The organism is Desulfallas thermosapovorans DSM 6562 (assembly GCF_008124625.1).
GTDB classification, from domain to species: domain Bacteria; phylum Bacillota; class Desulfotomaculia; order Desulfotomaculales; family Desulfallaceae; genus Sporotomaculum; species Sporotomaculum thermosapovorans.
Genome location: NZ_VNHM01000007.1, coordinates 1 through 57,671 on the forward strand (window position 1 = coordinate 1; position 57,671 = coordinate 57,671).

A 57,671-nucleotide genomic window follows, 5' to 3' on the forward strand; every position below is an offset into this window, starting at 1 on the left:
AATCTTAGTCATTAAAACAGGATGATACGGTGGTTGACCTTTTATCCCTTTCTCGTATACCTTGTGGATAACCGTTAGATCCAAGTGGTCAACAAGATCACTGATAAAATAAACAAGATGTTCCTTGGGTAACCAATCCTGTGGCGCGGGCGGAAATAAATATATTTGATTTGGGTTGTATGGCTTATATCCTTTGATCATAATATTGTATATTTCGACAACTTGTACCAATTGCCCTGCTAATAGTATCTAATTTTCCTTGATTATGTTAATACTCAGACAGGCTGCTATAGCCTGCTCCTGGGATATTTCACCGGCCAAATAAGGTTTAACTGCCTGGTCATTAATCTGGCTTGCCACCGGGGCCATGATAAAAACAGTCAGAAAAAGAGCCAGCCCGATGATTACCTGGTTGGGCGGGGTTTGCTGGGTGCCCACGGCACTGCGCAGCAAAGACAAAACCACAATAATGCGGGTAAAACTGGTGGTCATTAATAAAATTGCCGGCACCAGGGAAAGCAGAGTCAACATAAGCAATATTTTAATGCTGTTGACCACCTGAACCGGATCATCGGTGGGCTGTACGTTCAAATCTATCCCCGGAAGCGGCTGGGCATATGACGAGTTAACTTTATATGAAAAACTAAATAGTAAAGACCAAAACGCAATTAATAATATGTATTTACATCCTCTTGATTGTATCAATGCCTGTTCCCGCCTTGCTTGGTACCAAATAGGTTGATGTTATTAACCAGCTGATTAATAGCAGGCCACTGTGGCGAAGCAATATCAATTTCCGCAGGTAATTCATCCAGTTCCTTGACCAGAACCACGCACCCCTCCTGGTGGGCAAAAAGCAAATATTTACCCCCCACCTGCACCAGGGAGAGACCGCACTTTGGCCCCATGGACACCTGTTCCAAAACCCGCATCCTTTTCCCGTGGTTAAATCCCCAGGGAGATTTAGCCCGGCCAAAGCCAAACCGGATAGCCAGGTAAGCCAGACCACAGGTAAGCGGCAATAAAATAATGATTTCCACCAGGGCAAATAACATTTCCCTATCCACTGGCATTTACATCCCTTTCTTCGGAGGAGGGCAGTTTAATATCATTCACCCGGTCCACCCTCACCCCCAGGTTATTACCGATGATAATAACCTCACCCCGGGCAAAATTCTGCCCGTTCACTTTTAGATCGACAGTGTCACCGGCAGCCTTTTCCAGCTCAATTACGGTATCTTCCTTCATGTTTAAAATATCCCGTACCGTCATATTTGCCTGTCCCAATTCGGCACAAATTTCAACCGCAACATCACCGATAAAATCAATGGGCAACCGGGAGTGCAGTAGCCCGGGCTCGACCCGCAGCGGAGGAAAATTCACCTTTTTCACCGTTGTCTTACCACTATTGAAGCTGCCCAGGAACTCATCCAATTCACGCTGTGAAAGCACTTTGCCACACCCCTCAAAATTTTCATGTGTCAGTCAAACCCAAAGCTGCCCATATTTGTCACAATAACTTTTATGTTTACTGAACAATAAACTGAGTAAAGATAATCCTTTGCACAGCATCCTCTGTTCCAAGACGCTCATTAACGGCTTTAATCAGCTCCTGCTTTAATTTTTCGGTGGCTTCGGGAGGTTTGATATCACCGGCAGATTTTTTACGCAGGGTAAATTGTATGGCTTCAATAATATGGGGTTTTTTGCTCTCAACCAGTTCCGCCACCTTTTTGTCCGCATTGTATTCGATGACGATACTGGCTTTAAGGAAATGGCCGCCGGCGCCCCCCGACAGGTTAACCACCATATCGCCCAAATCCATGGCCGCCAGTGGGATATTCTGGCCGGCCTTTTCATTGGCCACAGCTTCTTTATTGTCCGGGTCAAGGAATTTAAAATAGCCGATGACCATGCCTGCCCCCACCAAAAACACCGCCAGCATCATAAAGAACATAGCCAGCAGGTTACCGCGCCCCGGGTTATCAACGGCAGGAGCCTTATTTTTATTTTTTTTATCTTCCTTTTTGCTTTTTCTCAGTGCCATTTTTCACTCATCCTAACTTTGTGGTCACTGTTGGCCAGTGCTATAATAATCATTATTATATTATAAACAGTATGTACTTAATAAGCAACATTATCCAATAAATTTATGCCCTGGATTGAACCGGCGCGCCCGGGGCGCACGGGTTCAATCCAAATATGTGAAAACTAACATAACCTCCTTGTCCAATGGATAAACGCAAAAGCAAATTGTTAACGCTAGCGCTTCAGGTTTAATAGCTCTTCCAACATGGTATCGGATACCGTGATGATGCGGGAATTGGCCTGGTAGCCCCGCTGGGTGGTGATCATATTGGAAAACTCATCGGTTAGTTCCACGTTGGACATTTCCAGATAGCCCGATTCGATGGTGCCGTAACCGTTACTGCCGGCAACGCCACCTACTCCTGGGCCGCTACTGGCGCTCTCTTTGAATAGATTATTTTGATACCTTTCCAGTCCGTCCTGGTTATTAAAGGTAAACAGGGAAATTTTTGCTGCGTCCGCACCACCGGCAAACATAATCGGCACGTTATTGTTATCCGTACCCGATATTATACCGTCGCTTTGAATGGTAAGGTCGGCAACGGGGATGTTAATTATACTGAGGGCAGCGCCGGGATTATAACCGCTTATAGTTACCGATGCATTGAGATCAGGATCACCGGAGGTTGTTTCGAACCCATTACATACAATCTCCAGTGCGGTGTCTGATTCGTATTTTTCATCGTAACCGTTGTACACAGTTGTTAAAGCCAACCTTGTAATATCATTATCATCGGTATACTTGTACGCCATTACCCCTGATTTTTCCTGGTAAACATTGATCTGATTGATTACTTGATCCAAAGTCAAAGCCTCGGAGGATGAAAGGTCTATTTCAACTGGAGCGGCAACTTTGGTTCCATCCGCCAGCACACCCTGGAGCTGTATGGATTTTTTGGGGGTTGAGATGGTCATACTTTGCCCTGCAAGGTCGGTTTCAATATCAGTGCCGTTGTAGCTGATATTTGCAATTTTCATATTTTGAAGACTTTGCACCCCACTAATTACATTATTAATTGCCGCTTTAAAACCATCCGTATCAGAAACCCCGCTAATATTTACTATTATTGTTTTTGTATTGGTGTTAACTTTGCTGTCTCCGCTAGTTGTAAACTCTATTGTATAGCCATCCAATTTTGTTCCGTCGCCGGCAGTTGTAATGGTAACTTCTTTACTAGGGTCACCTTCATTTGCCGTTCCCGATGCCCGGGAAGTGGATATGTTAAGCTCCAATGTTGCTAGTTCAGCGTTATCAAGCGTACCCGTTACGTTAAAGTTAACATCCACTCCGTTTAAACTTGGTTCAAGGTCAATTGCATCGTTAATTGCTTTCTTTATATCCTCTTGATCGCTAGCAGTTTGAATCCCAACAGTAATTATCTTATCAGTACTATTAACTGTGCTTAAGTCGGTGCTAGTATCAAACTCTATAGTATAACCGTTCAATTTTGTGCCATCACCTATAGACTCTATTGTAATATTTTTATTATTAACCGCATAAGTTCCACCCGTTGCCTTAGCAATAATTACAGCATCAGGGTCCGTTACGCTAACTTCCTTTTTCGCCTTATTCCAGGTTTCCCCCACCAGTGTATAGCCACTGGAGTTAACGATATCACCGCTGCGGGTCAGATAAAAGACACCTTCCCGGGTGTAATACTCAATATCACCATCGACAACTTTAAAAAAACCGCTGCCGGAAATACCAAGGTCTAGTGTCCGGCCGGTGGGTTGCAATGCCCCGGGGGTCATGTAAGTATTTATGCTGGCAAGGGTGGTACCGATCCCCCTCTGGGCCGGATTGGTCTTAAGGCTACCTTGTTTTACTGTTTGGTACATAACGTCCTGAAAGTTGGCCCGGCTGGCCTTATAGCCGTTTGTATTGACGTTGGATATATTGTTACCGATGACGTCCATGCGCGTCTGGTGGGTTTTCATACCCAATATACCGGAATATAATGAACTAATCATTTATATGGCCTCCCGTTATTTTAACAAACATATAATTCCTGGTGGCAATATTTTACCGCTTGAGTTCAATAATTGACTGCAATATTTCGTCAGCGGTGGTGAAAACCTTGGTGCTGGCCTGGTAGCCCCGCTGGGTTTCGATGAGATTGGCCATTTCCTGAGCCATATCAGTATTGGAGTTCTCCAAGTACCCGGATTTGATAACTCCGAAAGACTCTTCCCCGGGTGTGCCTTCTATATATTCCCCGGATATATCATTGGCCAGGTATAAATTGTTGCCGATTTTCGTCAAGCCATTTACATTGGGAAAGTTATACAAAACTATTTGGCCGAAATCTTCCCTGTTGCCCTCCGAGTCCAGGGCATATACCTCACCATTTTCATCAATTATAATATCTTCCACAGTATATTCCTCAGGGATACCCCCGACACCCTCCAACAATAAACCGGAGGCATTAACGATATTGCCCTCGTTGTTAATAAAGAATGAACCATCTCGGGTAAACATCAACCGGTCGGATTCTTCATCGCGCACGGCAAAGAACCCGTTACCGCTGATGGCCAGGTCCAGGGGCCTGCCGGTGAACATTGTGATCCCCTGGGAAAAGTTGTTCGACACGTCAGATACCGACAGGCCGGTGCCTATCTGGCAGGAATCGTTGGCTCCCATGGTCACATACATAGTATCCTTGAAATTGGCCCTTCCCGCCTTGAACCCGGTGGTGCTGGAATTGGCTATGTTATTGCCCACCACGTCCAGGCGCACCTGGTAGTTGCGCATACCTGATAGGCCCAAATACATAGAACGAATCACGTTCCAACCTCCTTGGTGAATTTAAAGGCTATAAATATTTACCTGGCCGCTTCGGTCGTTCGGCGGCCTGCAGCCCCCTCCACAAGGTCCGGCTGCTATTTTATAATGACGGCACTGTCGATATTGGTAAAAATATGCTCCCGCATATCATTTTCATCCATGGCGGATATTACCGTACGGTTTTTAACACTCACTATCAGTGCCGTGTCACCATGGATCACCAGTGAATTGCTGGCACCTTTGGCCTGTGCTTTATTTACAGCGTGATTGATTTTTTCCCAGTCTTGCCGGCCAAGAACAATATTTCTTTCCGCCAGCCTGCGTTGGGCATGGACAGAAACTTTAATTTTGCTGTCCCCGGCCAGTTCCCGGGACAATATTTCCTGGAAAGCCGTGCTTTCCTTGATAGACTGATTTTTTTGGCCAGCTGGTGTGTTGCCGGCGGGTTTATTTATGATTGGTTCCGGCAAAATGTGCAAGCCTTTTATTTCCATGGCATTTCACCTACTTCGATACCGGCTTATAAGCCCAAATTATTCTTGTGCAGGGGCATCCGCATCGCCAGGTGGTTCGCGGTTTTCCGTTTCTTTCTCTCCGGTATCCACCGGTTCAGGTTCCCGGGGCTCCGGGGCTGTTTCTTTGCTTACACCGTGAATTTCTTTTATTTCATCTATCCTGTATGCGGCACCATTTACCCAAACAGCAACCTCACCATTTTGCATGATAATTTTTTCCACTATGCCCTCTACCTTTGATGCACCGCTTTGGACCACAACACCGTGCCCCACCAGTGACAAATAATCAATAATGTTGTAACTGGCACCGCCGGTCACGCTTAAAATCTGTTCCAGGGTGTAATGTTTAGCGTCGGGATCCTCCTGCAAGTAAAACCTTGGTTTACCATCGCTCATGACAACCCCGCCAACTACACCGGCCACAACTTCATTATTGTCGTTGAGAAAAACCTGCTCGCCGATTAATTCAAAGTAACGGGCCATCTCATATTTGCCGGCCAGGTTGTCCATGCTGCGGCCGACATTGAACATCTGTTCCATGGTGGCCATTTGGGTCAACTGGGCCACAAAGGCGGAACTGTCCTGGGGCTCCAGCGGGTTCTGGTATTTCAACTGGGCCACCAGTATTTTTAGAAATGCCTCGGGGTCGGCAAGGGAATTTGTGCCGCCGGACGGTTTATTTTTTTCGGGTAAATAGTAATTGTTATTATTATTGTTTACAGCTTCGGGCATATCATCCACCTCCTCACCCAAAATTTAAAAACAGCCAAATTGATCAGGCAAAATAGTTAAGGCGGTTTATACTGCCTGCCTGTGTTGTTTCGGTGCCGGCAGCGGTGTTTGTTTCCCCGGTTTTGTCAGGCATGTTTACAATATGGCCAGGCCGCTTTTTAAATTGCTGTCCGTGGTTTTCCTGCTGTCCCCAACGGTTACCGTCATCTCCCGCGGATACCGTGGCACTTTGCAGGTTTAAATGATAACCGGCCAGGGCTTCGCGCAATTGATGTATGGAGTTTTCAATGGCCTGCCTGGCCTGTTCAGTGGCGGCATGAAAATGAGTGGTGATATTTCCATCCTGATAGGTTAATTTAATGTTTACCTCGCCCAAACTGGCCGGGTGTAATTGCAGCCGGATTTGGGTCTGCCCCTGCCCATGATGGAGCACATGCCCCCGCACAGCCTCAGCCAGTTGTGCAAATAATGGCGTATCAGTATTCCTCAAAAAAGATATGGCTTCATGACCCGCTGCTCTGGTGGTACTGGCATTGGCCAACGTCAAGTTTGCGCCCACCTGTGCCACGTCCGGTTGCTGGTGGCCAGTGCTACCATCCCGGGATACTTCCCCTGGCAAAGCACCGGGTAAATTTGTACCGTTAACATTTATCACCGGCCTGTTAAATGGCATGCCGGCGTATAAATTAACTTTAACCGCTTGTTTTTCGGCACCCGGCCGCCCGTATGCCGTATCACTTTCAGGTAATGCATTTGATACTGAAGTTTCGGTATTAATTTTTTTAGCTGCATCCAGCGCATTGATAGTATTTTTATCGTGTTGCAGTATATTGCTTTGGGTTTCCTGCCAGCCCTTTGGATTAGATGCATTGTCATCTCTTTGCATCATCATACTTTGCCCCTGGTTTTCCACACCTGTGCCACTACCGGGTATTGCCGTCTTACCACTGGTTTTAATGGCCATTAACAAGCGCAATAATTGCTCGGGTGATAAATCGTCATTGTTTATCATGGCAGCAAGATTGGCTATCTTTGGCAAGTTTACACCGGTGTCATTTGATGCCGTGTTTGTAGCGGCTTGATTAAATCCATTGCTGTCACTGGCCTGTAAACGCAACTGGTCCAGCAGTTCCGTAATTTCCGGGGCTGCATTACCGGAAACGGAACCGGCCGGGTGGCCAATAAACCGGTTAGCCGGTGAATAATCACCCAACGCCAATGCCTGCAGCAACTCCACCGTTTTTGATGTAATAGCCTGGTGGGCGGCCAACTGCTCCAAACCACTGCTATTGACAGACTGCAATTGCCAGTGGCCCAGCAAGTCCCGGGATCCGGGAGTAATGTTATAAGGAAATGCCTGGCCGGGCTGTTCTAATTGTGTATTGTGCAAAAGCTGTTCCAAATATCCTATTAGCAAGGTCTGGTGTGATTTTTCAATTACTGACTTATCGTCATTCTCCGTAGCCAACCCTGCATCTTTCCGGTTATTATTACCCGCCTGGTTTTTACCAACGTGGCCTGCATCTACTGCCAAAAGCTTTAGCATGTGCCCAAAACCATCACCGGCACCCGTACCAGTAGTTGACGACTGCGATGAAGGCTCGCCATTGCCACCGTAATTAGCCGGCACAACCGGCATTGAAATATTTTCAATAATTATTCCTGAACACCCCCTTTTCTGAATAAAAGTATACGTATACAATATTAAACCGCTATTACCACCACCTTTGTCCGATATTCATGTTCCCGGTTAATAAAGAAAGATTTGTATTTTAACTGTTTCTTACAGACTGGTGTTCATTTAACCCGGCGTATAAATTGTTGAATGGCTATTTCATCGTTTTCCTTTTGCACACAGGCGAGAAGCTGCCGGTTGTAGCAGTGCAACTGGTTCTCCTTGAGCCTGGCCACCACGGATTTATCCTGCATGGCTTTGATTAATTTTTTACGGGATTCTTCCAGCTTCTGGCTGGTATTGTGCAGCGCAATCTCCCGTTTTTGCACCTCGTCGGACATGTAGTTGCAATAGGCCTGCATGTTGATTAAATCAAACTGGTCCATGACCCGGCAGCCCTGGACGGCCCTGGCCAGTTTTTCCCTGGCTTCTTGCAGCACCGCATATTTTTGCTGGTATTCCCGCAGAACGCGGGCCTGTTCCTGTGCGGCCATTTCCTCACAGGATTCCCTGTGCTTTAATACCGGTTCCAGGCGGAACTGGAATTTTTTCATGTGTTGCTCACTTCCTCAAGAACATCAAATCCTGTATGGTTTTATTGAAATCTGATTTTTCGTTGACGTCCTGGCATAAAAACTGGTTAATTTTGGGGTAAAACTTTATAGCTTCATCTATTGCCTTATTGGATCCCCTGGCATAAGCCCCTACGTTAATTAAGTCCTCGGACTTTTTGTAGGTAGCCAAAAGATTTCGCAACCGGGCCGCCAGTTGCTTGTGCTCAGAACCGGCCAGGTCATTCATCAACCTGCTTACGCTTTGGAGCACATCAATGGCGGGATAGTGATTACGGGCCGCAAGTTCCCGGGAAAGCACAATATGGCCGTCCAAAATCCCTCTCACCGCATCAGCGACGGGTTCATTCATATCGTCCGCTTCCACCAGTACGGTATAAAAGGCAGTAATGGTACCCCGCCTGGCGGTACCGGAACGTTCCAGCAACTTGGGCAGCAGGCTGAATACCGAGGGGGTATACCCCCTGGTGGCTGGAGGCTCCCCGATGGCCAGGCCCACTTCCCGCTGGGCCATGGCAAAGCGGGTGACGGAATCCATGAACAGCAACACATCCTGGCCCCGGTCACGGAAATACTCGGCAATGGCGCTGGCCACAAAGGCACCCTTTAATCTCACCAGAGCAGGCTGGTCCGAGGTGGCGGCCACCACCACGGAACGGGCCAATCCTTCGTGGCCTAAATCATTCTCGATAAATTCCAGCACTTCGCGCCCGCGCTCACCTATTAGTGCTATTACATTCAAATCCGCGCTGCAAAACCTGGCCATCATACCCAGCAAAGTGCTCTTACCCACCCCGCTGCCGGCGAAAATGCCGATACGCTGCCCTTTGCCGCAGGTCAATAGCGCATCAATTGCACGAACACCAGTGGTAAAAATCTCATTGATACGCTTTCTTTCCAGCGGGTCCGGCGGAGCGTTGTTAACTGTAAAATTTTGCTGAACATTTATGCCGCCACCGTTCATAGGCCTGCCCAGGCCATCCAGCACCTTGCCCAAAAGCTCATCACCCACCTTTACGGTCAGTGACTCCCCCCTGGGTACCACCAGACAACCCGGGTATAATCCCCGTAATTCACCAAGCGGCATTAATATGGAGGAATCCTCCTGAAAACCCACCACTTCCGCCATTACAGGTTCACTTTCACCGGGCACGATAATATCACAAACCTCACCCACCCCGGCTGTAACGCCCTTAACCTCCACAGTCAGGCCAATAACCTTGGTAACTTTACCTGTGGACCGCACTAATTTCACTTGCTGAACCTTTTGCCGCCATCTCTGTATTTCCCTGATATATTCCTGCATTGTACTATTCAGATCCTTCACTTAATGCAGCCAGCAGGGCTTGCCATCTGGTGGATAGCTTGGCGTCCACCTTACCATAATCAGTTTCCACAACACAGCCGCCCGGCTCCACCTCGTCACTGGCCATGATGTGCAATTCAGCCCGGGGGGGTAAATGTCCCAATAAATGGTCACGTTGCTGTTCGCAAATTTCTTTATCCCGGGGATGAACCCATAAAACCACATAAGAGCGGTTAGCCACCAATTGCAAGCACTCGTGAACAATATCCAGCACTGCATCCGCACTGGCCCGCAGCTCCCGGTTCAAAATTTTTTCAGCAATTTCCAGCGCCAGGGAACGCACCTCATCCTTTAACCCGGCCAGCATCTCCCGGCGAGCTTCCTCAGCCAACGCCAGCACTGCTCTGGCCTGTTTTTTTATGGATGCCGCCTCCTGCATAGCGGCATCCATGCCCTCTTTGTAACCCTTGTCCCGGCCTTCCCGAGCCGCATCAGCTTTTATTTTTTCCGCCTCTGAGGTAGCCTGCCGGCAGGCACCAGCAATAATCTCGCCGGCCTCCTTTCGAGCATTTTCAATAATAGCTTCGGCTTCCTGCCTGGCCTCGGACAATAATTGCCGGATTGCTGCATCCGTTTCTTTTGCTTTTTTATCAGATTCAGCGATCTGCTCCTTATTTTTTTCAAGCGGAGGGCTTTGCTTTTTTTTGAGTAAAAAGGTATGCCTTATATCCAGAGAATGCCGGTGCATCAAATCACCCAGCACCATTTCTTCATTACGGATTATTTTATGTAATAATGGCATCCTCTCCACCTCGCGCTATGATAATTTCACCGCTTTCATCCAGTCTTCTGATAATCTGCACAATCCTTTGCTGTGATTCTTCCACATCCCGCAGGCGAACCGGTCCCATGTATTTAATTTCATCACGCAGCATATCGGAAGCACGCTTGGACATATTTTTAAATACCCGCTCCTGAACATCCTCGTTGCTGGCCCGCATAGCCCTGGCCAAATCCTTGGGATCCACTTCCCTCAACACTCGCTGAATGGAGGAATCAGGTAGTTTGACAATATCCTCAAACACAAACAACAGTTTGCGTATTTCCTCGGTTAATTCGGGGTCGGTAATCTCCAGTTCTTCCAGTATTGTTTTTTCGGTACCCCGGTCAACCCGGTTGATAATATCCACCAGCGCCTTTATGCCGCTCAAACTCTGCTCGCTTTGTTCCACCATTGATAATTTTCGCTCCAGGATGCTCTCAACTTCGCGCATCATTTCCGGCGAAACACGGTCGGTTATAGCAATACGGCGGGCGATATCGCTTTGCTGTTCGGGACTTAAGGCGGACAGAATCAAGGCCGCCTGTTCACTGTGCAGGTGGGTTAATATCAAAGCGATCACCTGGGGGTGTTCATCGCGAATAAACGAAAGTAAATGTTTGGGATCTGTTTTGCGCAGCGTGCTAAAGGGCCTGTTTTTAATGGTTCTTTGTACCTTTTCCAGTATTTCCAGTGCTTTGGAATCACCGAGGGCCTTTTGGAGCATTTCTTTGGCATATTCGGGCCCACCCACCATTAAAAACTCCCGTGCTTGCAGCATCTGAGCAAACTCTTCCAGCACTTCCTCCTGCACCTCTCTGGGCACGGTATTCATCATGGATATTTGCTGGGTAATTTTTTCAATATCCTCTTGATGAAAGTTCTTTTTCAATATAGCAGCGGACAAATCCGAGCCCAGGGAAATCAATAATATGGCAGTTTTCTGTAATCCGTTAAGCTTTGCCGCAGAACCAGACATAAGAGCTTACTCCTTCAACCAGACTTTGATAATTTCCGTAACATCACCGGGTCTTTCCTTGGCAATTTCCCTGATTCGGGTACGGTATCCCGGTTTAGGTTCTTCAATGATAAGCTGTTCCTGTTCTTCGGCTGTAGCGGCCGCCTGAAGTCGTGCCAGTTCCTCGGCTTCCTGCTCCGCCAGCGCTTCTTCACGCAGTCGCGCCCTTCTCCTTAGCAACAGGATCACAGCCAGTAAAATGGCTAATAAAGCCAGAGCGATACCCGCTGCAATGATTAAATCCCGCTGGTCTAAAGCCGGGGCCAAAGCTGCCGGCTCATCAAAACCGGGTAAAACATCTTCATGAAAACTTGCGCTGGTTACGGTTATTTGATCCCCCCGGGCGGCGTCATATCCAACCGCGGCGGCCAGGGTCTGCTGCAGTGAATTCAGGTTTTCCTCAGTATATTCACCATCCACTGTGACCGAAACCGACAGGCGGCGAATGGCTCCCGGTGCCTTGACCAAAGTTTGCTGAGTGGTATCCACCTGGTAATTGGTGGTGGTTTGCTCCCGGTTATAATTGGACTCGTTCCCCAGGTCCGCAACGGGCAATTGCTCGCCCGGCAATTCGTTATCACCCGGCACACCTGCCGCCGCACCACCGGCTCCCTCTTCATTGACCCTCTGCTCGCTGAGCACGGCTCCGGGCCCGTACTCCGTGCGAACTGTTTCCTGGTGATCGAAATCCAATTCAGCAGAAACCATGGCCACAGCTTTGCCCGGCCCCAGAATACGGTTAAGCATCTGCTGCAGCCGGGTCTCGGTTTCCTGCTCAAATTTTCTTCTTAACTCAAAATTTTTCAGAGCCACGGTAGCCGATAATTCTTCACCGTCTGACAATCCAGCGTTTAGCACATTACCCTGATCGTCGATGATATGTATGTTTTCCGGCACCAACCCTTGTACACTACCCATCACCAGGCTTTGGATGCCCTGCACCTGGTTTGGTTCCAGCCTGGTATAAGGCTTTAACTTAAGGGCTATGGAAGCCGATGGAATAACCTCCGAATCCAGAAAAACACTTTCCCTGGGCAGAACCAGGTGGACTCTGGCCTGTTCCACTTCAGACAACTGTACAATGGTACGGCGCAATTCTTCCTGTAAGGCCCTTTGATAACCCACATGCTGCTCAAATTCCGTGATACCGAATTTACTTTCATCAAATAGTTCAAATCCAGCCCCATTATTGTATAACGCACCTGCACTGGCCATCTGGATGCGCAGCTTGTACACCTGCTCCGCCGGGACTTCAATTGTTTTACCGTTATTAGTCAAACGATACGGTGTCTGGGTGCTGTCCAGCTCTTCCATTATCCTGGCGGCATCCTGTGGTTCAAGCTCAGAAAACAAAGGTGCGTAATTGGGGCGCAGCAGTAACGAACCAAGCACGGCAACGGTAACCAGGATAACTGCGCAACCCGCTGTAAACATTATTTTTTGCTGTCGTCCCAGTCCTTGCCACCATTGCCGTATTTTCAGTATTAAACCGCTATTCATCCGACCACGCCTTCGAATCCATGATAATTACTAAATCTGCATCCTTGCCAATTCCTGATAAGCTTCAATTACCTTGTTACGCACCTCGACCGCCAACTGCATGGTAAGCTTTGCTTCTTCCATGGCGATCATCACTGTATGGAGATCCTGAACCTCACCGGTTAAAAAATTTTTTATCGTTTGTTCGGAGTTAAGCTGTTTTTCATTTAAGTTTTGCATCGCTCTGTCGAATACTTCTCTAAAGGAATCTTTTTGTATTTCACCGGCCGACCGGTCAGTCAACGGATTCAAAACCGGTGCAGGTGAAACGACAGGTAGAACTTTCATTTGTTTCATCCTTTTTCTTTATCATAATAACAAGCAATAATTAGCGACCCATATCCAACGCGGCAACAGCCATACTTTTGGCGGCTTCCAATACAGTGACATTGGACTGGTAGGCCCTGGTGGCTGATATCAAGTTAACCATTTCATTAAGAATGTTAATATTGGGGTAAGCCACATAACCGGTTTGCGGGTCGGCATCCGGGTGACCAGGGTCGTAAATTAAAGTGGGTTCACTGTCCACGTGCACCAATTGGGAAACTTGCACACCCTTCCCCGGTGCCTGGACGGTACTTTTTTGCCTGGCTCCGGTTTGCTGGCGCAATATTTCGTTAAAAACCGGAACTTGCCTGCGGTAAGGCTGGTTGGCAGGGTCCCCGGGAGTGCCGCTGCTGTTAATATTGGCTACATTATTGGCTATCAGATCGGACCAGAACCGGTTTGCCGCCATACCCGATGCGCTGATACCGAAGCTTTCAAATAGCGCCACGGTTATCTACCTCCCTTTAATTACATAGCTCATGGTATTGGCCCGGTCACTGCGCACCCGCGTCGCCAGTCTGTATAACAGGGTATTGCTGACCAGGTTAACCATTTCTTCATCGATATCTACGTTATTACCGCTGGCCTTCATGGCAGTGCTTTTTTCCAGAACAACCTCAGGTACCAGGTTGTCAAGACCGCTCGGCCCCGCTGCAATATGTCGCACGTTGGTGGTACGCATAGCAAAACTTCCGCTGCCCAGCGCTTCCCTCAAATGTTGCTGAAAATTAACCCGGGATTTTTTAAAGCCGGGCGTGTTTACATTGGCAACATTGTTGGCAATAACTTTCTGGCGCAGCGTACAGGCATCCATTTGTTTTGCCAGTATGGTTGAAATCGTGTCACGAAAAAATTCCACTATGTAACCCCCAGGAAGCTTCTAAAATTATTCTTCATAGTATACTATTTCAACATTATTATATTTTTTCCTCCAAGTAAGATAAGGTTGCAACTAAATCTGCTAAAAAATTAATAAAAAAGCAAGAAAATTTTAATAATTTCTTCTTTCCTGTAGAGCATTACTTTACTTGTAATAAATAGTAAATATTAGCATATTCAACCTTAAAAATAACGCTGGGTAATTTACATCCCCTGCAGGTGCCGCGTTAGCGGCATGGACGTCTGAATAACAAATAAAAATTTACCGTTATCTTGGCGAATTATATCAGACTATGGAAAGTCATGCTATGATACAAAGGTCCCAAATTAAAAAGAAAAAAGGTATTGCCGGTACCAGCAATACCTTGCACCCTAAAGATTAAATCAACTCATCAACAATAATACCCAGCACCCTTTTAAAGTAGGCCACCATATCCAGCACCTTTTCCGGCGGTATTTCTCGAATCACCGTATCATCCTCCACATTAATCACTTTGACCATTATTTCGCCGCTTTTTTCATGAAGTTCAAAACGCAATCCGGTGGTATAAGAATCCATGGTATCATTCAACTGGCTTATGGCTTCTTCCAAATCACCTTGCCCAAAACGCGTCCCGCCATGCACCTTCTTTTCCCACGACAGGCCCTCAGAGGCAAGCCTTAAACCATCCTGTTGCCTTTCACTGGCCGGCGGTGTTTTATATGTATTAATATTGTTTATAACACCGGCGTCAGCACCGGTTATCCTCATATATCTCACCTCCCACCGGTTATGGCTATTTTTTTTTGTCGATAAAATAACCATACCTGGATGCTGTTTTTTTTCGATATATATTTTCCGCTTGCCTGGCCACCCTCACGGCACTTGCATTCTTTGTCAAATCCCGGTACCTTTGCTGGATAATGGTGTGTATTTGCCGGTCCATTTCCCGGGCCTTTGTTAAACATGCATTAATTTCACCGGTTATTTGCTGCCTTGCACCGGGTTGCACGCCCTCCGGCCTGATATCCCCGGGGGAAAATGGAATCCCACACTTTGCCAATCGGACATCCAAATCATTCACCCGGTCAATAACATCCTGCCTGCACTCAAGCAAATCGTTAAATCTTTGCATGTCTTCGTCGCCCAGGGCATTTAGCATCGATTCCGTAAGGGCACAAAATTGCCCTAACAGTTCAAGCTTTTGATCAAGCATACCCGCTATTAAATCATCACTGTTCAATTTTAATTACCTGCCTCTGGCCCTGTCCATGGCTTCTTTCCAGGTATCCCGCAATTCCTCGGCCAGCCCCACCACATCCGCCAGCATGGCGGTATCTTTTTTAATATTGGCCTGCATTAGATGCCGAATAATAAAATCGTACAGGCGATCCAGGTTGGCGGATATTTCAATATCTTTGTTCAGGGTGGCCTGGAGGTGAATATAAATCTCCTGGGCTTTGATCAGGGTCTCATGGGCTTTTTGCATATTGTTTTCTTGGATATGCATGATGCCCTGGCGAATATAGCGCACCCCGGCGCTGTACAGCATATGGGTCAATTCTTCGGGTGTAGCGCTGGTCACCGAATTTTGCTGGTACTTTTGATACGGGTTACTTAACGCCATTTTTTACACCTCCAAACAACGATGTTTAATAACCACCCATGCCAAACTGCTGCATTAGCCACATGCTCTGGGAATTCAACTGTTGAATAGCCCGTTCCATGGCTGTAAACTGGCGCCAGTAGCGGTCCTCCAACTGCTGCAGGCGCTTTTCGGTGGTTTCAATTCTATCGTCGATATCACTGATTTCCCCCCCAATGACACTTTCATCCACCAGTTTGAAATCACTTGCATTACCCGCCTTTTCCATCAAACGGTTGATGCCGTAATTAACGTTATCATAGAGCCGCCTGGCAATGCCCAATTCATTATCAGAGACGTCCCCTTCACCGGCGCCCTTGGTGAATAAATCGATAATTCCCTGGGGATCCTTTTCAATGGCTTTGCGCAATTGATCCTCGTTAATTTCAAGTTTGGCCGACATGTAATCCGCTGTGGTGTTAATACCAATCTTGGCCAGGTTATCGGTTTTTACTAGCTTGCCGCCCTCCATATATCCCCCGGAAACCCCGGACACCACGGAGGAGATGGTGGTGCGCAATCTGTTGTATATGTCGGATAATATGCTATCATAACGCAGCAGGCCGCTGCGGGCCTTTTCAGTCCATTTTTCAATTTGGTCATCGGTGAGCTGTTCCCGCTTTTCATCGGTCAGGGGCGGGTAATCGGGATAGCGCTTTTCATAAAGCTTGTTGGATATTGTTTCCATTAGGGCATTGTATTGGTTTACAAAGTCCACGATGGTGTTAAAAACGGCTTCAGTATCGCTGGCCACCGTGATGGTACTGGTGGCACCATCACCTGCTTTAAGTTCCAGGGTTATGCCGTTGACCGTCACGGTGTTGGAGGAACTCTCAATACCTATTACATCGCCGAAATCAAACTTGGCGTCTGTGCCCTTTGCTTCTGCATCTGTCAGAAGGTCCAATTTTAATAAACTGTCTCCATTATCATTAGAGGACAAAAAATTATACTCATCATTTTTCACCAGTATTTTTTGTTCAGCGCCAACGGATTCGGTGCTTAAAAAAAAGCGGTTTAAATCGGCATCATAACTGGCTTTAATGCCCAGGTCGGCATTGTTTATCCAGGCCACAACCTCAAAAATTGTGTTGGTTTCCGTGTTAAAGGTAAAGGTTTCGGATTTCTCTTTTCCCCCTTTAAACCCCGTCAAAGTAAATGAAATCTTTTCCGGCGCGTCATCGTCCCAGAACTGCTGGGCCAGTGTCTTGATGTTTCCCTCTTCATCCCTTATACCGGCCAGTTCACCTTGACTTCCCTTGAATACACCTGTGGCCAAATTGTGCACTTTTACGGTATAACTGCCAGGGTGGGCACTGTTATTGGCTTTGGCCGTAACCGCGCCTTCATTGGAGGAAGCGGCACTTTTGGTCATAAATGTACCCTGCAGCCTCATATTAAAGGCTGTATCCCTGAAAGTGCGTAGCGAAGTGTTAATTTCCCGGTAAAACTCTTGCTTCCACTCTAATATCTGCCTCTCCTGCTGTAATTTTTGCAGGGGTATTTTATGGGCACGCATCAGGTCTTTCATAATAGAATCGGTATCAATACCTGAGGCCAGGCCGCCGATGCGCAGGCTGGTAATCACTGGATATCACTGCCTTTCATGCATCTTACCTTTGAATTATTTATCGGCTGTTTTACAGCAAACTTTACAGTGCCTGGATCTCTAAAATTTCAATACAGTCAATTGTTCCCACGCGCCCTGCAGGTATAATAAGGTAAATCACAGCCTTATAGGGTACATAATGAGCATTACTCTTATGAAGAATTAAATAAGGATAGTGGAAATTATAATTTCATATTTTACCGGTAAAGAAAATATACTGGAAAAGTTTTTACAAAAACGGGAGCTTTACCAAAGCAGCCCAGACTATCTATAAGACCCAATCCGCCCTGACTCATCAAATAAAAGCTTTGGAAAAAGAATTAGATTGCCTTCTTTTCGAAAGAATCGGAAAGCGTAAAATAAGACTTACCGAAGCAGGTGTGAAATTTTTTGCCTTTTCAGAGGAAATAATCAAAAAGTATAATCTATTGCTTGATGATTTAAATGAGTTAAAAGGATTAAAAAAAGGACAGTTAAAAGTAGCTGCCCCATTTACCACTTTGTATCACGTTTTGCCTGTTCCTTTAGAAAAATATTTAAGACTATTTCCACTGGTTGAATTAACAATATTAGACCGGTCTCAGCAAAATGTAATCGAACTTGTTAAAAAAGGGGAAGTTGATTTTGGCTTTCTCCTGAATTCAATGGTTCCCCCAGAGCTAGATTTTCAACCTTGGAAACAAGTCGAAGTTGTTCTGCTAGTGCCCAAGAATCATCCCTTAACTGCAAAAAAAATGTGAAAATCGAGGATATCGTAGAATACCCGCTAATATTGCCGCCGCGGGATAGCGGTTTAAACTATCGCAAAGAATTGGATAAACTGTTTGTTCGGAAGGGGTTGGTATACAGGGTTATTATGGAGTCGTCCAACGTAGAATTGAGTTCCCTCTATAGTGAAATGGGGCTGGGAATTTCATTTGCCTCAATTGTTCAGGAGCTGCCAGTAATGAAAAAGAGAAAGCTTGCTTTTATCCCGTTAAAGCAATATTTTAAGCCAAATTACCTTGGCATAGTGACGAGAAAAAATACAATCTTGCCATTCTATAAAAAAGCATTTATCAATATGCTTATCCCAGATATTGCAAAATAGTACTCAAAGACAATTCAGCCATGTTCTACAAACGAAGTATATTGATGTATCTTCAAACCGTCCCTCGGCTTTTGCGGCTTGTGCTTTAGCCCGGCAATCTTCCTCAGGGTTGTACCGGCAAATAAGCTAATTAAAAATCAGTAATAATTGTCATGCTGCATCAAAAGCCACAGGACACTTTTCGCCTGCCGATTGGCATGAACCAACATGGCCATGGTGACCTGTTGGAGAATGCTGTACCTTGCCAGTGCCATTATTTCTCTGGCCATGTCCGCATCCCTGATCCTGGACTCTGCGGCTATCAGGTTTTCGGGTTCCGCCCGCCATTTCTTGAAATTGGGTAACACGCTAAACTGCATTAATTCAATATCCTTGGCACTATGGCCATTTATTATTAGTTTTTCAGTTCCTTCTTTAGTTCCAGTACAGTATCCAGCGTTAGCCCGGTTATTTTGCTTACAATTTCAACATTTAGTCCTTCCATTAGTGCTGCCCTGGCTGTTTCAACTTTGCCTTCAAATTTACCTTCAGCTATTCCTTTTGCTATTCCTTCGGCTATTCCTTCAGCTCTTCCCTCAGCCTTTCCTTCTATCTTTCCTTGCAACAATGCCTGTTTCCTCATTTCATCCAGCGTACGTTCAATGTTGGTGATCATTTTTTCCACCTCCAGCAGTTCGGTTTCATCCAGCACGCGGTCTATTTCATTTTGCAGCGGTTCCGGCAGTTTGCGTTTGATTACGTTCCGCAGCCATACTATTATCTGGCGAAATTGTTACGGGTCCATTTCTTAGTTTCTTGTTCCCAGTACAACCGCTTGCGCTTCTTCAATCGTTCCGGTGGTATAGATGTTGTTTATTATCCGGTTTAGCTCGTCCAGGCTGGAAATGCCTCTCACCTGCCGCTGTAGTTCCTGTGCTGCCAGGCCAAACCTGACTTCAAGGTATTTGCAAATGGCTTCTGCTTTACCCTCTGCTTTACCCTCTGCTTTACCCTCTGCTTTGGCACCTGCTCTTTCTTCTTTAACCCATTCCTGGAAGATAGGTGATTCCATGACGGTTTCCCTCCTTATCATTGAAAGTACCAGTTTCTCCGGGAACCTGCCGCCTGCCATTATGGCCATTACCGCCAGCAGGTCCAGTTGCAGTGATTCGTCTTCCACTTCCTGCACTACATTCACGCATTCCTTTAGTACCTGCTCCGGTGTCTCCTGTTCGTTTTCACCTTTCATCAAGGGCAGCAGGGGGTACAGTCCTACCAGTTTTGCCGTTATCACCGGCTGCCTGCGCTGTTCCCACACTCTAATTACTTCGTAGGCGTATTCAAGTGTTCCTTTGTCCCATGTATCCCGCAGCCGGTGCAGGCCGTTGTCATTTTCACGGTAGAAGAATATTACCACTTGCCGTATGGATGGTATGCCCTTTCCTTCCGTCAAGGTGGCTAAGATATCCGGTATTGCTCCTTTGAACAAGAGTTCCGGTAAAAGCTTGCGACAAACCAGTAACCGGTACGGTAACCGCAGATTAAACTATGCGTTTTATATACTGGCTTTAAACCACATTCAGGTGGATAAGAACAAAAACCCCAGGAACCCGGTAATGTACCAGTATTACCTGAAGAAGCAGCAGAAGGGCCGGAGCAGGAAGCAGGCTATGGTTTACGTGATGCGCAGGCTGGTTAATATTGCCTATAGCATGATGAAGCATAAAACCGAATACAGGCCGCCTGTTCAATTACAAAAAGCCAAGGGAGAGGCCAGTTAGGGCTTCTCCCAGAGCAAGAGTTATATGCCTTTCAAAACCATGCCTAAAACGCGGAAGAATGCCCTTATTTGCGGTTTGATTAGTTGGCTAAGGGGAAATATACTGAATATAGCTAACAACGATTGTAAAGCCTTTAAAAGCGCCGTACGCAGTTTTCTGTGGTTGCCAACAGGCGGTGCTGATGTTCTTGCTAGCAGTAAGAGCAGGCCATACGAAAGTGTCAATGTTATTGCTCAAGTGAGGCAGTTTGTCCTCGTGTTACCCCGTTTATCTTGATTATACTACATTCTTAACGGGTTATAGCATTATCTATGATAGCCTCGGCATCATCCAGCGATGCGGCGGTATAAATCCGGTTGATAATCCTGTCTAAGGCTTCCAATTTGCTGATGAACCTTACCTTTCTTTGCAGCCCTCGTGAAGCTTCACCAAATCTTACATCAAGAAACATGCAGATGGCATCGGCCCTGCCCTTAACCTCACCTTTGGCTATACCCCTGGCCTCACCTTCGGCCATGCCTTCAGCTCTGCCCTCGGCCCTTGCGCCGGCCAGCATGGAGATTTCGTCCCTGACAGCCTTTTCCCTGAGCTCGTATAACCTGCGCTCTTTCTTGTCCTTTAAGAAGATCTGCTCTATGGTCAAAGCTTTGCGAATTCCCGGGTTGCCCATGGCGATTGCCTCCATTTCTTCACCCTGGATATTGTTAAAGTAAAGCAGCCATTCCTCCAGGTCGTTTTGCGGCTTGCGCTTTTGACCGGTAATCTTCTTTAGTTCCAGGAAATGAATTTCCAGATCGTCGTTTAATAACTCGCCTGTTTGGTCTTCCCTGATGTGAAATGTGTAGATGTTAATTCTTGCCCCGGCGGTGGTTTAAGCACTGCGTTTAGAAAGCTCATGAGTGCATCCTTGCCCTCTTCAGAGCCGAATATCCTTTTGAACAGGTAATCGTTGGTGCGGTTGATGCGTTTCATCTCCACCAAAACAGCGCCCCTTTCGGCAGCAGGTTTCCTTGCCCTTATTATACCAGATTCAAAAGAATGGCTAAATATAGAATAACTATGAGCGCGCTAGAATGCCCTTATTTGCGGTTTGATTAGTTAGCTAAGGGGGGAGTACCTAAAGACGATTGCAAGGCCTTTAGAAATGATGTACGCATTTTCAGTAGTTATCAAATTGGATACAAAAAGCAATTTAGTATGAGAATGTTTTAATCCGGGCATTCTTGTTCTGAGCCCTATCCTTTAGTTCGTTAATGTGTTACCCAAATGAGGGACTGTCCCCTTTAGAAAGTTTTTGGGGAATGGCGCAAGCTAGGCCCGAAAACTTCCTCGAGCATAAAAAGCATAAACTAAATTCAAATAATCACTTATTAACCTTGTCCAAGTTTCTCTTCTATTTCACCAATAATTTGTTCTACCTCATGTTCCTGCATAATTCTATTAACCCAAACTCGTGACATTGCTCTCCATAACTCATTTCCACCGACTATCACCTTATCCGCGACATGCTTTATCCAGTCATGATGACTGGATAAAGTAATTGCATGTTCAGCATTATTTACTAATTGAGAATGTGAACGATTAATTATTGCTGCAATGTCAGGCCATCCAATCTCTTTTAATGAGTTAAATATCACCCTCTCGGGAGCATCATCTCCGGGCAATAATAAACACCCTGGCGCTGGGTCCTGGTCACCATCTAAAATTACTATTGTTCGTTTTTTAAATCTACCCTGAGAAACCATTGTTCCCAACGATTTGCCAACAGAAGCGGAACCATAAGGAACTATGGATATTCTTGGCAGTAAATCTACGTTGAATTTAGCTATTATTTCTTCCAATAAAATCTTAGAAATGTCATCCTCAACATATATGTCTAATTCCGGGTAATTACCTTCGTCAATTTTTGATAAAGCAAAATCAACACTTATACCATCGACTACTTTTTTACCATTTGTATCATTAAAAATATAAACTCTGGAGGCAAAAGGCAGCTCTTCAAGTATGTATGGGGAATGAGTTGTAATTATCAATTGTATCTTCTTATTTCTAGAAATATTAGCTAAATCCCTAATTAATCTTCTTTGTGCCCTTGGGTGCAACGATGTTTCTATTTCGTCTATAAGAACTAAGCTATAAGGAGCTATGTCCAATGAAATTAAGTTTGCAATAGTAGATTCTCCCGCGCCTTGATGAAACCCTGAATAATTATAACCACTCACAGATACAACCGGCACTTGACGGGTAGAGTCTAAATTAGTAGTAGATAACTTCGCCGTTTCATAGGTTTTCCCAATTATTGTTGAAAAACGGCCTTTTTGTTCATCGGTAAAGAGCTCAGATTCTGATTCCTGTACATTTCTTTTAGCGAGCCTTAAATAACCTGGTTTTGCATATATTGGTTGAATCCTCTTTAAATCTAAAAATTCCACCTTTCTTTCTCGTCTGTTTTCATTTCCTCTCCATCTCGTTGTAGGTTTTCTGATTGAAACAATTTTTGAACTGTTACCCTCCCTAACGGAAGATTTAATTTCAATACCTGTGAGTTCTTCCCAAGCCGTATCGGGGAAGAAATGCGAAGCAAATAAAGTTTTAACTGGGTCTTTATATATAGATGCAGCTGCTTGTATAATGGTACTCTTTCCAACACCGTTTTCCCCAACAAGAGCAACTATTGGAAATTTAAACTTAACTCTCTCACCAGCCCATCCTCTTATCCCTTTAATCTCGATCCATTCTAAATGTTTTGGAAAATCACCTCTTTCCCAAGAGTTTTCTAGTTTTCTCATCTCTCTGCTCAATTCCATATTTTTCCCCCCAAAAATATAACCATTAAATTGGTACAATTAAATTTAATTAGTCAACATATTTCCTTTTTGTACACGCAGTTAAAGTGATAGTGCGTTCTGTTAATTAATCAACTTAAAAAGAATCAATTTCAAAAGGTTCGACCCCGACTACGTTTATCCACCCGGTGCCATTGGCCGAAGTGCGGATTTCCACCGTAATCCTGCACTCCATGCCGATCAGGTCTGTTAGGTCAACCTCCTCACCTTCGTCAATGGGTCCCATAAGCGCGTCAGTGACTTGCCCCAGTTGAGTATGGGAGGCAAGGTAGAAAAAGTACCTCTGAACAATGGTCCGTCCATCATCCAAGATAAAAGTTATATAAACAACATCCCGCACTCCCCGGTTTGTCACCTCGCCCTCATTCAGTTTAACGGAGTGAATTTTAGCACGGTACACACCTGGCGCAAGCCCTCTGGTAAATCGCGGCATTTTTCTGGCTTTGATGGCTTTTATCATGTCGCCTTCCCCCTTCGTTAAAATTTTTAAATGGGTTTTTAAAGATTTCCCAATTCCGCCAGTGGCAAAATTTTACCGCCTAAACCCAAAACTGTCGAACCGCTTCCTGGCCCATTTTAGGCTGGCCACTTTTTTTGGTATTTTCTTCAAGGGGTTTGGGGAAGGACGTAGTCGCTAAAATTTATTTCAGAATTCTCTGTTTAATCAGACAGTTTTTTTATTTCTTGGTTTCAGACTTTTACGGCCTTTTTCGTTAAATTAGTGCTGTTTTCTTGGTTGTGCCCCCAAAAATGCCCCTGACTGGGTTGTATGTATTCGTAAATCCATCGAATTTGTTATAAAAAATTTTTATTGCGCTGCACGTTTGGCAAAATTTCTTTTTCCCGAATTGTTCCTTTCCTGGCTGGCCCTTTTAATTATCAGTCAATTAACTTCATTTCCCCTTTCCTGTAACGACGGCAACCTTGGGGGCACTATTTTCCCTTCCAGGGCTTTTTGGGCGCGGTTTTTTTTGCGCCTTGATTGCCCTGAAACTTAGCAGGAAGGCTGCAAAAAAAAGGGGATCTCACCCCAATTTATTTCAGCTTTATTTATTTGTATTCACCGGGCAGGCGGTCCCACAGCTCTGAGAAGTCCACCCCTGATGCACTGGCAACCCGGTCCACCGCCTCAACTGTACTCGTTTCTTCGGCAATGAGCAAAATGATTTTGGTTATTAGTAGCAGCCAGTTTATGTGTTTTCACCGTCCTTTTGCGTTTTTTTGTTACTGCCGGTATTATTGGTCCTGCCCCATCAGGCCGCGTTCTTTAAGGGAAACATATTTACCATTACTTCCTATTACCAGGTGGTCCAGTACCTGGATACCCAGGATTTCACCTGCCTTAACCAGGCGTTCTGTTATTTCTATGTCCTGGCGGCTGGGCTCTGGATCGCCGCTTGGGTGGTTGTGGTACAGGATTACGGCTGCGGCGTTGGCGATTATGGCAGCTTTGAAAAGTTCCCTTGGATGTACTACCGTTTGGGACAGGGTGCCGATGCTTACTGCGTGCAGGGCCGTGGGCTGGTGCCTGGTATCAAGGCACGCAATCCAGAATTGTTCACGGTCTGCGTCTTCAATGAAGTTTCTGACTAAATCCGCTGCATCACCGGGTGACTTGACACTGCGGGTCTGGTACAGCATGCTGCTTTCTCTAACAAGCTTCAGTGTGACGATATCAACCCGTTTGGCAGGTGTTTTGTTTTTCATTTACTCTTTCTCCTTTCATGAAAAACAGTAAAAAGCCCCAGACACCAATTTTCGTGGGTCCAGGGCTTTTAGTATGATTCAAGGTCCAGTGCCGCTGCTGCTTTTTCGTCCAGCACGTTTGCCGGGCAGAATACAGACAGCGCGTATTCGTTGTTTATTACTACAACCATGACGTGGGTTTTCTCTCCACCGATTTCCAGTGTATCAGCCCATTCCGGTGGGGCTCCAAGTAGACCGCCATCTTTTGGATTCAGGCCAATCTCTGCCAGATCACGGACATTGTCACCGGCCTCCAGGACAACTATCGGGCCAACGTCCTTTAGACTGAAGTTGCCCAAATCATCTCCACCCAGGTTTTGAAAGACTTCTTTTAGCTGCTTTTCAACTTCGTCTATTAGTTCCGGGTTTAAGGCACCGGCTTTTCGTAGCAATGATATATCAGCCATGGTTTTGATTACGCGCATCAAATCATTCCTTTCCTGAACGTTTTAGTAAGGTTAATCCTACAGGATCATAAAAAGAATATATGTTTGTGATTTGTTTTGTTGCGTTTTTTCACTTTTGGTGCCATGCTAGAGTAATGCTATGGCAGCTGCTTTATCCCGCCGGCTGGTGGAGACGTAGAATTTGGCCGTGGTTTCAACTACGGCATGACCGGCTAATTTGGCTACGGTGGAAAGGGGAACGCCCTTTTGAACCAGTTTTGTGCAGAAGGTGTGGCGGAATTTGTGGGGGTGCAGGTGGATGCCCAGCTGTTTGGAGATTTGTTTAAGCAGGGTGTTTATGGCGTCCCGGTGTAGTTTTTCGGAGCGCTGGCTGACCAGGAGGTATTCGCTTTTGGCGAATTTGCTCGTAGCTCTTTCGCCCCGGAGGTAGGCTTTGATTTTTTCGGCCAGTTCTTGTTTTAATGGTATTTCCCGCAGTTTGTTGCCTTTACCGCGTACCAGCAGGGTGTTTAGCACAAAGTCGATGTCTTTGATGCGGATGTTTACCAGTTCGCTGACCCTGACCCCGGTGTACAGCAGCAGGTGGATGATCAGCTGGTTCCTTTGCGACATTTGGGCGGGATTGTTGGCCAGGGCCAGCAGGTTGTTTAGGTCCTGCTCGTTTAGTACGGAAACTTCTTTTTCCGAGCCTGCGGCAATCTTAATGCGGTCTTTTTTGGGTTCCACTATTTTGTGATTATCAGGTATGATGCCCCGGTCCTGCAGGTACTGGGCAAAGCAGCTGAGGGAGTTGACGGCTTTGTTTACTGTGGCGGGTTTGAAGCCCTGGAAGACCAGGTCTGAGAAGAAGGATGTGGCATCAGCACGGCTAGTTTCGCTCAGTGGTTTTTGGTTCAGGTGGTGAAGGAATTTCTCTATGTCACTCAGGTATGGTCACTCAGGTATGACTGGATTGTCCTGGTGGCTTTACCGTCGTCGATGAGTGATTGTTCGTAGGCTTTCAGGATTTCCTGTTGTTCTTCTGTTAGGGGACCGCTTGTGGGCAATTGGCATCAGCTCCTTTGATGCAAAAAAGGGCCAGTCACCAATTGTTTCGGTGACCGGCCCATTGAGAAGGTTTTACTAATTTTCTCAGTACCCGTTTTATTGTAGGTAAGGGTCATTTATTATTAGTTTTCCAGTTCCTTCTTTAATTCCAGCACAGTTTCCAGCGTTAGCCCGGTTATTTTGCTTACAATTTCAACATTTAGTCCTTCCATCAGTGCCGCCCTGGCTGTTTCAACTTTACCTTCAAGTTTACCTTCAAGTTTACCTTCAACTTTGCCTTTCATTCGGCCTTTTTCCATACCCCTTGCTTCAGCTGCCTTTTGCATCTCATCCAGCGTACGCTCAATGTTGGTGATCATTTTTTCCACCTCCAGCAGTTCGGTTTCATCCAGCACGCGGTCTATTTCATTTTGCAGCGGTTTTGGCAGTTTACGTTTGATTACGTTACGCAGCCATACTATTATCTGGCGAAATTGTTCCGGGTCCATTTCTTTCATTACGCCGGCCAGTTTTTTGAGCCGGTCTACCAGTTCACTGGGGTCAACGGTCTGATCCAGGTAGAACACGCTTGACACCATGTTGGCGGCCCGGTGCAGGTCTTCCTCGCTGTAGCGTACAACGTCGAACAGGATGTATGTGAAGTCCAGCAGGTTGCCGGGGAAATGCTCTTGCCCTGACTGGTAATCCCTGAAGCTCCTGCAGGCCGTCCAGCCCCTTTTGCCGTTGTACAGCACAGCGGGGACAATGGGCGGCAGCCTGAAGTTCTTCCGTTTACGCTCTTTTTCGGGTGTGTTTTTGTACACGTCCCGCCATATCTCAACCATGTATTGCAGTAATCTAAATGGCATGGTATGGTCCACGGTGGATTGCAGTTCCAGGAGCACGTAGAAGATTACTTCGGTACCGCCCAGCCGCGTCCTGTACACGATGTCTGCTTCTTTGTCGCTGAAGTCCTGCTGTACATAAGTTTTATTAACCAGCGTCAGGTCGTCCTCTTTTATTTCCCGCACCCAGCCTTCCAGTACGAAGGTCTGCAGCAGTTCCAAAAAGGTTCTCTTGTTGTTTAGCAGCTGTCTGTATCCCTTGTCGTGCGGGTGGTGGGGTGGTACTGTTTCCAATTCAGTTCGGTCTGACAATTTGTTCACTTCCCTTGTTGGTATTAATTATATCATGCCGGCAGCCAGGGTGACAGGGTGTTATGTTTTGGCTGTTTTAATTCTAAACCGGGTCATTTCATTCCTACATTTCCCGGCATTTTGATTTCTCCTTACAATAATGCAAAAAAGGGCCAGTCACCAATTGTTTCGGTGACCGGCCCTTTGAGTAGGTTCTATTTATTCTCTTTAGTTTCTTGTTCCCAGCACAACCGCTCGGGCTTCTTCAACCGTTCCGGTGGTGTATATGTTGTTTATTATCCGGTTTAGTTCGTCCAGGCTGGAAATGTTTCTCACCTGCCGCTGCAGTTCCGCTGATGCCGGGCCAAACCTGACTTCAAGGTATTTGCAGATGGCTTCTACTTTACCCTCAGCTTTACCCTCTGCTTTACCTTTTATCCTGCCCCTGGCCTCACCCCTGGCCTCAGCCTCCGCTCTTTCTTCTTTAACCCATTCCTGGAAGATAGGCGATTCCATTACCATTTCCCTCCTTATCATTGACAGTACCAGTTTCTCCGGGAACCTGCCGCCAGCCATTATGGCCATTACCGCCAGCAGGTCCAGTTGCAGTGATTTGTCTTCCACTTCCTGCACTACGCTCATGCATTCTTTTAGGGCCTGTTCCGGTGTCTCTTGTTCGTTTTCACCTTTCATCAGGGGCAGCAGGGGGTAGAGCCCTACCAGTTTCGCCGTTATCACCGGCTGCCTGCGCTGTTCCCACACTCTGATTACTTCGTAGGCGTATTCCAGTATTCCCTTGTCCCATGTGTCCCGTAACCGGTGCAGGCCGTTGTCGTTTTCATGGTAGAAGAATATTACCACTTGCCGTATGGATGGTAGGCCCTTTCCTTCCGTCAGGGTGGCCTCCCAGATATCACTCCGGTAGCGCAGCATCCTGGCCGGCAGGGCGTTATCACGATAGCCCATCGGTTCTAAGTTTAGCAGGTACGGTCCATTGGGATCGTTTATTTTCAGGATACTGTCCAGTCTGGATTCTTTCTTGGGGGTGTAGCTGGTCTTGAAGTTCGTTACCCATTCTTCTCGGCAGCCTGGTTGAATGTATCTGGCCCAGTCTGCCGGTCTTAGTTCGATGAGTTTCTTTACCGGTATGTCGATCTTGGGCATCTTGCCTTCCGTTCACCCTTCCTAATTTATATTTTACCATATTGCCACCTGTTTTCTGAGTACCGGCTTATTATTCCTGCTTTATTAGTTCTTTCTTTCCTTTCGGCCAGGCACAAAGAAGCCAGCCTGACCTGTTTTATTTAGGTCAAGCCGGCCCCGGTATCCATCTCACTGCCTAATATCAATTAGGCAGCGAATTTACGGTTGTGTTTTTGGGAATCTTTTCTTGTAGGGCATGGACATTTCCAATGCGCTGTTTATTCGGTTAAATTTATGCAGTAAGTTGATCAGTTTTTTGCAGTGAGCTGTAGTTTTTTTTAGGTTTTTTTATGCAGGGGTTCGGACGCCCCCTTTTACAGCCATAAAAATAGAAAGTATCGAAACGTGCCTGCACCGGCCCCCAGTGTACCGGGGCTCATATTGCTAAACTGTATGTACATTCCCTGGCCGGCATTGGCCCCCAGCTGAAGCCAAAGCCCCTTGCCCACGCCAGAGTCACAGCTGCCATCCAGGAGCTTCCTGGTGTTGAATTCCGTCCTGTTGGATATTCCTCCTATTTCTTCAATCAGCTGGTCAATTTCTTGCTGGATGGCTCTTCTGTCGGCATCGCTTAATGTTCCGTTGTGCCCTGTATCACCAGTTCCCTGATGCGCTGAATCATGGCGTGGGTCTCGTTTAAAGCACCCTCGGCGGTCTGGATCATGGAGATACCATCCTGGGCATTACGGCTGGCCTGCCGCAGGCCCCTGATTTGTGCCCGTATCCTTTCGCTGATGGCAAGGCCAGCGGGGTCGTCTGCAGCCCGGTTTATTCTGAGGCCAGAATAAAGCCTTTCTATGGCTCTGGTGACCATATTGCCGGCTATGACCATGTTTCTGTATGCGGTCAGCGCGGCAATGTTGTGATTGATTATCATGGCTGAAGTCCCTCTTGGAAGTAGGTTTACACAGCTTTCACTTTACGTTAATAGTTATACGATATCACTGTTTTACTTTGTGGCGTTATCTATGATGGCCTCGGCATCATCCAGCGATGCGGCGGTATAAATCCGGTTGATAATTCTGTCCAAAATCTCTAATTTGCTGATGTACCTTACCTTTCTTTGTAACCCTTGTGAAGCTTCGCCAAACCTTACATCAAGAAACATGCAGATGGCATCGGCCCTGCCCTTAACCTCACCTTTGGCTATACCCCTGGCCTCACCTTCGGCCATGCCCTCGGCCCTTGCGCCGGCCAGCATGGAAATTTCGTCCCTGACAGCCTTTTCCCTGAGCTCGTATAGCCTGCGCTCTTTCTTGTCCTTCAAGAAGATCTGCTCTATGGTCAAAGCTTTGCGAATTCCCGGGTTGCCCATGGCGATTTCCTCCATTTCTTCACCCTGAATGTTGTTAAAGTATAGCAGCCATTCCTCCAGGTCATTTTGCGGCTTGCGCTTCAGCCCGGCAATCTTTCTCAGTTCCAGGAAATGAATTTCCAGGTCGTCGTTCAATAACTCGCCTGTTTGGTCTTCCCTGATGTGAAAAGTGTAGTGGTATTTACCGGCATCTGCAAACCAGTTGAAACCGAGTATGTTGATGGTGATGGTCTTTCTGAGGTGGATAAAGTCTTCGCCGCTGCCCAGTTGGCCGTAGTAAAGACCCGCCCAGTAGAACAGGGTCCTTTTGTCGATATTGTATTTGTTTACTACCTGTACTTCTATGTTTACTAATGCTCCGGTAGCTGTTTTGGCCAGGATGTCAAGCCTGGCGGCTTTATCCAGCAGGTATTTGGGGTCCAGCTCCCGGTCCAGTAACTCCACCGATGTTAATTCCTGTCCCGGCGGTGGTTTCAGCGCCCTCTTCGGAGCCGAATATCCTTTTGAACAGGTAATCGTTGGTACGGTTGATGCGTTTTATTACCACCAAAACAGCGCCCCCTTCGGCAACAGGTTTCCTTGCCCTTATTATACCAGATTCAAAAGGATGGCTAAATATAGAATAACTATCAACGCGCAAGAATGCCCTTATTTGCACTTTAATTAGCCAGCTAAGGGAAACATAGCTGAATATAACTAAAAACGATTATAGGGCCTTTAAAAGTGTCGTACGCGGTTTTCTGTGGCTGCCAAAACAGGCGGTGCTATTATTGCTAGCAATAAAGGCAAGCTATATGAAGGTGACCCAATTTAGGCAGTTTGTACTCGTGTTACCCCCCGTTTATAGTTATATTACATTCCTAACGGGTTATGGCATTATCTATGATAGCTTCAGCATCATCCAGTGATGCGGCAGTATAAATCTGGTTGATAATTCTGTCCAAGACTCATAATTTGCTGATGGACCTTACCTTTCTTTGTAACCCTTGTGAAGCTTCACCAAATCCAACATCAAGAAATTATACAGATGGCATCGGCTCTACCCTCTGCTTTACCTTCAGCTCTCCCTTCAGCCCTTGCACCGGCCAGCATAGAGATTTCGTCCCTGACAGCTTTTTCCCTGGGCTCGTATAGCCTGCGCTCTTTTTTGTTCTTTTTACTGGTTTCTATCTCCTCTTTAAAACAGGTAGGGAGCTAGCATAATCGAATAAATAATTGTAATATTTAGTTTCTATTCTACGGTTGGAAACTGATAGTGTATGTTTACGTCTAAATCTAATATTATAATTATTAATTAAGTAATCGAACATCAATAAAAAATCTGCATCAAGCCCATGAGTATTGGATTTAAAAATTTTATTATCAATATTTTCAGATGTTATTTCATGCAAAAAACATCGCTTAAGTGGTAAGCAAAAATTTCTTTTATCTTTTAAAGAAATTAAATTATCGTTATCACCATGAAAAGAGTGTATAATACATTGGTTTTTAAAATTTTTATATAAAATTGGCAAGTATAGTATTTCAAAATCTTTTATAAAATATTTAGCAAAGTAATCAAAAACAAAAATACTTCCATTAACGCGTAGATATCTTTTGGATTTTAAATAAACAGGGAACAACCATGCTGAATTATCAACAATTAACGAAAATAGACCTGGAGCGAAAGCATTACATAAATATGCTAAATATGCACCATGCGAATGCCCATAAGCTATAACTTTACCAGCGTCAAATGTTAAGTTATTATCTTTAATAATTTCCACAATAAGCGTAACAGCCGTAATATTATCAAGTGCTTGCATTATGCCCATATCATTAAAGTTTTCAGGTGTCTCCTGCAGGTGATCATATTGCATAAACTCCCACCCAAAATAATCGCATTGTATGGTAATCACATTATACTTGTCGGCAAAAACTGAACGCATTTTTTTGTAAACATTTGAGTTAGCATGGGCACCAAAACCAGGAATAAAAAGTAAAAGTCCCGTCTCTTGATTAACCCCTTTATCTGGTTCGGAAAAGTATATATTCAATTTTCTTGATGACATATTGTTATATATGTTTGGATGTCCATCTATAGTCATTTCATAGTTTTTTGACATCTTTTCTCACTTTCCTGTTAAGTCATTCCTGTAAATTTTATTTAACATCGCTTCTTTGGCCATGTCAGCATCCTTGTCCTGCCTCCCTTATTGGAAATAAATTTAAGAAATGTCAATTTATTATACATGACTGTCCCGATGTTTAAGTGCTCACTTATAATAGCGTTTGATAACTAGATTATAAACTTCATCAATAAGTCTATAAACCCACTTTAAGTCAGAGTTATTTTTTACTGTTGCCTGGCACTTCCAGTTTCCAGGCGGTAAGCCCGGTGGTTTTAATAATACACGTAATCTAGATTCATCAGTTAATTGAGGATAATCTTCACCATGTATTGTTATGTAGACACAGTCATTCCGAGGGTCGGGTTCAATTTAAAAAAATATTATCCTTTTGTCAAAACCGTAGTTAATATACCAGCTACCAGTGGCACGATTTAGTTGTGGATATTTTTTCTTGACGTAGTTTGTTATATTTTCTAGTAGAAATGCGGTCTTATTTGACAGATTAATTCGTAGCACATTAAAATTTGCATCATCAGTATCAAAATTGATCCCACCTGGCCTTGACATTCCAACAACTTCCTCCAATTATCCCTACTAATGTTTTTCTTCAATTAATCTTCCTAAGTTAAAAAAACTACCTACAAAAAATGTATTAAACCGGGTTTCAAGAAATCAATCTTTTATCGAATATATTGTCATTGCTGGAAACAGTGGAAAATCTGGTATGCGTCAATAATAATCTTCTGCGACCAGACAAAGCCCTTTTTTATAGCCAGTTTTTTTAGTACGTACACCAGTAAACGGGTATGTAATGAGCCTTAAACATCGATTTTTACCAAGCATAGTGTTTCATGCAGTTCCCGCCAGCGTAGTTTATTACCTTATTAAGCGGATTACATAAAGGTGTCATGCAGGAGAAATCCCGGGTAGAACCAATGCTGCGGGGTTATACCGGCAAATAAGCCCATATAATATCAGTAATAATTGTCATGCTGCTTCAAAAGCCACAGGACGCTTTTCGCTTGCTGGTTGGCCTGAACCAACATGGCCATGGCCACCTGCTGGAGTATGCTGTACTTGACCAGCGCCATTATCTCCCTGGCCATGTCCGCATCCCTGATCCTGGACTCGGCGGCGATCAGGTTTTCGGCGGTGGTATCCAGGTTGTTGATGGTGTGCTCAAGGCGGTTTATGTAAGCACCCATCCTGCCCCGCTCCCGGGAAACGTCCCCGAGGGCCTGATCGACAACGGCTATGTTGTCGTCATAGGAGTTGGCTAGTATATTGACTCCGCTTAGGGCGAAACCAGTGCCTGCACCGGCACCCAATGTATCAGCTCTCATATTGCTAAACTGTATGTACATTCCCTGCCCGGCATTGGCCCCTATCTGAAGCCAAAGCCCCTTGCCCGCGCCGGAGTCACAGCTGCCGTCCAGGAGCTTCCTGGTGTTGAATTCCGTCCTGTTCGATATTCCCCCGATTTCTTCAATCAGCTGGTCGATTTCTTGCTGGATAGCTCTTCTGTCGGCATCGCTTAATGTTCCGTTGTGCCCCTGTATTACCAGTTCCCTGATGCGCTGAATCATGGCGTGGGTTTCGTTTAAAGCACCCTCGGCGGTTTGGATCATGGAGATACCATCCTGGGCATTGCGGCTGGCCTGTCGCAGGCCCCTGATTTGTGCCCGCATCCTTTCGCTGATGGCAAGGCCAGCGGGGTCGTCCGCGGCCCGGTTTATTCTGAGGCCTGAAGAAAGCCTTTCTATGGCTCTGGTGACCATGTTGCCGGCTATGATCATGTTTCTATAAGCGGTCAGCGCGGCAATGTTATGGTTTATTATCATGGCTGAAGTCCCTCTTGGAAGTAGCTGTACGCAGCTTTCACTTTACGTTAATAGTTATACGATATCACTGTTTTACTTTGTGGCGTTATCTATGATGGCCTCGGCATCATCCAGCGATGCGGCGGTATAAATCCGGTTGATAATTCTGTCCAAAATCTCTAATTTGCTGATGTACCTTACCTTTCTTTGTAACCCTTGTGAAGCTTCGCCAAACCTTACATCAAGAAACATGCAGATGGCATCAGCCCTGCCCTCTGCTTTACCTTCAGCTCTGCCTTCGGCCCTTGCGCCGGCCAGCATGGATATTTCGTCCCTGACAGCCTTTTCCCTGAGCTCGTATAGCCTGCGCTCTTTCTTGTCCTTCAAGAAGATCTGCTCTATGGTCAAAGCTTTGCGAATTCCCGGGTTGCCCATGGCGATTTCCTCCATTTCTTCACCCTGAATGTTGTTAAAGTATAGCAGCCATTCTTCCAGGTCATTTTGCGGCTTGCGCTTCAGCCCGGCAATCTTCCTCAGTTCCAGGAAATGAATTTCCAGGTCGTCGTTCAATAACTCGCCTGTTTGGTCTTCCCTAATGTGAAAAGTGTAGTGGTATTTACCGGCATCTTCAAACCAGTTGAAACCAAGTATGTTGATGGTGATAGTCTTCCTGAGATAGATAAAGTCTTCGCCGCTGCCCAGTTGGCCGTAGTAAAGACCCGCCCAGTAGAACAGGGTCCTTTTGTCGATATTGTATTTGTTTACTACCTGTACTTCTATGTTTACTAATGCTCCGGTAGCTGTTTTGGCCAGGATGTCAAGCCTGGCGGCTTTATCCAGCAGGTATTTGGGGTCCAGCTCCCGGTCCAGTAACTCCACCGATGTTAATTCCTGTCCCGGCGGTGGTTTCAGCACTGCGTTTAGAAAACTTATGAGTGCATCTTTGCCTTCTTCGGAGCCGAATATCCTTTTGAACAGGTAATCGTTGGTCCGGTTGATGCGTTTCATCTTCCCAAAACAACGCCCCTTTCGGCAGCAGGTTTCCTTGCCCTTATTATACCAGATTCAAAAGGATGGCTAAATATAGAATAACTATAAACGCGCAAGAATACCCTTATTTGCGGTTTGATTAGCTGGCTAAAGGGAAATATAGCTGAATATAGCTAACAACGATTGTAAAGCCTTTAAAAGCGCCGTACGCGGTTTTCTGTGGTTGCCAAAACAGGCGGTGCTGATATTCTTGTTAGCAATAAGGGCAGGCTATACGAATATATCGATATTATTGCCCAGGTGAGGCAGTTTCACCTGGGTTACGGTATGCCCTTCGTTCACTTTATCCAGCATCTGGTTCACCAGACTGCCGCCTTTTTCCGCCGCGTCCATGGCTTTCCTCAGCATGGCAATACCCGCGTCCTGCTTCAGCTGGACCTGGTTCATGATTATTGATAGCGCGGCTATGTCCACTCGTGTCGCCTCCGTTCCCGTCGGTTGTTATGTACTACTGTGTTTTGTGAGCATGAGCATTACTGGCAGTCCATCCAGCATACCCTGGTTTGCTCGTCAAGTGCAATTATTTCCTGCTGCAGTACTTGCAGCCTGGCATTGAACTCCCGGGCCATATCCCGGCTTATGCAGCTATCCCTGGCGTACGTGGCCAAGGACCGCATTTCCTGCAGCTTGGCTTCGATTTCTTCCAAGGCTTTCGCTCTGTATTTGACCCATTCCAGCTGCTGCCGAAGGTAATCTTCGTTTGTCATTATCTGTTTATCACTCCAACGTGATCCTGTTTTAAACTATTCCGACCACTGGCCGATGCTTAGAATATCGGTAATAAGGACGCAGTCAGATTTATCGTATCCACCTTCAATGAAGCCTATTTTAAGTGTCATAGGATAATCTTCACCATCTTTGACAGTATCAAATACCTGTTTAGCCATGGGGTTGTCTTTGGACAGGAATCCGGCTAGATTGGTAAGGGTCCCATCTGTTTCGTAAATCATAAACGAATAATAGTTTTCTCTTCCATCCCTAAACTCATAGTTATAGTAATCGCTTAGTTTGACTAATACGTGAAATTCAGTGGGGGTTTCCACCCTTAGCGCTTTAAATTCGGCAAAACTCATTTCGTTCTCAGGTGCGGTTAGTGCTTCGCTTTCATTGCCGGCACCACAGCCGGTAAACAGCAACGTTGACAATAAAATAAGAGTTATTATACTAACTGCTTTTCTCATAATTTAAGCTCCTTTGCTGTTATGCTGTAATAAGTTGATTGTTTTATACATCAAGGGCCATTGTCATGCTGCATCAAAAGCCACAGGACACTTTTCGCCTGCTGATTGGCCTGAACTAACATGGCCATGGCGACCTGTTGGAGAATGCTGTACTTTGCCAGCGCCATCATTTCTCTGGCCATGTCCGCATCCCTGATCCTGGACTCGGCGGCAATCAGGTTTTCGACGGTGGTGTCCATGTTATTGATGGTGTGCTCAAGGCGGTTTATGTAAGCACCCATCCTACCTCTCTCGCGGGAAACGTCCGCAAGGGCCTGATCGACAACGGCCATGTTGTCATCATAGGAGTTAGCCAGTATATTGACCCCACTTAAGGCGAAATCCGGGTCTGCACCGGCCCCCAAAATGTCGGCGCTCATATTGCTAAATTGTATGTACATTCCCTGCCCGGCATTGGCTCCCAGTTGAAGCCAAAGCCCCTTGCCCGCGCCGGTGCCACAGCTACCGTCCAGGAGCTTCCTGGTGTTGAATTCTGTTCTGTTGGATATTCCCCCGATTTCCTCGATTAGCTGGTCAATTTCTTGCTGAATAGTTCTTCTGTCGGCATCGCTTAATGTTCCGTTATGCCCCTGTATCACAAGTTCCCTGATACGCTGAATCATGGCGTGGGTCTCGTTAAAAGCACCCTCGGCGGTTTGGATCATGGAGATACCATCCTGGACATTACGGCTGGCCTGCTGCAGGCCTCTGATCTGTGCCCGCATCCTCTCGCTGATGGCCAGTCAGGCGGGATCGTCTAAAGCACGGTTTATTCTGAGGCCCGAAGATAGTCTTTCTATGGCTCAGGTGACCATGTTGCCGGCTATGGCTATGTTTCTGTAAAGCGGTCTGCGCGGCAATGTTGTGGTTGATTATCATAGCTGAAGTCCCTCTTGGAAATAGGTTACACAGCTTTCACTTTACGTTTAATAAACTTATACAATATCAATGGTTATAGATACTATGTGCGGCAAAGCACTGGTTCAGCTCTGCCTGCCACTTCTTGAAGTTGGGTAACACGCTAAACTGCATTATTTCTAAAGCTTTAGCACTATCCCCATGTTCACAGGCTAACGTAACCAAATCAAAAGAGTTACGGGGGGCTTAATCTATGAGTGATATTTGATTGGTTGGAAGGTTTTTCATTAGTGACTGGAGAAATAGTTCAGCCCGGTAATACCCATCTACCATATTATGCGGCGTGATTATCCCGTTTTCAAAGTTATCCTCGTTTATCTTGGACTTGGCGTGTTCCAGTTCCTCCAGACAGGTTTCCAGTAGTTCAATTATCCGACTCATTATGTTAATATGCTAGTCCACTATATATTCTTCATTTCAACAAAGATAATAGACTACAAGAGTATTTAGATGCCATGTTTATGTCTATTTAGATGAAAAAGCAATTTAGCATGCTAATGTTTTAATCCGGGCATTCTTCTTCTAAGCCCTACCCTTTAGCTCGCTAATGTGTTACCCAAATGAGGGACTGTCCCTTTTAGGAAGTTTTTGGGAATGGCGCAAGCCAGGCCCGAAAACTTTCTCGAGCACTAAACAGTCTACCGCAAGAACTGTCCCTGGCCGTTATCATGAGGGCAACCTTTTTTAGAGAACCTGGAATACCGCCGGGTTTTCATGTTTACCCACAAGAGCTGGTGGCTAGTCTTTGGCTGCTGAAAAGGGCATTTAGCTAAACCTATATCAACACAAAAATGGCAGACTTACTTTAGAGTAAACCGGTACCTACATAGCCCATCATTTAGGTGGGCTTTCCGGTACTTTGATAAAATAACCCCCGCCATTAGCGGAAGTGCCTAACTTGTTGACAACCTTATTTGTCGTTCATTGATAACCGCTATTGTCGGTTATCAATGAACGACAAACAATGAGGTCTTCTACAGTTTTGCATAAATGGTCATCTCCTTTATTTGCATTTATTACTATTTACACAAAACTTTTTACATTCTCTACATTCACAGTACTTACATTCAAAACAAACAAGATCCACATTACTCGTTGCAAACAGACACACATTATACCCGCCTTCACATGCTGCACTGCTATACTTTACACCATCAAAACCTTTGCCTTTAATATATTTTGCTAAAAACTGAGTAGGCATGTATTCTTTTTCATCATCACCGGCCTGAATAGGTTTCGAAAATCCTTTATCGACTACCAATCTGAAACTATTAGGTTTTTCCCTTTCAGTCTCTCTATCGCAACAAAAGTCTAAAATTCGAAGGTTTACCTTGGGCCTGAATACTCCTATACAAAATCGTTCACCTTTTTTGATTTTTGTTTCGCTAATTGCTGTGTGCTTATCGTTACTTAGGTACAGGTATACTACCCCTTTGGGATTTAACCTTCCTGCCTTTGTTAGTTTGGGATCCGGGGCAAAATTCTCCCCATTCGCGCCAACACACCACCTGGCAATTCTTACAAACCTGTCCTGTTCACTTATCATAGCTGTGCCTATGTCAAGTAAAAAGCAATTTAGAAATATATTATTATTTACAAAATGGGAATCGGGATCAAGACCATGAGTTTTAATATACTCAGCAAACTCACTATACTTTTCGCGAGTATGTTTATCGTTGGTTACATAAGCTTTGCCACATAGGCTTGAGTTTCTATAATTCATATTAATGACCCCCAAACTAAAAGCCTGTTCTTATATACCGGACATATAAAACCTTTTTATTTCAGCTTTCTTTTTATTTCAGCTTTGTAAAAAGAGGCCTTAGGGCCCCTTTGTTGTTGTCTTTGACAGCAATTACCGCAGGAGCTGCAGCACGCCCTGGGGCATCTGGTTAGCCTGGGCCAGCATGGCCTGGGCGCTCTGGGAGAGGATGTTCATCTTGGTGAATTCCATCATTTCCCTGGCCATGTCCACATCGCGGATGCGGGACTCGGCGGCGGTCAGGTTCTCGGTCGATGTGCCCAGGTTGTTGATAATGTGTTCTAAACGGTTTTGGTAAGCTCCTAATCTTGAGCATTCAGATGTAATCTTACGTATTGCATTATCTATCTTAACAATGGCCTCATTTGCCGTTTCGGAAGATTCCACTGTAACATCGTCAATTCCCAAATTAGCTGTGGAGGCATCAGATATAGTGATTAAAAATGACTGACCTGCATTGCTACCCACCTGGATATTGACTACTTTGCCGGGATCCTGGACCATTTCCTCAATAGTGCCGTAGATATTTTCAATTACTGCATTAGTGCCGTTGATTTTTGGTATAAATAACGAGTTAATGGCGTTCCCGGCGATTATTTCAATATCACCAGCCGCAGCGTGAGTTAAAACCAGTTTATCATTCTCGTACGAAGCTGTTATTCCTGCACCGGCTGTAAGTAATTTATCGTTGATCTCCGCAAGTAAACCGGCTTGATTATAATCTCCTGGAGTCAAGTTTATGGACTTTAACATACCATCTACTGTAAGAATCAAGGAATCATTCTGCCCGGCTGTGACTATTAAACCAGCCGAAAGATCTACACTACCTGTGATTTTTGTTTCGGTATAAGTGCCTTCACCTTCTATCATATTTGAGGAATCTATACCATCTACACCAAAATTCCTGTCAGGGTTCATCCTGGCAAATAAAGTTTCCTTTGCGTTACCTCCAAAATTACCTATGGCTTGGGGCCCTATTATGCCTTTTTTAATAAACTCGATAACTCTTCTGGGGTCATCAGGATCCCCGTGTACTCCCCATATCCTTGTATATACCGGCGCACCCGCTTTATTAGCAGCGTCATCAAGGGCAGCGGCTAAGGGAGATTTTGATGCGTCACCCGTTGTGATCGTTGAATATGTTCCGGGTGCCAGTTTCAAACTGTAATCTACGCCATCAGCGGTGAATGTTAAAGTATCGTTAACACCCTCTTCAATTGTTACTGAGGGATATACATCCGTCCAACCAAAGGCATATAAATCCGTAATATCTCCCAATACTTTGTTGATAAACAAGGATGTAACAGCGTTTCCGGCAATATCACTTATTGTATGGTTACCAGCTTCATTAACAGTTAAAACCAGTTTACTATTCTGGTAAGAGGCTGTCACCCCTGAATTTATGGAACTAAGCTTGCTGTTAATCTCCGTAAGCAAGTTTGTAAGTGTATATGTGCCAGCATCTAAAGTTATGGACATTCCAACTCCGTCAACTTTAAAGGTTAGTGTATCGTTTACATCTTTTGTGATGGTCAATCCCCCGGAGAGGTCGGCATTTCCCGACACAGAGGCACTTGCGGCAGGTGTTATTTCCTTGGATCCCACAATGATTGATCGGGTAATAGTCGAAAAACCGGAAAGTGAGCCATCCAGCAATGTTATGGAGTTGAAATGGGTATTGTTAGCAATATTGTTTATTTCCTTTTTTATTTCATCAATCTCCAACTGGATTTTTTCAATATCTTGCTTAGACAAGATCCCATTTGCAGCTTGTACGGCCAATTGGCGCAGCCTATGCAGAGGCGGTTCTAATATATTGTTTAAACCGCCCTCTGCGGTTTGAATAAGTGAGATTCCATCCTGGACATTCCTTTGTGCCCGATCCAGTCCCCTAATTTGGGCTCTCATCTTTTGGGAAATAGCTAAGCCGGCGGCATCGTCAGCGGCCTTATTAATACGCAATCCGCTGGACAGTTTTTCTATTGTTTTCACTACCTTTGTGGTAGCAAGGTTTTTATTTCTGTATGTATTAATGGCCGGAATATTATGCATTAAAGCTAACATGATAATCGTCCTTAACACTATGATATTGATTTACGACATAATATAATTTCCTAATTGTGTCACTGTCCTAATTTGTAGAATTAGATATAGGTAAAAGAGGCCCCAGGACGTGCCTGAGACCCCTTTGTTGTTGTGTTTGACAGCAATTACCGCAGGAGCTGGAGTACGCCCTGGGGCTGCTGGTTGGCCTGGGCCAGCATGGCCTGGGCAGCCTGGGAGAGGATGTTCATCTTGGTGAATTCCATCATTTCTTTGGCCATCGTCGCCACAACAGGTTTCCCTGTTGACCAGACTATATCTTCACCCGCAGCGCTCTTACGAGCCTGTGCGGGGCCGGGCACTTCGAGCGCTTTTTTGCGCGCCCTACGGGCTTCATCACCGTACCGCTTGGGGCGGCCGCAGGTGGTATGCCCTAGTCGTTGAACCTTCCCCAGCCTTTCGGCACAGGGGCTTGGCTGCTGATTGCCCAATCCCTTCATTTTTTCGACCTTCACGTCTGCCGTTTCCGGCTGCGTTGTGGTATGAAGGGCTCTCAGGGTTTTCCAGCAATTCACCCAGTGGTACTCCTGACCGTTACCAGCCAGGACGACTGTGCCCTGGCAGCTTAAGCTGCTTTGGCATAATCAACGTCGCGGATGCGGGATTCGGAAGCTGAAAGGTTTTCAGAAGCAGTACCAAGGTTATTAATGGTGTGCTCCAATCGGTTTTGATATGCACCAAGTTTGGAGCGTTCGGCAGAAACCCTCTCAATAGCATTATTTATAGTTGTAATAGCTGTGTTGGCCGCAGCCTGGCTGCTTACATCAACTCCCGCAACAGCAACAGCTTGGCTGGCAAAACTGCCATCATTATTAAAGGTAGCAGCTGATGATGCTTGTTGGGTTACTGCCTGAGTGGCGGTACCTGAAGTCAAATCGCCTAAACTAGTTGAAGATATTAGCATTGTACGACCGGTTGCTGCATCACCAATAGTAACACTAGTCATATCAGCATATACAGTTACTGCAGAACCAATGTTTGTATCACCGCTATCTTTAAGTTGGATTGAATCATTTCGAGCATTTAATTGGTAGGTTGCGCTTTGCCCCACAGCGTTGCTGGCATCATCAGTAAATGTAATTGTTGTTCCTTTGTAAGTTACTGTACTGCTACCTGAACCACCTGTAACAGTTATTCCAGCCCAACTCGTTCCTCCATCAGTAGAATACTCAACTGCAGTTACTTGGTTGCTGGAAACCCCTGTAACTTTAAATATGACTGTTTCATTACGATCACCAGTATAAGTTCCAGAAATATCAGCACCTCCAGTTACTGTATCAGAAATCTCTGAGGTGCTAGCAGCATTGTGGGTTACAGCTATAGTATACGTTTGAGCACTAAGTCCCCTACCAAGACCTTCATTACTAAATGCACTTGCTGTTAAACCGGTAGCACCAGCAACAAAAGCTCCAAGCTGGTTCTGTGCGGAAGCTACCCCCAACGTATAAGCATCCATGGCATTAACAGAGAGCGTTATCTCTTGGCCCTGATTTGCTCCTATATGGTACGTAGCATTTAAGCCCCCACCAAGCAGGTTTTTAGTGTTAAACTCTGTTGTATTAGAGATTCTGGTTATTTCTTTTGCAAGCTGGTCAACTTCTTTCTGGATCTCATTTCTATCAGTTTGAGTAGCGGTATCGTTAGCTGCTTGAACAGCTAGTTCACGCATACGTTGCAGTATGCTGTGAGTTTCATTTAATGCACCTTCAGCAGTCTGTATCATAGAAATAGCATCCTGCGCGTTTCTAGCTGCCTGATCCAAGCCCCGGATCTGACCGCGCATCTTCTCGCTGATGGCCAGGCCAGCGGCGTCGTCCCCGGCCCGGTTGATGCGCAGGCCCGAGGACAGCTTCTCCAGCGACTTTGCGCCGATGGCGTTGTTGTTGCTCAACTGACGATACGTGTTCAGCGCAGCAATGTTGTGGTTAATAATCATTATTTACATTCCTCCCTGAATGTTTTTACTGCATCCATGCAAAATTTTTAATATCCTCGGGTGGCCACCACTGGGATATTTGGAAACCTTCCTATCCCTAATATTCGTCAATTAAACCATAAACTTTAGCCCTTTTTCCCCTGCCCGGCAAAAAAATCTTTCAGCAACTCCACCACGTTACCGTCACTGGCCACGGCGGTGGTATTTTCCTCCCGCACCGCTTGGTACAGCTCGCTGCGCAGGATGGTTACACACCTGGGAGCCTCGATTCCTATCTTGACGATATCGTCTTTGATCTCCAGAACTGCAATTTTGATATCATCCCCCAGCATAATCCCCTGGTTCTTTTTGCGGGAGAGCACCAGCATATCAGACTCCCCCTTTGCCGGACACCTTTTTAGCAGCGGGGGGTATGTTTTTTTCGGCTACCCCGGCTGTTTTACCGGAACTGCCTTTAGCCTCCGGGGTGGGCACTTCCCGGAAGAGCCGGTGTTTGGTGGTGTATGGAGAGCCGCTTAAAATAACCTGCCTGCCTTTATGCAGCCGGGTGTTGATGACAATGGGGGCCAGCAGGTTGGCGGTGGTGGCGGCGGGGTTGCCGGGGGGCACGGTGACGGTGGCCAACACCAGTGCCTCGGCGGGTTCTTTGATGCCCAGCTCTTTGGCGATATGATCGGGCACGTCACAGGAATAGCCTTTAAAGTAAACAAAGGGGTCAATTACCAAAAGGGCCACGGCGGGCTCGTCCACGGCTTGCAGCCACCGGATGTTTTCATTGCCTTCCACGGGAAGTATAAAAAAACGCCGCAGCTGTTCAAAGCCGGGAATACCTTTGGGGAAGGCAATAATTTTGCCCTCGTCTATTTCCACCGTACCGAAACGGGTGGTTTGCACTTTCATAGCTGTATCTCCTCTGTAAAAGGTAAAATTTTAGGTGACCCTTTGGGTCACCCTGGTTGGTATGTTTTATTTTGTTAGCATGTTCAGATATATACATCTACAAACATGCCAAGGGATTGATATGCAGGCGGCGCGCCGCCAGGCGTCGACGGTTCGGGTTCCACAGTTGGACGCATGTGTTCACTGAAATTATCCGCCGCCGCTCCTTTGGCGGGTTCGTTTAAAGGCGGGTGCAACTCTTGCCCCGCTTTTTTCCGGCCCTGCAGCGGGTCAAAGGGAATATGGTTATCCTGACCGGGTTTGTTCCGGGAAGGGTCCACCTGGCGTATTTTTATCGCGTCTTCCATCAGTTGGGATTGTAACCCTCCGGCACCGATTTTCATCGATTACACCTCCCCGCAGGAAAATTGTTCTTGTACTTATAATAATTTATCTTAAAAAATGAAGCAAGGATATTTGCAAAATCTGGGACGCCGACGCCAGGGAAGACTGGTAAACCAGTCTTTGCTGGGCCAAATCCACGGATACCCTGGCCATATCGGCATCCTCCAGGTTACTGATCACCTGGGTAAGCCTGAGCTCCTGGTCCTGCAATTGATCCCGCACAGACTCAAAGTGGTTGGTACGGGCACCCACCTGCACCCGGTAGCGCAGAATGTGGTCGTGCTGGGCTTCCAGCTCGCCTATGGATTGTTGGAGGCCTTCTTCATCGTCGTCCATTAACCGGTCCCTTAAATCAATTAGTGTTTTAAACACACCACCGGTTACTGTTCCTTTAGGTGGGTCTGAATCGTCATACTCCACTTGGCCAAATAACCCCGAAGCGGAATCAGTTACTGAAACTGAAGGAATGTTGATGGGGTAATCAGTCTGATCCAATATTTCCCTGGAAACATTTTCAAGATTGCCATGGTAAGTGATGGTTATTTTGTTGTCAGCATTTCTCTCAAACTTAAAGGGCGGGTCACTGTTCCTTGTACCCGCAAATATATACACCCCGCCCACAACGGTGTTGGCGATGTCTTTCATTTCATCTATTAATTTATCAATTTGCTCAGCTACGGCCTTCCTGTCGTCATCGTCTAATGTATCGTTGGCGGCCTGGAGGGCATAATCCTTGGCTTTTTTAATAATGTTGCCCGCCGTGTCCAGGGCGGTGTCAGCACCGTACAGGTAACTGAGGCCGTCCTGGATATTGCGCATATATTGCTTGTTCATTTCCACGTTGGACCGTACATTAAGCAACTGGCTGGTGGCGGTGGGGTCATCGCTGAGCCGGATTATTTTTTTGGTGGTGGATATCATTTCCTGGTACCGGGCCATCCTCTGCATGCCGTCCTGGATATAGTTCTGGGTATGCCGGGTGATCATCCCGCTGGTTATGCGCATTTTATCATCCCCCCTGCCGTATTATGCCGTCCGGTTGATCAGGTGATCCAGCAGCTCATCCAGTGTGGTGAGCACCCGGGCTGAAGCCTGGTAGCCGTACTGGTATTGAATCATCATGGTCAGTTCTTCGTCCAGATTGACCCCCTGGGCGGAATCCCGCACCGACTGGATTTGCTGGTTGACGGCGTACTGGTTTTCCGTCATGTCGGTGGCCGTACTGGAATTGGTGCCTATGTCCGAAAGTATAGCATTAAAATACTCGGACAGGGTGGCACCGCGCAGGTCGACACCGGCAATGCTTCCATCCATACCTATGTTGTAAAGCCGGGCTACATCCAGGGCTTTTTCACCGTCAATAAGGGTGGGATCGGCCATGATTTTTGGGTTGACTCTGAATTCATTTGCCCCTCCCAGACTACCCGCAAAAAAATTATTAACAGCCGAGCCCTCTATAAACGGTTCCTGCTCTTTAATAATTAGCTTCAGGGCTTTTGATAATACTTCCAAATTTTCCTGGTACTCCTGCACTTTGCCCCTGGCCATTTCCAAAGCTAAAATACTGCTTCTGGGCGGCGCATTATCCGCGTAATCCTCCAGGGCAAATGTGGCAGAGCCTGTAATGGATTTCACCGTTAGCTCAATAACATCATTTTCAGCTTTAGTATCGCCTTTATCATTGTACTGCAACGTTACCACAGGATAATCAGCATCTTTTTTCCGGAAGTCAACCTCGTGACCAAAAATCTTTAATTCTATATCCCCGGTATCGTTTTTATTAATCACTTCCAGGGGCACGTATTCCGCCAGCTTGTCCAGCAGCAAGTCCCGCTTGTCCAGCAAATCGTTGGGCTGGTTACCGTAGGCGTAAACTCTCTTAATACCTTCGGTCAGGTCGCGCACCTGTTTCAACATGTAATTTACCGTATCCACCTGATCCTGAAGCTGGCCACCGTCGATTATCTTGTTGCCGCTGCCGTCGTCTTTTAGCCTGACGATGTTTTGGTTGAGATTTTCCAGTTGCGCGTATGATTCCCGCATCAAGTTGGCCAGTTCATCCCCCAGCTCGGCAACGGCAGCTTTGCACCCCGGATCCTCGGGGGTGTTGTTCAAATCGTGCCAGGCCCGGAAGAACTTTGTTATGGCGTCCCCGATACCCTGGGTAAGGGGTTCGGGAAAAACTGATTCAATACGGGCAAACACCTGCTCCTGGGTGGCCCAGTAACTATGGGCGGAGGTGCTGGTACGTACCTGGGCGTCCAGGTAATCATTTCGAATCCGCCTGATTAAGCTAATTTCCACTCCGGTGCCCAGCTGGCCCACGGTCAATTCATTTAAGGGCACGGGCATTGTGTAGGGGTCGGAAGCCGTGTGCACGGCCTGCTGGCGGGAGTAACCGGGCGTGTTGGCGTTAGCTATGTTGTGCCCGGTGGTTTCCAGGGAAATCTGGTGGGCCTGGAGCGCCCGCCGGGTAATTTCGATGCCGGAAAATGTTCCGGGCATAGGGCAAAACCTCACTTTATCGTTTATGTAGGGTATTTTACTACACAGATTTATTTAATGTGTTAAGCGACCGGCCGGAATCCTGCACCTGGCCGCTGTTGCTATAGGTGGCTCCGCCGGTACGCCGGAATATGTTCAAAATGGTGGCGTTCACCCGCAGGGCATTGTGGGTGAGCAGTTTATTGGTACCGGCAAGCTGCCGCAATTCTTCCAGGCGCAGACGCATATCCCGGCGCAAGGCGGAAAGCCGGGCCGGCAATTCCCCCGGCGCGCTGGGGGCCATATCCTTCAGCGGCGCGCCGGGGGGAAGGGCCAGGGCGCCGGCCAGCCGGGCCTGCAGTGCCTCCCGTTCTTCTTCCAATTGCCGCATGGGGCCGTTTAACTGTTCCAGTTCGTCAACAGCCCGGGTCAATATTGTTATGTCATTGCGGCGCAGCGCGTCATTCTGCCGGCGGGCAGCCGCCAGCATTTGCCCGGCCAGCTCGTGCTGGCGACTCAGCACTTTTTCCAATTGTGAAAAAAGGTTCTCCCTTGCCATGGGTTTTCTCCTTATACTTTGGTATCCAGGCGAGCTTCCCGCAGGATACCTTCGGCTATTTTTTCCGCTGAAGGCGCATAGGTGCCGTTTTGGATGCGTTCCTTGATTTCCTTCACCCGGTGGTGGCGCACGTCGGGCAGTTGTTTTAAAGCGGCCCGGTAAGTTTGCAGCTCCCGGCCCGCCGGGGAAATCTCGGCCCGGTCCTGTTTGGCACATGTTTTACCGGCGCGGGTGTTTTTATTATTTTCGCTTTGCGATTTGTAGAGGTTTATTACACCGGGATTACCGGGGGTTACGCGCATTGCTTTCACCCGCCTTCTGGGGTAGTTAATGATTCTTATTTATATTATTCGGCATTAGAAAAATAAACTTTAGAGGACGCCATGGGTTTTTGCCAAGGTTTGAAACCGGGCTTCGGTGCCGGGTGTTGAAAAATGGTACATCTTTCAATACCCGGCAACGGTGATAGCTGGTTAGACCAAACGGGTTATTTCCGCGGCAATGTTTTGCAGGGGCAGTATTTTTTCGGCGGCGCCCAGGTCGGCGGCGGCTTTGGGCATGCCGTAGACCACGCTGGTGCTTTCGTCCTGGGCGATGGTATACCCGCCCTGTTGTTTAATGGCCAGCATGCCCCGGGCACCGTCCCGGCCCATGCCGGTGAGCAGCACGCCCAGGGTGCGCCCGCCCGCCACCTGGGCCGCCGAGCTCATCACCCCGTCCACCGAGGGGCGGAACCCGCCGGGGGGCACGGGTTTGTCCCCCTTGTCCAGGTGCACCGTGAGCCGGCCCGCAATTTTGCGGAAAGTAAGGTCGTATCCCGCCGGGGCCACCAGCACCAGGCCGGGGGCCACCCGGTCGCCCTGCTGGGCATGTTTTACCGCCAGCTTGCACTTGCGGTCCAGGTGTTCGGCCATGGGGCCGCTAAAGCCCTTTGGTATGTGCTGGACAACCACAATACCGCAGGGCAGATCACCGGGCAGGGCGGGCAAAAGGGTCTGCAGTGCCGCCGGGCCGCCGGTGGATGAGCCGATGACCACCAGTTCGGTTTGACCCGGCAATTTCGCTTTGGATAAGGGCGTAACGGGAGCGGCGGGCACCCGTGCTGGAACCGGTAGGGGTGATTTAACCGGAAGGGTGCTGGCAGCTGCTCCGGCACGCCCGGGGGCACCCTGCGAACGGGTGGCAACGGGTTTGCCGGCCGGAGACACAGCCACTGTCCCGGCGGCAGGCCCGGCAGTACCGGTGGACGGGGCAGCCCCGGGTTTGACCGCCGGTTCCGCGGCGCCGGCAGCAGGGGTAGCGGCTGGTTTGCCGGGCGCCCCCGGGGTTATGGGTAAAGGAGCGGGTGCGGCGGGCCGCGGCCCGGCGGGCACCGCCGGGCATTTTTTCGGGGATACCCGGCTGGCCACCCTGATTTTGCGGGCCAGTTCCGCCACCATCTGTTCCGTACCGCCGGCTTTTTGCGGTTTGGGTACAAAGTCCACCGCCCCTGCAGCCAGCGCCTCCATGGTCACCCGGGCACCTTTGGTGGTGAGACCGCTGAGCATAACCACCGGCACGGGACATTCCTTCATCAACCGGGATACCGTTTGCACCCCGTTTAAACCGGGCATTTCCACGTCCATGGTCACCACATCGGGACGCAACGCCCGGACCTTTTTAATGGCCTCCTCACCGCCGGCAGCCGTGTCAATGACCTTGATGCCGGCCCGGGTCTCCAATAAACGGCTGATGATCCGGCGCATCAGCGCCGAATCATCCACCACCAGTACATTAATTGATCGCGGCATAGGCAAAGGCCTCCTCGGAGCTTGCGCTGCGCACCAGACTCCGCACGTCAACAATCAGGGAAACCTTTCCGTCGCCCAAAATAGCTGCACCGGAAAGTCCCTCCACCTGGCCCAGGTAGGAGCCCAGGGATTTGATGACTATTTCCTGCTCGCCGATTAACCTGTCCACCACAACGCCCAGCTTGCGGTCGCCGGAACCCACAATCACCACATAGATCTTTTCGCCGTCCTCATGCCCGGCACCGTTCCAGAGAATATCTTCCAGGCGTTTCAGCGGGTAAACCTGCCCGCGCACCACGATTACCTCGGCATTGCGAATGTTTTTTATGTCCGTCCGTTTCATTTTAAGTGTTTCCACCACGTAGGTCAGCGGGAAGGCGTAAGTCATATCTCCGTGTTCCACCATAAGCGCCCTGATAATGGCCAGGGTAAGGGGCAGTTTGATGGTAAAAACAGTACCCTGGCCTGGAGCTGTCTTATATTCCACGGTGCCGTTGATGTTTTCTATTTGGGTGCGCACAATATCCATGCCTACGCCCCGGCCCGAAATATCACTGATTTTTTCATCCTCCACGGTGGAAAAGCCGGGCAGGAAGATCAGGTCCAGGGCTTCCCGCTCGCTCATGCGCGCGGCCTGTTCCTTACTGACCAGCCCTTTGCGCAGCGCTTTGTCCTTTAATTTTTGGGCATCGATACCCCGGCCGTCGTCCTCAACAGTGATCACGATATGTCCTTCCGAGTAGGATGCCTTGAGCAGCAATTTGCCCCGAGACGGTTTGCCCACTCGCTGCCGTTCCTCCGGGGGTTCGATGCCGTGGTCGATGGAATTCCTGAGCAGGTGTATCAGCGGGTCGCCGATCACCTCGATGACATTGCGGTCCAGCTCTGTTTCCTTGCCTTCAATAATAAACTCTATATCCCGGCCCAATTTGTGAGCGATATCCCGCACCATGCGGGGAAAGCGGTTGAATACCTGGGCTACGGGAAGCATCCGGGCCTTCATAATTTCGTCCTGCAAATCCGTGGTCACCTGGCCCAGGTGATTGGAAATTTCCAGTATATCGTCCACCATTTCGTCCGAGCCATGATTGTTTTCAAATATTTCCACAAACCGTTCCAGGCGAGTGCGATCAATAACCAGCTCACCCACCAGGTTCATCAAAGTATCCAGTTTTTCCACGTCCACTCGCACGGTTTTTATGGTTTTCTTCTCGAGCTTGCCGGTTTGGGAGTTTTTCTCGTTATGATCAGCCTTAAGGGGAGCGTTTCCCGCGACGGTTTCAGCGGCGGTGACCGGCGTTTGTTTTTGCATTGCCGGTTGCCCCGGTTCCGGCGCGCCGCCGGGGTAACCCTCCTGGTCAGGTTTGTCATCCAACTCAATCATTTTAATATCAACGTCCCTGATTTCCGCCACCGAAAGGGCCAGGTTTTTCACCTGGTCCATATCGGACTGGGTGACGATAATCAGGTCGATATTGTCCTCAAAATGCCCGGTTTGCAGTTCCTCGGCGGGCGGGTTGGTTTTAATTATTTCGCCCGCCTGCTCCAGGGTTTCAAACAGCAAAAAAGCACGCACTTCCTTCATCTGGCAGTCGGGTTCAATGCTGATATGCAGGCCATAGGCACGATACCCGCGCATATCGGCTTCCCGGATAACATCTCCCGTAGCATCATCTATTTCCATATCAAACTGCGTTGCCGGGGGCCTACCCGCCGGCGCAGGCGCTGCATTGGCCCCATTACCGCCGGAACTATCGTTATCCAAATTGTCCTGCGATGTTGTATCAAAAACTGCACTGGCGTCGCCCCTGGCGGAAACTCCGTTACTGTTACCACCGCTGATTTGTTTGATTTTGTTTAATACCGCGTCGATATCGGTATTTTTTACACCGTCCCCCACGATTTCTTCTTTTAACGCCGTCAGCGTGTCCATGGCCTCAAAGAGCACATCCACCAGTTCCTCGTTGACAGACAACCGGTTACTGCGGATTTTATCAAACAAACTTTCTATCTCGTGGGTTAAATTAGTCATTTTATCGTAACCCATAATGGCCGATGAACCTTTAATGGTGTGGGCGGCCCGGAAAATCTCCTGGATTACTTCGGGTGTGACCTGTTGCTGTTCCAGTAGAAGAATGTTATCATTGATAATTTGTAATTTTTCTTCTAATTCCTCCTGGAAAATAGCAATTTCTGCATCGCTGAACAAAATATCACCTCCCGTAACGTAAAGTGTCTAAGCCAATTTTTCCATTTCCTTAAGTTCCAACAGATCCCTTTCCGGTAACAATTTATTCAAGTCCACCAGTATAACCAGGTTGTCACCCTCTAAAATAATGCCCTGAATGTATTGCTGGCTGTATGCAATGGCAGCCGGGGCCGGCTTGATCATATCGGGGCTGACCTTTTGCACTTCATATACAGCGTCTACAATCAAACCAAATTTATTGTGGGCGGTCTCCACCACTATCATCCTGCTATTGCCGGTTTTTTCTCCAATCCCGGTACCGAATAGCACATGCAGGTTAAGGGCGGGTACCACCTGCCCCCGGATGTTGATTACACCCTCAACATATTCCGGCGCCTGGGGGATGGGGGTGATTTTTTCCAGCCGTATAATTTCAAAAACAGAAGCTATATCAATGCCGAAGGATTGGCCGGCTATGGAAAACACCACTATTTGCAAATCAGTTGCAAAACTGGTTTCAGCGTTCATTTTCACGCCTCCCTATGTTTTAACAGTTGTTTTACCATGCTTATATATGTGTTTTATTCCTCCTCCGCAGCCTCATCCTCATCACCCTTTTTATTACGGGCTGACGGTTTCAGGTAAGCCACCAGCCTTTCCCTGATCAGTATGGGGTTGTAGCCGGCCTGCAAGGAAATAATACCTTCCATCATCAGTTCTTTTAATAAAATTTCCTTTTTGCTAATATTTGACAGTTTTGCCGCCAGGGGCAGCCACAACACGTTGGCACTGCCCACGCCGTACAGGGTGGCCATAAAGGCAACGGCAATGGCCGGACCCAGGCTGTCCGGGTCGCTCATGTTGCCCAGCACGTGTACCAACCCCATCACCGTACCGATGATGCCCATGGTGGGCGCGTAACCGCCAGCCACTTCAAAAATGCTGCTGCCGACACCGTGGCGCTCTTCTATGGCATATATTTCAACTTCAAGAATTTTTTTTACCAGTTCCGGGTCGGTACCGTCGATAACCAGCTGCAATCCTTTTCTCAAGTAAGGGTCGTTTATTTCCGGCAGCCGGTTTTCCAGGTAAAGCAAACCTTCCCTCCTGGCTTCTTCAGCCATGGCCACAATTTCCTCAATGGTTCTGGTGGGGTCATATGGTTTGTTGAACATGGCCAGTTTAATCAACTGGGGCAGGGCTTTGAAGTCCCCCGGAGAAAAGCTGAACATGGTGGCCCCGATGGTACCGCCGAACACAATCAGCGCCGCGCTGGGTTGCACCAGGGCTCCGATATGCCCCCCTTCCAGGGTAAATCCCACCAGCAGTGCCCCCAATCCTAAAATAAAGCCTAATATAGTTGCGAGATCCATACTTTACCTTCCTTTGCCAGGTTATCAGTTAAAAAAACAACTAAATATGCTTATTCGGTACTGTGCTGCTCCTCAGGTAGTGTGTTCACCATGCCCGGCTCGGCGCCGGCAAATTCACTGCTTAGAATGACAAGGTCGACCCGGCGGTTCAACTGGCGGTTTTCCGGGTTGCTGTTGGGCATCCGGGGACGGTATTCACCATAGGCCGAAGCTGACAGTTTTCGCGGCTCGAAACCGTGAACACGGATGAATTCCTGCACCACATTGGTGGCCCTTGCCGCTGAAAGTTCCCAGTTTGAGGGAAACTGGGCGGTATTGATGGGTAAATCATCGGTATGCCCCTCCACGCGAATATAATTGGGGGTGGCCGCCAGTATTGGCGCCACTTTGCTTAATATTTCCCGGGCTTGTCCGGTCAGTTGGGAAGAACCCAGGTCAAACAACACCTCATTTTGAAAACTTAGCACTACGCCCCTTTCCTCACTGGTTACCGAAACCCTGGCTTCCAGCCCGTTTTGTTTGATATATTCTTCCAGTTGACTTTTTATATCAATCAACTGAAGGTTTTCCAATTGTGTTTCTGTACCCTGTTCATCCATTTCCCTGATTATGTCCGCCATTTGCTCCGGCGGGGCGCCCGGAATTATTTCCGGCCCCGGGCTGTCCAAAACCATTCCACCGGCTCCAAAAACCGCGGCCAGAGATTCGGCCAGGGTTTCGAATTTAGCGGCGTCAAGTTTACTGAGCGTGTACATGACAATAAAAAAAATAAGCAGCAAAGTAATCATGTCGGCATAGGTGATTAGCCAGCGTTCAAGGCCGGCCCCGTGCCCTTTTTTGGGCCTGCGTCTTCTTACCAACTACTTCAGCTCCCAAAACAAATATGATGATAAAAAACTCTCGCCATCAATTTCCTGCATTATCCACTATATTACGCGCTTCTTTCCAGGTTAATGCAGTACAATGTCACCTTCACTATTAATTCTGGCCAGCAGCATATTGACATCCCGGGTAACTTTATATATGCGGTGGCCAATTTGTAAAACTGTGCCGGTATACGCACGCCGGGCTTTAATCGTACACCCGGTTTCGGTACGGGCCAGCGTGGTTACACCCATGGGACCGCCTATTTCACCTGCATTGATACCGTTTAAGGCATACATTTGCCCACCCCGGAACACCCCTTTGATTGTTATGGCACCCTGGCAGTTCAACTGGGAATTAAAAGCCCCCTGGCCAGTTATTTTAATGTCGCCGGTGGCTTCAATTTGCGAACTGGTAACGCTGTTGGCGATAACATGGGCGGGTTCACCGCTCAGAGAATCCAAATATGCCAGCGCCTTGGCGATGCTTTTTTGCACCCCGTCCAGATTATGCAACGCCAGGGCATTGAAACCGGATACTTTTTTCAAATCCACCAGGACATCCTTCAGTTCCTGGGGAGCATTCTGTTCCCGCTTGCCGATTAATTCACGCAGGTGGCGCACCTGGCCGCCCAAATGGGCAAATTTTTTGTCCAGCAATGTCATGACCACCTGGCCAAATTGGATATTCCTTCTTGTTTGCTGCAATCTTATATACGCCTGTTTGGCTGTTTTGTTCAGGAGGTTGATGGTTTTTGCTATTTCCTGAAGCTCTTTTTTAGCAGCACCCAGCGAAGCGGTTTTACCGCCAACCTGTATGCGGCTGGCTGTAATCACCTTCATAACCTGCAGGTTTTTTTGGACTTTGACTTCAGCCCGGGATATAAATCCCAGCACTTGCAAATTGCCCTGCACATCCACAATCATATTTTCCATAACATTGCCGGTTACAATGACATCGCCGTTAAAGCGCAGGTTTCCTGATTTAATATCCACATCACCTTCGTGCTGGTAGACCGCATCTACACTAACGATAATATTACCGCCTCTTTTTTGTACCCTGGGGCGACCGTTAATTGCACTGGATACCGTCATACCGTCCTTGGAAAGAACGGCACCTTTTCCCGCCTGTAATCTTAGTTCCATCACCTTACGGGGGGTAATGACCTGCCCGGTTACTGTTTGACCGTTTTCCCCCTTTTCTGCGGGGTGATAAACGGCCAGCACGGTTCCCGCGTTTACCGACGGCACATCGAATACCTCCCTGAAGTCCACATTTTGTTCATCCTGTTTATTTGCCCTGGGTGTCTGGGAGGTGAAAAGGTATTGCACGTAGCCGTCCCGGCCTTCCCGGGGTGGTGTTCCGTTGGCGATCAAATATGTGCCTTCAGCCGGGTTGTTGATTAAATGTTCCAGTACCCGCTTGTCTAAACCATGCTTAACTTCCTTTTCCTGCAGCATGTCATAAATTAGTTTTTCATTTACCAATTGAGGCTCTCGAACAGTAAAAAAAGCTTTCATTTTATCATCGGTTATGATGAGAATGACACCGTTGCCAACATCACTCAAAAAATCACCCCGTTTTATTTAATCAAGCAAATGTTGAACAAATACTTATGCTACCACCATATTAGTAAAATTTTCAACAAATAGTGCAAAATCTCCTGCCCCGGCTTTAATATATTAACTCTTATTAAAAATATCGACCAAAATGGCTTCGGGCTTTAACTCTTTAAAGGAACTATTGTAATAATGGTAAATTAGTCTGGTATTCATGGAATCGGGCGATAATGCTCGCACAGCGCCCGGTCGGTCCGGTGGCCCGGGTGATTGCTCCGGAGCTTGAAAGATACCTTGGGCGCGTTGCATCTCATGTTATTATTAAAGCGACAGTCTTCGATAAAACATTTGACCCGGCTCATATAAGTACCTTCCTTTTCTAAGATTTAGACATAGTGATAATCGTTAATATTACCCAAAGAATCTTTCTTATTCTAATGTTTACAGGACCATTTTGACCATAAAATATCCTAACCGCAGCTCAAACCAAATATTATATGTATTACACGGACCGGTCCAGTGCTCTTATAATTTATTTGTTTGTAGTGACGGGCATGCCTGGTAAAAACAACAGGCTTTTTTTAACAAAATTACCTTGTGAAGAAAGGATGGGGCATTTTGCAAATTAAATTGATACCCGTTGCCGCTGTTTGCGATCCCAAGGCTTTGCTGGGAACCACCGCGGTTGTATTCGATGTACTGCGGGCTACCAGTACCATTGTCACCGCGCTGGCTGCAGGTTACCGGCGGGTATACCCGGTGGCCCAAGCAAGTGCCGCAGTGGCACTGGCCCGCCGGCATGGTTTTGTGCTATCGGGTGAGCGGGGTGGAGAAAAAATAGAGGGGTTTCCCCACGGCAACTCCCCGCTGGAGTTTGCCGGCGGCCCCGGAACCGGCAGTTCCGTGCTGGTAATCACCACATCCAACGGCACGGGGGCCATTCGCCGGGCTGCTTCCGCCAGCCCGGTTTTAATCGGCTCTTTGCTTAACGCCCGGGCGGTGGCCCGGGCCGCCCTGGAACAGGGGCAGGATATCAGCTTGGTGTGTGCAGGTACTGGGGGCTTATTTTCACTGGAGGACATCCTGGGAGCCGGGTTCGTTTTACTGGAGATATTGCAGCAGCTAAACCCGGGCGGCGGAGAAGGAAAGTCACCGGAGGGCCCGGCAATGGACGACCTGGCAATAACCGCCTGTGGGCTGGCTCGTTTATATCATAATGACCCGCTGGCGGGGCTATATGCCGGGCAACATGGTCAAAGGTTGTTGAAGCTTGGCCGGGAGGAAGATTTGCGCTGGTGCGCCGGGTTAAACCGTTTTGATATTGCACCGGTTTTTACAGGGGAATATATTACTTTGGTGCCGGACAATAATGGTTAATACCGGTCATGGCCCGGCCAGGTGAACTCGTTCAGCTAAACCTGAACACCGGGGCTTCAGATGGGGATTCTACCCCACCTGAAGTAATAATAGGAACTCCCACCTAATAGAAGTGGAAGTCATGGAATTTGAGAAATGTAGGAACGCCCGCCCGTACTGTTTGCCAACCGCCTCACTTGTTAACTGCCATTATATGGCAGTTAGGTGTGCACAGGGTGATACAGGGGCATTGAGACTGGTGCGGGGGCATTTGGGCTGCCGGTAGTGGTCAGTATTTCCTGCACCAGGGACCGGTCCATCAAAAAATCAGCAAAGGATAGTTTTATAAAGCGCACGTGATTGCTTAAAGCCAGGTAATTATACTTTAAAGTTCTGGATTTACTGTTATTCACAACGATTACCTGCTGGTGGGGAGATAAACTTTTCTTGAACAATGCTTTAAAATGCACGTCGGCATCCGGAAACGAGTAGCCCACGAACACCACCTTGCGACACGACCGGATTTCCCGCATAGCCTCGCCGAGAATTTGTGATATAACGGGGTGGGAGATTTTCTTTATATGTGACGGCGGAATAATAAGGGTCTCAAATTCCGAGGCGTCCACGGGGCATCTATACTTGTTCGAAACGCAACGTCCTTCGCCGGTATGCCCGGCATAAAGGTTTATTTTGGTGTCCCGGGGGGTCAGTAAAACCTGTTTGCAACAATGGCAGTATTTCCAGTTTAAGCTACCGTGGCCCTTTAATATTTTCATGGCGGCAGGGCTGATGCGGTTGGGCGGGCGCTTCTCTTCATTCAGATCGTAGTTCATCAGGTGGATACCGTAATCTATATTAACCGCGCCGCCGGGGCACAGGGAACTGTAAGCGTCTTCCAAAAGGGTGTCATAGTTTAAAGTAAGTATGGCGATGTTGGGATTGTACCGGAAAACAGCCTCCCAGAAGGAGCGGTATGTTGTTCCCTGCCGGTGTGATTTTTCGCTGATCACGTAATGGATCAGTTTAATGAGCCCTTCTTTGATAACCCGAATCCGGGCATGAGAGTACCGGGCGCTCAAGTGTTCGTCCTGGCTGATAAAATAATCCAAAAAGCCGAACACGGTTTCCAGCGTGGGGTATATTTTAGCCCGCGCGTCCCAGGCAAAGTTTTCCGCTATGAATTCGGTAACGATTTGACCGGTGGGAGATTGTTGGATGTCCGGAAACTCATTGGACATGATTATCGGCAGTATATCAGCCTGCAGGGGAGCCCCG

General features: G+C 47.2%; 60 protein-coding genes and 8 pseudogenes (1 of these 68 running past the window's edge). 3 read left to right on the forward strand and 65 right to left on the reverse strand.

Annotation, left to right across the window (positions count from 1 at the left end; genetic code table 11):
- The 22 genes from LX24_RS15345 to fliD form a co-directional block, all read right to left on the reverse strand.
- Window positions 1–201: transposase (locus LX24_RS15345; RefSeq protein ID WP_479723362.1), on the reverse strand; the 201-nt coding region annotated here is incomplete at its 3' end.
- A gap of 48 nt (window positions 202–249) precedes the next feature.
- Window positions 250–591, reverse strand: a complete 342-nt coding sequence (locus LX24_RS07130; protein ID WP_341473558.1) for a flagellar type III secretion system pore protein FliP — start codon at window positions 589–591, stop codon at window positions 250–252.
- Window positions 592–701: 110 nt separating this feature from the next.
- On the reverse strand, window positions 702–1,067 hold the full coding sequence (locus LX24_RS07135; protein WP_166511468.1) for a flagellar biosynthetic protein FliO: 366 nt from the start codon (window positions 1,065–1,067) through the stop codon (window positions 702–704).
- On the reverse strand, window positions 1,060–1,452 hold the full coding sequence (locus LX24_RS07140) for a FliM/FliN family flagellar motor switch protein (RefSeq protein WP_166511469.1): 393 nt from the start codon (window positions 1,450–1,452) through the stop codon (window positions 1,060–1,062). The genes LX24_RS07135 and LX24_RS07140 overlap by 8 nt, the downstream gene beginning before the upstream one ends.
- A 76-nt stretch (window positions 1,453–1,528) precedes the next feature.
- The gene (locus LX24_RS07145) at window positions 1,529–2,047 is read right to left on the reverse strand and encodes a flagellar basal body-associated FliL family protein (protein WP_166511470.1); all 519 of its coding nucleotides are present in this window, start codon (window positions 2,045–2,047) and stop codon (window positions 1,529–1,531) included.
- Between the two features lie 215 nt (window positions 2,048–2,262).
- On the reverse strand, window positions 2,263–4,059 hold the full coding sequence (locus tag LX24_RS07150) for a flagellar hook-basal body complex protein (protein WP_166511471.1): 1,797 nt from the start codon (window positions 4,057–4,059) through the stop codon (window positions 2,263–2,265).
- Window positions 4,060–4,111: 52 nt separating this feature from the next.
- On the reverse strand, window positions 4,112–4,873 hold the full coding sequence (locus LX24_RS07155) for a flagellar hook-basal body protein (RefSeq protein WP_166511472.1): 762 nt from the start codon (window positions 4,871–4,873) through the stop codon (window positions 4,112–4,114).
- 95 nt (window positions 4,874–4,968) lie between these two features.
- Entirely contained in the window at window positions 4,969–5,367 is a 399-nt protein-coding gene (locus LX24_RS07160; RefSeq protein WP_166511473.1) for a TIGR02530 family flagellar biosynthesis protein, read from the reverse strand.
- Between the two features lie 39 nt (window positions 5,368–5,406).
- Window positions 5,407–6,120 (reverse strand): flagellar hook assembly protein FlgD, encoded by a 714-nt coding sequence (locus tag LX24_RS07165; RefSeq protein WP_166511474.1) that lies wholly within the window; start codon window positions 6,118–6,120, stop codon window positions 5,407–5,409.
- Window positions 6,121–6,163: 43 nt separating this feature from the next.
- On the reverse strand, window positions 6,164–7,759 hold the full coding sequence (locus LX24_RS07170; RefSeq protein ID WP_166511475.1) for a flagellar hook-length control protein FliK: 1,596 nt from the start codon (window positions 7,757–7,759) through the stop codon (window positions 6,164–6,166).
- Window positions 7,760–7,917: 158 nt separating this feature from the next.
- A complete protein-coding gene (fliJ, locus tag LX24_RS07175) occupies window positions 7,918–8,349 on the reverse strand; it encodes a flagellar export protein FliJ (RefSeq protein WP_166511476.1) in 432 nt (143 codons plus the stop codon).
- Between the two features lie 7 nt (window positions 8,350–8,356).
- A complete protein-coding gene (gene fliI / locus LX24_RS07180; protein WP_166511621.1) occupies window positions 8,357–9,673 on the reverse strand; it encodes a flagellar protein export ATPase FliI in 1,317 nt (438 codons plus the stop codon).
- A 4-nt stretch (window positions 9,674–9,677) separates the two neighbouring features.
- Window positions 9,678–10,475 carry a FliH/SctL family protein gene (locus LX24_RS07185; protein WP_166511477.1) on the reverse strand — a complete coding sequence of 266 codons (798 nt, stop codon included), beginning with the start codon at window positions 10,473–10,475 and terminating at the stop codon, window positions 9,678–9,680.
- Window positions 10,459–11,472 (reverse strand): flagellar motor switch protein FliG, encoded by a 1,014-nt coding sequence (fliG, locus tag LX24_RS07190; protein WP_166511478.1) that lies wholly within the window; start codon window positions 11,470–11,472, stop codon window positions 10,459–10,461. The genes LX24_RS07185 and fliG overlap by 17 nt, the downstream gene beginning before the upstream one ends.
- A gap of 6 nt (window positions 11,473–11,478) precedes the next feature.
- Window positions 11,479–13,011, reverse strand: a complete 1,533-nt coding sequence (fliF, locus tag LX24_RS07195) for a flagellar basal-body MS-ring/collar protein FliF (protein WP_166511479.1) — start codon at window positions 13,009–13,011, stop codon at window positions 11,479–11,481.
- A 30-nt stretch (window positions 13,012–13,041) separates the two neighbouring features.
- Window positions 13,042–13,338, reverse strand: coding sequence for a flagellar hook-basal body complex protein FliE (gene fliE, locus LX24_RS07200; protein ID WP_166511480.1), 297 nt, complete (start codon window positions 13,336–13,338; stop codon window positions 13,042–13,044).
- Between the two features lie 40 nt (window positions 13,339–13,378).
- Entirely contained in the window at window positions 13,379–13,825 is a 447-nt protein-coding gene (flgC, locus tag LX24_RS07205; protein WP_166511481.1) for a flagellar basal body rod protein FlgC, read from the reverse strand.
- A gap of 6 nt (window positions 13,826–13,831) precedes the next feature.
- The gene (flgB, locus tag LX24_RS07210; RefSeq protein WP_243131658.1) at window positions 13,832–14,236 is read right to left on the reverse strand and encodes a flagellar basal body rod protein FlgB; all 405 of its coding nucleotides are present in this window, start codon (window positions 14,234–14,236) and stop codon (window positions 13,832–13,834) included.
- Window positions 14,237–14,635: 399 nt separating this feature from the next.
- Complete coding sequence (locus tag LX24_RS07215) at window positions 14,636–15,007, reverse strand: flagellar protein FlaG (RefSeq protein WP_166511482.1); 372 nt, start codon at window positions 15,005–15,007, stop codon at window positions 14,636–14,638.
- Between the two features lie 25 nt (window positions 15,008–15,032).
- Window positions 15,033–15,479: a flagellar protein FliT gene (gene fliT / locus LX24_RS07220; protein ID WP_166511483.1), complete on the reverse strand. Its 447-nt coding sequence runs from the start codon at window positions 15,477–15,479 to the stop codon at window positions 15,033–15,035.
- 6 nt (window positions 15,480–15,485) lie between these two features.
- Window positions 15,486–15,863, reverse strand: coding sequence for a flagellar export chaperone FliS (gene fliS / locus LX24_RS07225; RefSeq protein WP_166511484.1), 378 nt, complete (start codon window positions 15,861–15,863; stop codon window positions 15,486–15,488).
- A 25-nt stretch (window positions 15,864–15,888) separates the two neighbouring features.
- Window positions 15,889–17,469 (reverse strand): flagellar filament capping protein FliD, encoded by a 1,581-nt coding sequence (fliD, locus tag LX24_RS07230; RefSeq protein WP_166511485.1) that lies wholly within the window; start codon window positions 17,467–17,469, stop codon window positions 15,889–15,891.
- Window positions 17,470–17,702: 233 nt separating this feature from the next.
- Here fliD and LX24_RS14935 point away from each other — a divergent pair.
- Window positions 17,703–18,580: pseudogene (locus tag LX24_RS14935) on the forward strand (LysR family transcriptional regulator).
- 137 nt (window positions 18,581–18,717) lie between these two features.
- On the opposite strand, the gene LX24_RS07245 reads toward LX24_RS14935, so the two are convergent.
- The 3 genes from LX24_RS07245 to LX24_RS07255 all read right to left on the reverse strand — a co-directional run bounded on the left by LX24_RS07245 (window position 18,718) and on the right by LX24_RS07255 (window position 20,012).
- On the reverse strand, window positions 18,718–18,939 hold the full coding sequence (locus LX24_RS07245; RefSeq protein ID WP_166511487.1) for a flagellin: 222 nt from the start codon (window positions 18,937–18,939) through the stop codon (window positions 18,718–18,720).
- Window positions 18,940–18,974: 35 nt separating this feature from the next.
- Window positions 18,975–19,235: an RpnC/YadD family protein gene (locus tag LX24_RS07250; RefSeq protein WP_243131659.1), complete on the reverse strand. Its 261-nt coding sequence runs from the start codon at window positions 19,233–19,235 to the stop codon at window positions 18,975–18,977.
- Window positions 19,236–19,367: 132 nt separating this feature from the next.
- Complete coding sequence (locus tag LX24_RS07255; RefSeq protein ID WP_166511488.1) at window positions 19,368–20,012, reverse strand: RpnC/YadD family protein; 645 nt, start codon at window positions 20,010–20,012, stop codon at window positions 19,368–19,370.
- Between LX24_RS07255 and LX24_RS07260 the strand changes: the two genes are divergently transcribed.
- Window positions 19,993–20,340: a transposase gene (locus LX24_RS07260; RefSeq protein WP_166511489.1), complete on the forward strand. Its 348-nt coding sequence runs from the start codon at window positions 19,993–19,995 to the stop codon at window positions 20,338–20,340. The two genes, LX24_RS07255 and LX24_RS07260, sit on opposite strands and share 20 nt — an antisense overlap.
- A gap of 289 nt (window positions 20,341–20,629) precedes the next feature.
- Here the strand turns inward: LX24_RS07260 and LX24_RS07265 are convergent, their stop codons facing one another.
- From LX24_RS07265 to LX24_RS15295, 39 genes and pseudogenes are all read right to left on the reverse strand, one after another.
- Window positions 20,630–21,193 carry an Rpn family recombination-promoting nuclease/putative transposase gene (locus tag LX24_RS07265; protein WP_341473562.1) on the reverse strand — a complete coding sequence of 188 codons (564 nt, stop codon included), beginning with the start codon at window positions 21,191–21,193 and terminating at the stop codon, window positions 20,630–20,632.
- Entirely contained in the window at window positions 21,142–21,312 is a 171-nt protein-coding gene (locus tag LX24_RS15350) for a PD-(D/E)XK nuclease family transposase (RefSeq protein WP_479723363.1), read from the reverse strand. The genes LX24_RS07265 and LX24_RS15350 overlap by 52 nt, the downstream gene beginning before the upstream one ends.
- A gap of 398 nt (window positions 21,313–21,710) precedes the next feature.
- Complete coding sequence (locus LX24_RS07270; RefSeq protein ID WP_166511490.1) at window positions 21,711–23,147, reverse strand: ATP-dependent nuclease; 1,437 nt, start codon at window positions 23,145–23,147, stop codon at window positions 21,711–21,713.
- Window positions 23,148–23,262: 115 nt separating this feature from the next.
- On the reverse strand, window positions 23,263–23,646 hold the full coding sequence (locus LX24_RS07275) for a hypothetical protein (RefSeq protein WP_166511491.1): 384 nt from the start codon (window positions 23,644–23,646) through the stop codon (window positions 23,263–23,265).
- A gap of 776 nt (window positions 23,647–24,422) precedes the next feature.
- A complete protein-coding gene (locus tag LX24_RS07280) occupies window positions 24,423–24,893 on the reverse strand; it encodes a JAB domain-containing protein (RefSeq protein ID WP_166511492.1) in 471 nt (156 codons plus the stop codon).
- Between the two features lie 68 nt (window positions 24,894–24,961).
- Complete coding sequence (locus tag LX24_RS07285; protein WP_166511493.1) at window positions 24,962–25,357, reverse strand: hypothetical protein; 396 nt, start codon at window positions 25,355–25,357, stop codon at window positions 24,962–24,964.
- A 108-nt stretch (window positions 25,358–25,465) separates the two neighbouring features.
- The gene (locus LX24_RS07290; RefSeq protein ID WP_207706553.1) at window positions 25,466–26,065 is read right to left on the reverse strand and encodes a tyrosine-type recombinase/integrase; all 600 of its coding nucleotides are present in this window, start codon (window positions 26,063–26,065) and stop codon (window positions 25,466–25,468) included.
- Window positions 26,066–26,152: 87 nt separating this feature from the next.
- Window positions 26,153–26,266 (reverse strand): annotated as a pseudogene (locus LX24_RS15355) (hypothetical protein); the annotation flags it as partial.
- Window positions 26,263–26,385, reverse strand: coding sequence for a hypothetical protein (locus tag LX24_RS15110; protein ID WP_279233188.1), 123 nt, complete (start codon window positions 26,383–26,385; stop codon window positions 26,263–26,265). The pseudogene LX24_RS15355 and the gene LX24_RS15110, both read right to left, overlap by 4 nt.
- Window positions 26,386–26,508: 123 nt before the next feature.
- Complete coding sequence (locus tag LX24_RS07295; RefSeq protein WP_166511494.1) at window positions 26,509–27,522, reverse strand: Rpn family recombination-promoting nuclease/putative transposase; 1,014 nt, start codon at window positions 27,520–27,522, stop codon at window positions 26,509–26,511.
- A 207-nt stretch (window positions 27,523–27,729) separates the two neighbouring features.
- Entirely contained in the window at window positions 27,730–28,665 is a 936-nt protein-coding gene (locus LX24_RS07300) for an RpnC/YadD family protein (RefSeq protein WP_166511495.1), read from the reverse strand.
- A gap of 353 nt (window positions 28,666–29,018) precedes the next feature.
- Window positions 29,019–29,581 (reverse strand): annotated as a pseudogene (locus LX24_RS15290) (flagellin N-terminal helical domain-containing protein).
- A 72-nt stretch (window positions 29,582–29,653) separates the two neighbouring features.
- Window positions 29,654–30,569, reverse strand: a pseudogene (locus tag LX24_RS07310) (Rpn family recombination-promoting nuclease/putative transposase).
- Between the two features lie 616 nt (window positions 30,570–31,185).
- Entirely contained in the window at window positions 31,186–32,124 is a 939-nt protein-coding gene (locus LX24_RS07315) for a DUF2920 family protein (RefSeq protein ID WP_166511496.1), read from the reverse strand.
- Window positions 32,125–33,104: 980 nt separating this feature from the next.
- A complete protein-coding gene (locus LX24_RS07320; RefSeq protein WP_166511497.1) occupies window positions 33,105–33,971 on the reverse strand; it encodes a flagellin N-terminal helical domain-containing protein in 867 nt (288 codons plus the stop codon).
- Between the two features lie 72 nt (window positions 33,972–34,043).
- Window positions 34,044–34,958 carry an Rpn family recombination-promoting nuclease/putative transposase gene (locus LX24_RS07325; protein WP_166511498.1) on the reverse strand — a complete coding sequence of 305 codons (915 nt, stop codon included), beginning with the start codon at window positions 34,956–34,958 and terminating at the stop codon, window positions 34,044–34,046.
- Between the two features lie 252 nt (window positions 34,959–35,210).
- Window positions 35,211–35,414, reverse strand: a complete 204-nt coding sequence (locus LX24_RS07330; RefSeq protein WP_166511499.1) for a YjfB family protein — start codon at window positions 35,412–35,414, stop codon at window positions 35,211–35,213.
- Between the two features lie 59 nt (window positions 35,415–35,473).
- Window positions 35,474–35,707, reverse strand: a complete 234-nt coding sequence (locus tag LX24_RS07335) for a hypothetical protein (protein ID WP_166511500.1) — start codon at window positions 35,705–35,707, stop codon at window positions 35,474–35,476.
- A gap of 36 nt (window positions 35,708–35,743) precedes the next feature.
- Window positions 35,744–36,181, reverse strand: a complete 438-nt coding sequence (locus tag LX24_RS07340; protein ID WP_166511501.1) for a hypothetical protein — start codon at window positions 36,179–36,181, stop codon at window positions 35,744–35,746.
- Between the two features lie 50 nt (window positions 36,182–36,231).
- A pseudogene (locus LX24_RS07345) lies at window positions 36,232–37,099 on the reverse strand (flagellin N-terminal helical domain-containing protein).
- Between the two features lie 66 nt (window positions 37,100–37,165).
- Window positions 37,166–37,519, reverse strand: a pseudogene (locus LX24_RS15360) (DUF8042 domain-containing protein).
- A gap of 622 nt (window positions 37,520–38,141) precedes the next feature.
- Window positions 38,142–38,861, reverse strand: coding sequence for an RES family NAD+ phosphorylase (locus LX24_RS07355; RefSeq protein WP_166511503.1), 720 nt, complete (start codon window positions 38,859–38,861; stop codon window positions 38,142–38,144).
- Between the two features lie 132 nt (window positions 38,862–38,993).
- Window positions 38,994–40,964, reverse strand: a complete 1,971-nt coding sequence (locus LX24_RS15115; protein ID WP_279233190.1) for a flagellin N-terminal helical domain-containing protein — start codon at window positions 40,962–40,964, stop codon at window positions 38,994–38,996.
- A 146-nt stretch (window positions 40,965–41,110) separates the two neighbouring features.
- A pseudogene (locus LX24_RS07370) lies at window positions 41,111–41,227 on the reverse strand (flagellin); the annotation flags it as partial.
- A gap of 341 nt (window positions 41,228–41,568) precedes the next feature.
- Window positions 41,569–42,939 (reverse strand): flagellin N-terminal helical domain-containing protein, encoded by a 1,371-nt coding sequence (locus tag LX24_RS07375; protein WP_166511504.1) that lies wholly within the window; start codon window positions 42,937–42,939, stop codon window positions 41,569–41,571.
- A 125-nt stretch (window positions 42,940–43,064) separates the two neighbouring features.
- The gene (gene csrA, locus LX24_RS07380; protein ID WP_166511505.1) at window positions 43,065–43,307 is read right to left on the reverse strand and encodes a carbon storage regulator CsrA; all 243 of its coding nucleotides are present in this window, start codon (window positions 43,305–43,307) and stop codon (window positions 43,065–43,067) included.
- Between the two features lies 1 nt (window position 43,308).
- Window positions 43,309–43,839 (reverse strand): flagellar assembly protein FliW, encoded by a 531-nt coding sequence (gene fliW / locus LX24_RS07385; protein WP_166511506.1) that lies wholly within the window; start codon window positions 43,837–43,839, stop codon window positions 43,309–43,311.
- Window positions 43,840–43,922: 83 nt separating this feature from the next.
- Window positions 43,923–44,222 carry a hypothetical protein gene (locus LX24_RS07390; RefSeq protein WP_166511507.1) on the reverse strand — a complete coding sequence of 100 codons (300 nt, stop codon included), beginning with the start codon at window positions 44,220–44,222 and terminating at the stop codon, window positions 43,923–43,925.
- Window positions 44,223–44,268: 46 nt separating this feature from the next.
- Window positions 44,269–45,228 carry a flagellar hook-associated protein FlgL gene (gene flgL / locus LX24_RS07395; RefSeq protein WP_166511508.1) on the reverse strand — a complete coding sequence of 320 codons (960 nt, stop codon included), beginning with the start codon at window positions 45,226–45,228 and terminating at the stop codon, window positions 44,269–44,271.
- Window positions 45,229–45,249: 21 nt separating this feature from the next.
- A complete protein-coding gene (gene flgK, locus LX24_RS07400) occupies window positions 45,250–46,728 on the reverse strand; it encodes a flagellar hook-associated protein FlgK (RefSeq protein ID WP_166511509.1) in 1,479 nt (492 codons plus the stop codon).
- A 40-nt stretch (window positions 46,729–46,768) separates the two neighbouring features.
- Window positions 46,769–47,266 carry a flagellar protein FlgN gene (locus LX24_RS07405; protein ID WP_166511510.1) on the reverse strand — a complete coding sequence of 166 codons (498 nt, stop codon included), beginning with the start codon at window positions 47,264–47,266 and terminating at the stop codon, window positions 46,769–46,771.
- An 11-nt stretch (window positions 47,267–47,277) separates the two neighbouring features.
- On the reverse strand, window positions 47,278–47,568 hold the full coding sequence (gene flgM / locus LX24_RS07410; RefSeq protein ID WP_166511511.1) for a flagellar biosynthesis anti-sigma factor FlgM: 291 nt from the start codon (window positions 47,566–47,568) through the stop codon (window positions 47,278–47,280).
- Between the two features lie 171 nt (window positions 47,569–47,739).
- Window positions 47,740–49,056 (reverse strand): protein-glutamate methylesterase/protein-glutamine glutaminase, encoded by a 1,317-nt coding sequence (locus tag LX24_RS07415; RefSeq protein WP_166511512.1) that lies wholly within the window; start codon window positions 49,054–49,056, stop codon window positions 47,740–47,742.
- Window positions 49,040–51,265, reverse strand: a complete 2,226-nt coding sequence (locus tag LX24_RS07420; RefSeq protein WP_166511513.1) for a chemotaxis protein CheA — start codon at window positions 51,263–51,265, stop codon at window positions 49,040–49,042. Before LX24_RS07420 ends, LX24_RS07415 begins: the two co-directional genes overlap by 17 nt.
- A gap of 27 nt (window positions 51,266–51,292) precedes the next feature.
- Window positions 51,293–51,772, reverse strand: a complete 480-nt coding sequence (locus tag LX24_RS07425) for a chemotaxis protein CheW (RefSeq protein WP_166511514.1) — start codon at window positions 51,770–51,772, stop codon at window positions 51,293–51,295.
- A 53-nt stretch (window positions 51,773–51,825) separates the two neighbouring features.
- A complete protein-coding gene (locus LX24_RS07430) occupies window positions 51,826–52,617 on the reverse strand; it encodes a flagellar motor protein (protein WP_166511515.1) in 792 nt (263 codons plus the stop codon).
- Between the two features lie 50 nt (window positions 52,618–52,667).
- Window positions 52,668–53,477, reverse strand: a complete 810-nt coding sequence (locus LX24_RS07435) for an OmpA/MotB family protein (RefSeq protein ID WP_166511516.1) — start codon at window positions 53,475–53,477, stop codon at window positions 52,668–52,670.
- Between the two features lie 570 nt (window positions 53,478–54,047).
- Window positions 54,048–55,049, reverse strand: a pseudogene (locus LX24_RS07440) (DUF342 domain-containing protein); the annotation flags it as partial.
- Between the two features lie 203 nt (window positions 55,050–55,252).
- Window positions 55,253–55,402 (reverse strand): DUF1540 domain-containing protein, encoded by a 150-nt coding sequence (locus LX24_RS15295; RefSeq protein ID WP_166511518.1) that lies wholly within the window; start codon window positions 55,400–55,402, stop codon window positions 55,253–55,255.
- Window positions 55,403–55,658: 256 nt separating this feature from the next.
- Between LX24_RS15295 and LX24_RS07450 the strand changes: the two genes are divergently transcribed.
- Window positions 55,659–56,417, forward strand: a complete 759-nt coding sequence (locus LX24_RS07450; protein ID WP_166511519.1) for a 2-phosphosulfolactate phosphatase — start codon at window positions 55,659–55,661, stop codon at window positions 56,415–56,417.
- Window positions 56,418–56,617: 200 nt separating this feature from the next.
- On the opposite strand, the gene LX24_RS07455 is transcribed toward LX24_RS07450, so the two are convergent.
- Window positions 56,618–57,671, reverse strand: the 3' portion of a protein-coding gene (locus LX24_RS07455) for an SIR2 family protein (protein WP_166511520.1). 56 nt of this gene lie beyond the right edge of the window; 1,054 of the gene's 1,110 nt are visible here — the last part of the coding sequence; its start codon lies beyond the right edge, outside the window; its stop codon occupies window positions 56,618–56,620.

Excerpts from the sequence above, each read along its gene's own strand:
- LX24_RS07145 (WP_166511470.1), bottom strand. The coding sequence starts at position 2,047 with ATGGCACTGAGAAAAAGCAAAAAGGAAGATAAAAAAAATAAAAATAAG.
- LX24_RS07150 (WP_166511471.1), bottom strand. The coding sequence starts at position 4,059 with ATGATTAGTTCATTATATTCCGGTATATTGGGTATGAAAACCCACCAG.
- LX24_RS07160 (WP_166511473.1), bottom strand. The coding sequence starts at position 5,367 with ATGGAAATAAAAGGCTTGCACATTTTGCCGGAACCAATCATAAATAAA.
- LX24_RS07165 (WP_166511474.1), bottom strand. The coding sequence starts at position 6,120 with ATGCCCGAAGCTGTAAACAATAATAATAACAATTACTATTTACCCGAA.
- LX24_RS07170 (WP_166511475.1), bottom strand. The coding sequence starts at position 7,759 with ATGCCGGTTGTGCCGGCTAATTACGGTGGCAATGGCGAGCCTTCATCG.
- fliJ (WP_166511476.1), bottom strand. The coding sequence starts at position 8,349 with ATGAAAAAATTCCAGTTCCGCCTGGAACCGGTATTAAAGCACAGGGAA.
- fliI (WP_166511621.1), bottom strand. The coding sequence starts at position 9,673 with ATGCAGGAATATATCAGGGAAATACAGAGATGGCGGCAAAAGGTTCAG.
- LX24_RS07185 (WP_166511477.1), bottom strand. The coding sequence starts at position 10,475 with ATGCCATTATTACATAAAATAATCCGTAATGAAGAAATGGTGCTGGGT.
- fliG (WP_166511478.1), bottom strand. The coding sequence starts at position 11,472 with ATGTCTGGTTCTGCGGCAAAGCTTAACGGATTACAGAAAACTGCCATA.
- fliF (WP_166511479.1), bottom strand. The coding sequence starts at position 13,011 with ATGAATAGCGGTTTAATACTGAAAATACGGCAATGGTGGCAAGGACTG.
- fliE (WP_166511480.1), bottom strand. The coding sequence starts at position 13,338 with ATGAAAGTTCTACCTGTCGTTTCACCTGCACCGGTTTTGAATCCGTTG.
- LX24_RS07215 (WP_166511482.1), bottom strand. The coding sequence starts at position 15,007 with ATGAGGATAACCGGTGCTGACGCCGGTGTTATAAACAATATTAATACA.
- fliS (WP_166511484.1), bottom strand. The coding sequence starts at position 15,863 with ATGGCGTTAAGTAACCCGTATCAAAAGTACCAGCAAAATTCGGTGACC.
- LX24_RS07245 (WP_166511487.1), bottom strand. The coding sequence starts at position 18,939 with ATGCAGTTTAGCGTGTTACCCAATTTCAAGAAATGGCGGGCGGAACCC.
- LX24_RS07250 (WP_243131659.1), bottom strand. The coding sequence starts at position 19,235 with ATGATCACCAACATTGAACGTACGCTGGATGAAATGAGGAAACAGGCA.
- LX24_RS07260 (WP_166511489.1), top strand. The coding sequence starts at position 19,993 with ATGCCCTTTCCTTCCGTCAAGGTGGCTAAGATATCCGGTATTGCTCCT.
- LX24_RS15350 (WP_479723363.1), bottom strand. The coding sequence starts at position 21,312 with ATGAAACGCATCAACCGCACCAACGATTACCTGTTCAAAAGGATATTC.
- LX24_RS07270 (WP_166511490.1), bottom strand. The coding sequence starts at position 23,147 with ATGGAATTGAGCAGAGAGATGAGAAAACTAGAAAACTCTTGGGAAAGA.
- LX24_RS07275 (WP_166511491.1), bottom strand. The coding sequence starts at position 23,646 with ATGATAAAAGCCATCAAAGCCAGAAAAATGCCGCGATTTACCAGAGGG.
- LX24_RS07280 (WP_166511492.1), bottom strand. The coding sequence starts at position 24,893 with ATGAAAAACAAAACACCTGCCAAACGGGTTGATATCGTCACACTGAAG.
- LX24_RS07285 (WP_166511493.1), bottom strand. The coding sequence starts at position 25,357 with ATGCGCGTAATCAAAACCATGGCTGATATATCATTGCTACGAAAAGCC.
- LX24_RS07300 (WP_166511495.1), bottom strand. The coding sequence starts at position 28,665 with ATGCCCAAGATCGACATACCGGTAAAGAAACTCATCGAACTAAGACCG.
- LX24_RS07315 (WP_166511496.1), bottom strand. The coding sequence starts at position 32,124 with ATGTCAAAAAACTATGAAATGACTATAGATGGACATCCAAACATATAT.
- LX24_RS07320 (WP_166511497.1), bottom strand. The coding sequence starts at position 33,971 with ATGATAATAAACCATAACATTGCCGCGCTGACCGCTTATAGAAACATG.
- LX24_RS07325 (WP_166511498.1), bottom strand. The coding sequence starts at position 34,958 with ATGAAACGCATCAACCGGACCAACGATTACCTGTTCAAAAGGATATTC.
- LX24_RS07335 (WP_166511500.1), bottom strand. The coding sequence starts at position 35,707 with ATGACAAACGAAGATTACCTTCGGCAGCAGCTGGAATGGGTCAAATAC.
- LX24_RS07340 (WP_166511501.1), bottom strand. The coding sequence starts at position 36,181 with ATGAGAAAAGCAGTTAGTATAATAACTCTTATTTTATTGTCAACGTTG.
- LX24_RS07355 (WP_166511503.1), bottom strand. The coding sequence starts at position 38,861 with ATGAATTATAGAAACTCAAGCCTATGTGGCAAAGCTTATGTAACCAAC.
- LX24_RS15115 (WP_279233190.1), bottom strand. The coding sequence starts at position 40,964 with ATGTTAGCTTTAATGCATAATATTCCGGCCATTAATACATACAGAAAT.
- LX24_RS07375 (WP_166511504.1), bottom strand. The coding sequence starts at position 42,939 with ATGATTATTAACCACAACATTGCTGCGCTGAACACGTATCGTCAGTTG.
- csrA (WP_166511505.1), bottom strand. The coding sequence starts at position 43,307 with ATGCTGGTGCTCTCCCGCAAAAAGAACCAGGGGATTATGCTGGGGGAT.
- fliW (WP_166511506.1), bottom strand. The coding sequence starts at position 43,839 with ATGAAAGTGCAAACCACCCGTTTCGGTACGGTGGAAATAGACGAGGGC.
- LX24_RS07390 (WP_166511507.1), bottom strand. The coding sequence starts at position 44,222 with ATGAAAATCGGTGCCGGAGGGTTACAATCCCAACTGATGGAAGACGCG.
- flgL (WP_166511508.1), bottom strand. The coding sequence starts at position 45,228 with ATGCGCATAACCAGCGGGATGATCACCCGGCATACCCAGAACTATATC.
- flgK (WP_166511509.1), bottom strand. The coding sequence starts at position 46,728 with ATGCCCGGAACATTTTCCGGCATCGAAATTACCCGGCGGGCGCTCCAG.
- LX24_RS07405 (WP_166511510.1), bottom strand. The coding sequence starts at position 47,266 with ATGGCAAGGGAGAACCTTTTTTCACAATTGGAAAAAGTGCTGAGTCGC.
- flgM (WP_166511511.1), bottom strand. The coding sequence starts at position 47,568 with ATGCGCGTAACCCCCGGTAATCCCGGTGTAATAAACCTCTACAAATCG.
- LX24_RS07415 (WP_166511512.1), bottom strand. The coding sequence starts at position 49,056 with ATGCCGCGATCAATTAATGTACTGGTGGTGGATGATTCGGCGCTGATG.
- LX24_RS07425 (WP_166511514.1), bottom strand. The coding sequence starts at position 51,772 with ATGAACGCTGAAACCAGTTTTGCAACTGATTTGCAAATAGTGGTGTTT.
- LX24_RS07430 (WP_166511515.1), bottom strand. The coding sequence starts at position 52,617 with ATGGATCTCGCAACTATATTAGGCTTTATTTTAGGATTGGGGGCACTG.
- LX24_RS15295 (WP_166511518.1), bottom strand. The coding sequence starts at position 55,402 with ATGAGCCGGGTCAAATGTTTTATCGAAGACTGTCGCTTTAATAATAAC.